Annotated in this window: 45 protein-coding genes (2 of these 45 running past the window's edge); 32 read left to right on the top strand and 13 right to left on the bottom strand. The window is 60.2% G+C overall.

The window, feature by feature from the left end:
• From FJD34_RS02215 to FJD34_RS02205, 3 genes are all read left to right on the top strand, one after another.
• Nucleotides 1–1,323 carry the 3' portion of a phospholipase D-like domain-containing protein gene (locus FJD34_RS02215; RefSeq protein WP_090291082.1) on the top strand. Its footprint begins 582 nt before the window's first position, so 1,323 of the gene's 1,905 nt are visible here — the last part of the coding sequence; its start codon lies off the left edge, out of view; it ends in the stop codon at nucleotides 1,321–1,323.
• A gap of 87 nt (nucleotides 1,324–1,410) precedes the next feature.
• Nucleotides 1,411–2,607 carry an SEL1-like repeat protein gene (locus tag FJD34_RS02210; RefSeq protein ID WP_197677883.1) on the top strand — a complete coding sequence of 399 codons (1,197 nt, stop codon included), beginning with the start codon at nucleotides 1,411–1,413 and terminating at the stop codon, nucleotides 2,605–2,607.
• A gap of 3 nt (nucleotides 2,608–2,610) precedes the next feature.
• Entirely contained in the window at nucleotides 2,611–2,874 is a 264-nt protein-coding gene (locus tag FJD34_RS02205) for a PAAR domain-containing protein (RefSeq protein WP_090291083.1), read from the top strand.
• Nucleotides 2,875–3,208: 334 nt separating this feature from the next.
• On the opposite strand, the gene FJD34_RS02200 is transcribed toward FJD34_RS02205, so the two are convergent.
• The 3 genes from FJD34_RS02200 to FJD34_RS02190 form a co-directional block, all read right to left on the bottom strand.
• Entirely contained in the window at nucleotides 3,209–5,638 is a 2,430-nt protein-coding gene (locus FJD34_RS02200) for a TonB-dependent siderophore receptor (protein WP_223232673.1), read from the bottom strand.
• Between the two features lie 79 nt (nucleotides 5,639–5,717).
• Nucleotides 5,718–6,686 carry a FecR domain-containing protein gene (locus FJD34_RS02195; protein ID WP_090291085.1) on the bottom strand — a complete coding sequence of 323 codons (969 nt, stop codon included), beginning with the start codon at nucleotides 6,684–6,686 and terminating at the stop codon, nucleotides 5,718–5,720.
• Nucleotides 6,679–7,212 carry a sigma-70 family RNA polymerase sigma factor gene (locus FJD34_RS02190; protein WP_090291086.1) on the bottom strand — a complete coding sequence of 178 codons (534 nt, stop codon included), beginning with the start codon at nucleotides 7,210–7,212 and terminating at the stop codon, nucleotides 6,679–6,681. Before FJD34_RS02190 ends, FJD34_RS02195 begins: the two co-directional genes overlap by 8 nt.
• A 382-nt stretch (nucleotides 7,213–7,594) precedes the next feature.
• Here FJD34_RS02190 and FJD34_RS02185 point away from each other — a divergent pair, with 382 nt between their 5' ends.
• The 7 genes from FJD34_RS02185 (at nucleotide 7,595) to FJD34_RS02155 (ending at nucleotide 14,991) form a co-directional block, all read left to right on the top strand.
• The gene (locus tag FJD34_RS02185) at nucleotides 7,595–8,542 is read left to right on the top strand and encodes an AraC family transcriptional regulator (RefSeq protein WP_032860474.1); all 948 of its coding nucleotides are present in this window, start codon (nucleotides 7,595–7,597) and stop codon (nucleotides 8,540–8,542) included.
• A 107-nt stretch (nucleotides 8,543–8,649) separates the two neighbouring features.
• Entirely contained in the window at nucleotides 8,650–10,026 is a 1,377-nt protein-coding gene (locus FJD34_RS02180) for a Rieske 2Fe-2S domain-containing protein (protein WP_032860473.1), read from the top strand.
• Nucleotides 10,023–10,511: a benzoate 1,2-dioxygenase small subunit gene (benB, locus tag FJD34_RS02175; RefSeq protein ID WP_090291087.1), complete on the top strand. Its 489-nt coding sequence runs from the start codon at nucleotides 10,023–10,025 to the stop codon at nucleotides 10,509–10,511. Before FJD34_RS02180 ends, benB begins: the two co-directional genes overlap by 4 nt.
• 10 nt (nucleotides 10,512–10,521) lie before the next feature.
• Nucleotides 10,522–11,544, top strand: a complete 1,023-nt coding sequence (gene benC / locus FJD34_RS02170; RefSeq protein WP_090291088.1) for a benzoate 1,2-dioxygenase electron transfer component BenC — start codon at nucleotides 10,522–10,524, stop codon at nucleotides 11,542–11,544.
• Nucleotides 11,545–11,554: 10 nt separating this feature from the next.
• Nucleotides 11,555–12,316, top strand: coding sequence for a 1,6-dihydroxycyclohexa-2,4-diene-1-carboxylate dehydrogenase (locus FJD34_RS02165; protein ID WP_032860470.1), 762 nt, complete (start codon nucleotides 11,555–11,557; stop codon nucleotides 12,314–12,316).
• Nucleotides 12,317–12,369: 53 nt separating this feature from the next.
• Nucleotides 12,370–13,704, top strand: coding sequence for an MFS transporter (locus tag FJD34_RS02160; protein ID WP_090291089.1), 1,335 nt, complete (start codon nucleotides 12,370–12,372; stop codon nucleotides 13,702–13,704).
• A gap of 39 nt (nucleotides 13,705–13,743) precedes the next feature.
• Nucleotides 13,744–14,991, top strand: coding sequence for an OprD family porin (locus FJD34_RS02155; RefSeq protein ID WP_090291090.1), 1,248 nt, complete (start codon nucleotides 13,744–13,746; stop codon nucleotides 14,989–14,991).
• Nucleotides 14,992–15,069: 78 nt separating this feature from the next.
• Here the strand turns inward: FJD34_RS02155 and FJD34_RS02150 are convergent, their stop codons facing one another.
• A complete protein-coding gene (locus FJD34_RS02150; protein ID WP_162276347.1) occupies nucleotides 15,070–19,953 on the bottom strand; it encodes an RHS repeat domain-containing protein in 4,884 nt (1,627 codons plus the stop codon).
• Between the two features lie 160 nt (nucleotides 19,954–20,113).
• On the opposite strand from FJD34_RS02150, the gene FJD34_RS02145 reads away from it, so the two are divergent.
• Entirely contained in the window at nucleotides 20,114–21,058 is a 945-nt protein-coding gene (locus FJD34_RS02145; protein WP_032860465.1) for a Dyp-type peroxidase, read from the top strand.
• A 14-nt stretch (nucleotides 21,059–21,072) separates the two neighbouring features.
• Here FJD34_RS02145 and FJD34_RS02140 read toward each other — a convergent pair whose 3' ends face one another.
• Nucleotides 21,073–21,951, bottom strand: a complete 879-nt coding sequence (locus FJD34_RS02140) for a LysR family transcriptional regulator (RefSeq protein ID WP_032860464.1) — start codon at nucleotides 21,949–21,951, stop codon at nucleotides 21,073–21,075.
• Between the two features lie 132 nt (nucleotides 21,952–22,083).
• Between FJD34_RS02140 and FJD34_RS02135 the strand changes: the two genes are divergently transcribed.
• The 11 genes from FJD34_RS02135 to FJD34_RS02085 all read left to right on the top strand — a co-directional run bounded on the left by FJD34_RS02135 (nucleotide 22,084) and on the right by FJD34_RS02085 (nucleotide 35,791).
• Nucleotides 22,084–22,950, top strand: coding sequence for a hydrolase (locus FJD34_RS02135; RefSeq protein WP_065943212.1), 867 nt, complete (start codon nucleotides 22,084–22,086; stop codon nucleotides 22,948–22,950).
• A 127-nt stretch (nucleotides 22,951–23,077) separates the two neighbouring features.
• Nucleotides 23,078–24,646, top strand: a complete 1,569-nt coding sequence (locus FJD34_RS02130) for an ABC transporter substrate-binding protein (protein WP_065943211.1) — start codon at nucleotides 23,078–23,080, stop codon at nucleotides 24,644–24,646.
• A 10-nt stretch (nucleotides 24,647–24,656) separates the two neighbouring features.
• Nucleotides 24,657–25,598: an ABC transporter permease gene (locus FJD34_RS02125; protein WP_032860461.1), complete on the top strand. Its 942-nt coding sequence runs from the start codon at nucleotides 24,657–24,659 to the stop codon at nucleotides 25,596–25,598.
• Complete coding sequence (locus FJD34_RS02120; protein WP_032860460.1) at nucleotides 25,595–26,464, top strand: ABC transporter permease; 870 nt, start codon at nucleotides 25,595–25,597, stop codon at nucleotides 26,462–26,464. The genes FJD34_RS02125 and FJD34_RS02120 overlap by 4 nt, the downstream gene beginning before the upstream one ends.
• Before the next feature lie 2 nt (nucleotides 26,465–26,466).
• Nucleotides 26,467–28,098: an ABC transporter ATP-binding protein gene (locus FJD34_RS02115; protein ID WP_090291092.1), complete on the top strand. Its 1,632-nt coding sequence runs from the start codon at nucleotides 26,467–26,469 to the stop codon at nucleotides 28,096–28,098.
• A gap of 130 nt (nucleotides 28,099–28,228) precedes the next feature.
• Nucleotides 28,229–29,509 carry an OprD family porin gene (locus tag FJD34_RS02110; protein ID WP_090291093.1) on the top strand — a complete coding sequence of 427 codons (1,281 nt, stop codon included), beginning with the start codon at nucleotides 28,229–28,231 and terminating at the stop codon, nucleotides 29,507–29,509.
• Between the two features lie 67 nt (nucleotides 29,510–29,576).
• Nucleotides 29,577–31,094, top strand: coding sequence for a serine hydrolase domain-containing protein (locus tag FJD34_RS02105; RefSeq protein WP_032860457.1), 1,518 nt, complete (start codon nucleotides 29,577–29,579; stop codon nucleotides 31,092–31,094).
• Nucleotides 31,091–32,416, top strand: coding sequence for an omega-aminotransferase AptA (gene aptA, locus FJD34_RS02100; protein ID WP_032860456.1), 1,326 nt, complete (start codon nucleotides 31,091–31,093; stop codon nucleotides 32,414–32,416). The genes FJD34_RS02105 and aptA overlap by 4 nt, the downstream gene beginning before the upstream one ends.
• A gap of 14 nt (nucleotides 32,417–32,430) precedes the next feature.
• Complete coding sequence (locus tag FJD34_RS02095) at nucleotides 32,431–33,849, top strand: aldehyde dehydrogenase family protein (RefSeq protein WP_090291094.1); 1,419 nt, start codon at nucleotides 32,431–32,433, stop codon at nucleotides 33,847–33,849.
• 345 nt (nucleotides 33,850–34,194) lie between these two features.
• Nucleotides 34,195–34,512, top strand: a complete 318-nt coding sequence (locus FJD34_RS02090; RefSeq protein ID WP_090291095.1) for a helix-turn-helix domain-containing protein — start codon at nucleotides 34,195–34,197, stop codon at nucleotides 34,510–34,512.
• Complete coding sequence (locus tag FJD34_RS02085) at nucleotides 34,505–35,791, top strand: type II toxin-antitoxin system HipA family toxin (RefSeq protein ID WP_090291096.1); 1,287 nt, start codon at nucleotides 34,505–34,507, stop codon at nucleotides 35,789–35,791. The genes FJD34_RS02090 and FJD34_RS02085 overlap by 8 nt, the downstream gene beginning before the upstream one ends.
• Before the next feature lie 142 nt (nucleotides 35,792–35,933).
• Here the strand turns inward: FJD34_RS02085 and FJD34_RS02080 are convergent, their stop codons facing one another.
• Nucleotides 35,934–36,848, bottom strand: coding sequence for a LysR family transcriptional regulator (locus FJD34_RS02080; protein WP_065943183.1), 915 nt, complete (start codon nucleotides 36,846–36,848; stop codon nucleotides 35,934–35,936).
• 247 nt (nucleotides 36,849–37,095) lie between these two features.
• Between FJD34_RS02080 and FJD34_RS02075 the strand changes: the two genes are divergently transcribed.
• The 4 genes from FJD34_RS02075 to pgm all read left to right on the top strand — a co-directional run bounded on the left by FJD34_RS02075 (nucleotide 37,096) and on the right by pgm (nucleotide 43,435).
• Nucleotides 37,096–38,118: a zinc-dependent alcohol dehydrogenase family protein gene (locus tag FJD34_RS02075; protein ID WP_032860451.1), complete on the top strand. Its 1,023-nt coding sequence runs from the start codon at nucleotides 37,096–37,098 to the stop codon at nucleotides 38,116–38,118.
• Between the two features lie 702 nt (nucleotides 38,119–38,820).
• Nucleotides 38,821–40,230, top strand: coding sequence for a hypothetical protein (locus tag FJD34_RS02070; RefSeq protein ID WP_050593359.1), 1,410 nt, complete (start codon nucleotides 38,821–38,823; stop codon nucleotides 40,228–40,230).
• A gap of 43 nt (nucleotides 40,231–40,273) precedes the next feature.
• Entirely contained in the window at nucleotides 40,274–41,674 is a 1,401-nt protein-coding gene (locus FJD34_RS02065) for an aminotransferase-like domain-containing protein (protein ID WP_032860450.1), read from the top strand.
• A gap of 114 nt (nucleotides 41,675–41,788) precedes the next feature.
• Nucleotides 41,789–43,435 carry a phosphoglucomutase (alpha-D-glucose-1,6-bisphosphate-dependent) gene (gene pgm / locus FJD34_RS02060; RefSeq protein WP_090291097.1) on the top strand — a complete coding sequence of 549 codons (1,647 nt, stop codon included), beginning with the start codon at nucleotides 41,789–41,791 and terminating at the stop codon, nucleotides 43,433–43,435.
• A 129-nt stretch (nucleotides 43,436–43,564) separates the two neighbouring features.
• Here pgm and FJD34_RS02055 read toward each other — a convergent pair whose 3' ends face one another.
• Nucleotides 43,565–44,260: a pirin family protein gene (locus tag FJD34_RS02055; RefSeq protein WP_032860448.1), complete on the bottom strand. Its 696-nt coding sequence runs from the start codon at nucleotides 44,258–44,260 to the stop codon at nucleotides 43,565–43,567.
• Between the two features lie 227 nt (nucleotides 44,261–44,487).
• Between FJD34_RS02055 and FJD34_RS02050 the strand changes: the two genes are divergently transcribed.
• On the top strand, nucleotides 44,488–46,968 hold the full coding sequence (locus tag FJD34_RS02050; protein ID WP_090291098.1) for a UvrD-helicase domain-containing protein: 2,481 nt from the start codon (nucleotides 44,488–44,490) through the stop codon (nucleotides 46,966–46,968).
• 104 nt (nucleotides 46,969–47,072) lie between these two features.
• Here FJD34_RS02050 and FJD34_RS02045 read toward each other — a convergent pair whose 3' ends face one another.
• On the bottom strand, nucleotides 47,073–47,345 hold the full coding sequence (locus FJD34_RS02045) for a DUF1652 domain-containing protein (RefSeq protein WP_032860446.1): 273 nt from the start codon (nucleotides 47,343–47,345) through the stop codon (nucleotides 47,073–47,075).
• Between the two features lie 257 nt (nucleotides 47,346–47,602).
• On the opposite strand from FJD34_RS02045, the gene FJD34_RS02040 reads away from it, so the two are divergent.
• Genes FJD34_RS02040 through FJD34_RS02025 form a run of 4 tightly spaced genes read left to right on the top strand, consistent with a single transcriptional unit; the run spans nucleotide 47,603 to nucleotide 51,392 of the window.
• Nucleotides 47,603–48,427: a helix-turn-helix domain-containing protein gene (locus FJD34_RS02040; protein ID WP_090291099.1), complete on the top strand. Its 825-nt coding sequence runs from the start codon at nucleotides 47,603–47,605 to the stop codon at nucleotides 48,425–48,427.
• A 49-nt stretch (nucleotides 48,428–48,476) separates the two neighbouring features.
• A complete protein-coding gene (locus tag FJD34_RS02035; RefSeq protein WP_090291100.1) occupies nucleotides 48,477–49,883 on the top strand; it encodes an NAD(P)/FAD-dependent oxidoreductase in 1,407 nt (468 codons plus the stop codon).
• A 27-nt stretch (nucleotides 49,884–49,910) separates the two neighbouring features.
• Nucleotides 49,911–50,252 carry a cupin domain-containing protein gene (locus tag FJD34_RS02030; protein ID WP_090291101.1) on the top strand — a complete coding sequence of 114 codons (342 nt, stop codon included), beginning with the start codon at nucleotides 49,911–49,913 and terminating at the stop codon, nucleotides 50,250–50,252.
• A gap of 60 nt (nucleotides 50,253–50,312) precedes the next feature.
• Nucleotides 50,313–51,392, top strand: coding sequence for a polyamine ABC transporter substrate-binding protein (locus tag FJD34_RS02025; protein WP_090291102.1), 1,080 nt, complete (start codon nucleotides 50,313–50,315; stop codon nucleotides 51,390–51,392).
• Nucleotides 51,393–51,515: 123 nt separating this feature from the next.
• On the opposite strand, the gene FJD34_RS02020 is transcribed toward FJD34_RS02025, so the two are convergent.
• From FJD34_RS02020 to FJD34_RS02000, 5 genes are all read right to left on the bottom strand, one after another.
• Nucleotides 51,516–52,493, bottom strand: coding sequence for a 2-hydroxyacid dehydrogenase (locus FJD34_RS02020; RefSeq protein ID WP_032860439.1), 978 nt, complete (start codon nucleotides 52,491–52,493; stop codon nucleotides 51,516–51,518).
• Complete coding sequence (locus tag FJD34_RS02015; protein ID WP_090291103.1) at nucleotides 52,493–53,791, bottom strand: MFS transporter; 1,299 nt, start codon at nucleotides 53,789–53,791, stop codon at nucleotides 52,493–52,495. Before FJD34_RS02015 ends, FJD34_RS02020 begins: the two co-directional genes overlap by 1 nt.
• Nucleotides 53,792–53,850: 59 nt before the next feature.
• Nucleotides 53,851–54,795, bottom strand: coding sequence for a sugar kinase (locus tag FJD34_RS02010; RefSeq protein ID WP_032860435.1), 945 nt, complete (start codon nucleotides 54,793–54,795; stop codon nucleotides 53,851–53,853).
• A complete protein-coding gene (locus FJD34_RS02005) occupies nucleotides 54,788–55,570 on the bottom strand; it encodes a sugar phosphate isomerase/epimerase family protein (protein ID WP_090291104.1) in 783 nt (260 codons plus the stop codon). The genes FJD34_RS02010 and FJD34_RS02005 overlap by 8 nt, the downstream gene beginning before the upstream one ends.
• Before the next feature lie 74 nt (nucleotides 55,571–55,644).
• Nucleotides 55,645–56,664: a LacI family DNA-binding transcriptional regulator gene (locus FJD34_RS02000; RefSeq protein ID WP_090291105.1), complete on the bottom strand. Its 1,020-nt coding sequence runs from the start codon at nucleotides 56,662–56,664 to the stop codon at nucleotides 55,645–55,647.
• A gap of 261 nt (nucleotides 56,665–56,925) precedes the next feature.
• Here FJD34_RS02000 and FJD34_RS01995 point away from each other — a divergent pair, with 261 nt between their 5' ends.
• Nucleotides 56,926–57,671, top strand: the 5' portion of a protein-coding gene (locus tag FJD34_RS01995; protein ID WP_032860430.1) for a hypothetical protein. 502 nt of this gene lie beyond the right edge of the window; only the first 746 of its 1,248 coding nucleotides appear in the window; it begins with the start codon at nucleotides 56,926–56,928; its stop codon lies beyond the right edge, outside the window.

Genomic DNA, 57,671 nt, shown 5'->3' with positions numbered 1-57,671 from the left:
AGTCCCTACACGTTGGGCGCGATGGCCATCGCCGCGACCCACCATCAGAAGACAGTCCTGGTCGACTATGAACAGACGGACAGCGCCGTCGGCTTTGTCATGGGCCATAACATGCTCGACGAGTACTGGGACACTGATAAGCACACGGCGCTGAACCGTTCCGAGGGTAGTAAGCCCGCACCCAATTGTGGCCCCCGAGGCGATACTCCACGCCAGGATATTTCCAGCCAGGTCAGCGGGCCCATTCTGGAGCACCTGCACCATAACTTCGCCACTGCCTGGCGTAAGGAAACCGGTGAGGATCTGCTTGCGTCGCGTCAGGCCATGCAGGTGGGGCCACAATTGCAATGCACCCCAGGCACCACCCGACAAATCGCGCAGATCGTCCGTACCCAACCGCAAGACAAAAACAGGCGCGACATCGAAAAGCTCTACCTGAAAGCCGTCAACAACGCGACCCAATTCATTTACATCGAGAACCAGTACTTTCGCTGGCCGCCATTGGCCGAGGCCATCAATAAAGCGGCGGCTGATCAGACCCGCGCAGGGCGGGATCCGGGCTTACATGGCAACTTGCATCTGTTTGTGATCACCAATGCCAGCCCAGATGGAGTAGGCCCAGGCTCCTTGAACACCCAGCGCATGCTCGAAAGTCTCGGACGCGGAGAGACCATTCCTGCAATCACTAAGTTACAGCGCATTGAACAGGTCAAAGCTCAAACAGAGGCACAGACACCGACCCTACCGGAACTCCTGGAGCAACAGGCCCTGCTCACGCTGACACGCCTGACTGATGCAATGGGCGGTGGGGACATGAGCGATAAAGCCCGTGAGGCCCAACGGGATGCCGCAAGAAACAATGAATTTCGACAGATCTGGCTCACAGAGCAGATCGCGGTGATTGAGAACAGCACGCTCGTTCCGTCCCCGCGACCGGGCCTGAAAATTCACGTGTGCTCGCTGGTCGCGCCCGATTCGCCAGCCGGAAAACCGTGGATGCCGGTGTACATCCATTCCAAGTTGATGATCGTCAATGACGTGTTTACCACCCACGGCTCGGCCAACATTAATACCCGCAGCATGCAGGTCGACAGTGAGCTGAACATTGCCCATGAGTGGATGAGTGTGACCCAGGCCATGCGGCGGCGGTTGTGGAATCTGCATACAGATGGGAGAGGGGCGCAGGATGATCCGGAGGAGGCGTTTAAGGCTTGGCAAGGACTCATCAATAACAACAAAGATCGCCAAAAACAGGAACTGACGCCAGATACTCCGCTCGTCGAGTTTTATTACGGCGAAAAGATCGTGAAGGACCTTGACTGATGCGTCGGCTTCTATTGCTGTCAAGCCTGCTGCTGGCCGCCTGCGATAACAAGCAGCGCACCTACTTACCCGACCCAGGACACTTCCGTGAACCCGCTGACCGAGATCAAAGCCAAGCTGGCCTTTACCTGTGTACACGAACAGATCCCAGCACCGTCCGCCGAAACCGATGTGCTATTTCAATACGCTCGCTGGTTACAGAAGAACAACCTGCTCAAGCAGGACAAGACGGTCGATCAGGAGATCGAACGACTGTACCGCATTGCGGCTGAGAATGGTCATTACAAGGCCAATATCAATCTGCAAAACGGCACCATGCGCGGCCACTTCATGCTCCGTGGCGCGGATCACCTACGGCTGAGCCAGCAACTGATCGATGCGAAGGTGGCGACGGGGTACTACTTTATTGGCCTCTTCCTGAAAAACGGCTCGGCTGGGCTGAAGCAGGACACAGCCATGTCGTTGCGTTACTTTCGCAAGGCGGCTGATCAGGGTAGCGCCCAAGCCCAGTACGAGGTTGGGGACATACTGGCGCCGATTGACATCGCACCGGACGTTGCCCGGCAGATGCGCCGCTGCGCAGCCGAACAAGGTCATGGCAAGGCCGCTGGCGATCTAGGCGTCAACCTTAAAAACAATAAGCAGCACCAGGAGGCACTTGAGGCATTTCAATGGGGAGTGATGGCGGGAGATGAAACCTCTGCCGGTTGGCTGGAAGAGGCCTTTCGCGGTCCTCCTTCCACCGATACGTTGTACTACCTTGGCCAACAGGAAGACCTTGAACGCGCAGAGCGCTATAAAACAATCTGGCGCGTGCTTGCGAGGTACTCCTACGCCGACCCAAAAGTCCCCGAGATTAACGAAATCCTCCCCTTGCCACCGGCCAAGCTACCGGCTTGGGACGGCAAACTGCAATGGCTGGAAGCGCGTCTGGCCAATGTCCCGCCGAAAAAGCCCAGCGAAGCGCTGATCCATCAGTTGGCCAAGGCCAAGCTCCTTGAGCCGGCGACCGGCAGAGCCACGCCCGACTCTCCCGCTTTTATCAGGGTCAGTTTCCCCGCGCCGACGTGCTCCAGCGGTCAGGCGTGTACGCAGACAGGCTACTGGCAGGCAGCTCGCCTGAGTAGTGATGCTTACTCAATGTTCAAAGATGGTGTCATCCGCCGTTTCGAGAAGAGCGAGATCATGCCCACCCTGAGGGTTCAGAGCAGCGAATCCCGCTTTTTGCTCCCCGACATAATCACGGTCAATGAGGAAAACATCGAATGGCGGCTGTTGGGGTAAGGCATGAAAGGCATCATTTGTATCGGCGACAAAACAACGGGCGGCGGCACTGTTCTATCGGGCTCCGTCGACATGATTTTCAGAGGTCTCGGTGCGGCTCGCCAGGGTGACTTGGTGGATTGCCCGGTTTCTGGCCATGGCCGAACGGTGATTGCAGAGGGGCATCCCGTTTTTCGCGACAATGGTGTTCCGGTTGCGTTTCACGGGCATCGCTGTGCTTGTGGTTGCGCCTTGATTTCGTCACTGCCAGAAGCAAGTGCAACCTAGTCAGGTTGGTTTGACTGGATCAACTTCCGTCCTTACACATCGAGAAGAAACTGAAGGTTTATTCAAGTGAAAATGAGAGCCGGCCTTATGTTCGGTTTTTGTTTTTAGAAGATAAAATCGTTGAAACGTAAAGTACGTCGAGTCACTCAACCACTGGTCAAGTCGAATGCAAATGGGTGGTCAAGTCCATGCAATTACGTAGCTGGGGTGTAAGGCGCTAAGAGGGGGCCGCGCAGTCGTTGCTTTCGACCGATTGCCGCCACCTTTGATCGGCAGCAATCGTCTTGCAGGGCCTGTTCACGTCCTTCCCTGGACGCTAGTTGACAGCGGTTTCTTAGAAACTGTAGCGGGCAGTCAGTTTCATATTTCGCGGGTCGCCGTAGATGTCGTACGGGGTCCAGCCGCCACTGGCCACGCTGCTGTAGTAGGTGCGGTCGAACAGGTTGTTGACGTTGACCTGCAGGTCCAGTTGCTCGCTGGCCTTGTAGCCCGCCACCAGACCGACCACCGCGTATGAACCCTGCTCGTTTTTCCAGGCTGTGGCGCCCGTGCCCCCCGAGGCGCGGATGCGGCTCTGCTGATAGATATCACCACCGACACGCCAGCGTTCCAGCACGCCCGGCAGGGTGTAGATCGTGGACAGCTTGAAGAGTTGACGCGGTTTCTTGCGGTCGAAGTCTTCGCCTTCTCGGGCAGGGTTGGCGTCGTTGACGTATTGGGTCTGGGTGTAGGTGTAACCGGCAGCCAATTGCCAGTTATCGGTCAGGGCGCCCTGGATTTCCAGGTCGACGCCGCGGCTGCGTACCAGGCCGGCAGCTTCGTAGCAGGCGCTGGTGGGGCCTGAACCGCAACCTTTGTAGTCAGGCAAGTCCTGCGCGCGATTCTTCTGGTCGATCTGGAAAACCGCCATGCTGGCGTTCAGTGCGCCCTCAAAGTATTCACCCTTGATGCCCACTTCGTAGTTCTCACCCACTACCGGGACGATCACTTTCCCGTCCAGGCCTTTATCGCTCTGCGGCTTGAAGATATCGGTATAGCTGACATAGACCGAGTGATTGGCGTCCAGGTCGTAGACCAGGCCGGCATAGCGGGTCAGGTTGCGGGTGATCTTGTAGTTATTTTCACTGCTGGCGCTGTCGTCGAATTCGTACCAGTCCAGACGGCCACCGAGAATCAGCGACAGTGGCTCGCTCAAGCGCAGGCGGGTACTGGCATAGACGCTGTCCTGAGTGGTGGTCTCGGGCAGGCCATTACTGCCCTTGACGTAATCGGGCTTGGCATGAGCACCTGGATCCCACTCGAAGGGGTTGCTGCCGGCATCGATGAATTTGCTCCAGGCCTTACCAGAACGATAGTCCAGCTTGCGCTTGCTCACGCCCACGCTCAGGTCATGTTCTTGACCGAGCAACTGGAAGGGGCCATTCAGGGCCAGGTCGTAGCCGGTTTCCTTCTGCTCCATGGCTTCGGTCCATAGATAGTGGCGATCGTATTCCCAAACCGAAGAGGCCAGTACGTCGGTGTCGGTCTTCGATTGCATGGCTGCCAGGCGCAGTGTCCAGTCGTTGGCCAGGCCCTGCTCAAGCGTGGCGAAATAGCCGGTCGTGCGATTGTCCGAGTATTCCCAGTCATGACCCAGGAAGGTGTCGCGTGGTAGCCCAAGATGACCTCCGCCACGGGCCATGGGCAACCCGCCCCAGATATAGTTGGTGTGGTTCTTCTGCCGGTAACCCCCGAGTGTCAGGGTGGTGCTGTCACTCAGGTCGGCGTCGACCACGCCGTAGAACAGATCAGCGTCACTCTCCACTGAGTCACGGAAGCTTTTGGCATCCTGCCGCGATACCACTGTGCGGGCGCGCAGGGTGCCGCTTTCATTGACCGGGCCGCCGACATCCAGTGTGCCGGTGTAATCGTCCCAACTACCGGCACTGCCGGTGAGCGTGCCCTGGAATTGATGGGTGGGACGCTTGCGGATCAGGTTTATAGCGCCAGCAGGGTTGCCGGCGCCCTGGGTCAGTCCGGCGGCACCGCGCACGATCTCTACCCGGTCATACATGGCCAGGTTGGCTTCGCCGCTGGGCAGGTAGGTCAGGAAGCTAGTGGGGAAACCGTCGTACATGACGTTGTCGACGTCGAAACCACGTGCGCTGAAAGTGGGCCACCCAACGCCACCGGAGTTATTGAGAAAAATCCCCGGGGCACTTTTGACCACATCGCTGATGCTGGTCATGGCCTTGTCGTCCATCCGCTTGCGCGTGATCACGCTGACCGACTGCGGCGTTTCGCGCAGGGTCAAGGGCAGCTTGGTGGCAGTCTGCATGGCCCCGGTGGTGTAGGAGCCGCTGTTCTCGGTCGTCGCCGCCAGGTTCTTTGCGGTGATGCTGGTAGCGCCTAGCTCCAGGCCTGTGCCAGTTTGCTGCGGTGTCAGCAGATAGAGACCATTGCCCTGCGATACAGCTTGCAGGCCGGTGCCTTGCAGTAACTGCTGCAGACCGCCCTCAACGCTGGTGGCGGCATTTAGACCAGGGCTGCGCAGGCCTTCCACCAGGCCGGGTTCGATGGGTAGGGTGATACGTGCTTGACTGGCGAAGCCAGAGAGAGCACTGCTGAGGTTGCCGGCCGGCACCTGATAGGTACGACTCTGTTGCGCACCATGCTCGGCCGCCTGTAGCGATGCAGTAGTCAGGCTGCCGCCCGCGATGATCAGACCCAGTGCGGCTGCGTGTACCGCCCGCGCCAATGGTTGCATGCCCTGCGTCGTCGCCATGTGTTCGTCCCCGCCCTATGAAAGTGATGTGATTACGCAAGGGACACCCAGCCTGGGGAAAACACGACAATGATTCTTGTTACGCGTTGGCGCGCGCGGTAATGGTGACCCAGTAGGGCGTGCGATAGTGGACGTTTATCGGCAGGGTCTGGCTCAGGGCGTGAAGGATCTGATCGGTGTCGCGCAACTGGAAAGCCCCGGAGATCAGCAGCCCGGCCACTGCTGGATCGCAACGCAGCAGGCCAGGTCGATAGCGGTCCAGCTCGCCGATGAAGTCATCGAGGCGCATCTTTTCTGCACGCAGCACACCGCTGAGCCAGTCGAGACGATTCTGTGCCAGGGCCATTGAGGGCTCGGTAGCACGGAGGTTGACGTGGGTCTGCCGGCCCGCCGCCAGTCGCATGAGGCCATCATCCCCCGGTGACAACCGCGGGCGCACCTCGACATCGCCCTCCAGCGCGGCGAGATACGTGCTGTGCGGGTACTGACGCACCAGAACACGGCTGCCGAGCAAGGTGATTTGTGCTTCGGCGGTACCGACAATGAGTGAACGCCTGGCATGTTCGCGGGGGGCTTCGACGAGCATCTCGCCGGCGATGAGCCGTATGCGGCGAGCGCTGTCGTCGTAGGCGATATCGACGGCACTGCCAGTGTTCAGGCGAATCTGCCCGCCATCCGGCAGGTGCAGGGTGCGTAGCTCCCCCGTGGCGGTGCGCTCATCCGCCTGCCACTCACGCCACGGCAGGCCACGGTAGGCTGCTAGACCGAGCGGGGCGGCGGCGATCAGCAATGCAAGGGTCTTGAGTACCTGTCGGCGCTCCAGGCTGCGCGGGCGTTCCAGAGCCGCTCGTCCGGCATCACCGGCAAGCTGCTGGGCTCGGCTGCTAAAACACTCGGCCAGTTGCCAGGCCCGTTCGTGATCAGCGTGTCGCGCCCGCCACTCGGCACCGGCGGCATGCTCGGCGGCGCAGGCGCCGCTGTTCTGCAAGCGTACGAACCAGAGGGCCGCTTCCCGGGCAATACGCCGGTCGATGGGGGGCTCACTCATACTGCCCGCTCTGGCTGGCAAGTACGATGCACTCCTCGAAAGCCCGCGCAAGGTAGCGTTGTACCGAACGCACGCTGAGACCAAGCTGGCTGGCGATCTCCTCCTGCGTATAACCTTCCAGTTGCGCCATCAGGAATGCCTGCCGGGTCCTGGCTGGCAGTAGGGCAAGTACTTGGTCGATCTCGTCGAGGGCTTCGAGTACCAGCGCCTGATGTTCCAGCGACGGTGAAAGGTCTTCCGGCGTTTGCGCCAGTACGGCCAGGTAGGCGTGCTCCAGTGAGCGGCGGCGGTAGAGGTTGATGCTCAGGCGATTGGCGATGGTGGCCAGATAGGCGCGCGGCGTCGTGAAATTCAACGGCTCGCCAGGCGCACTGCAGAGCAGTCGCACAAACGTATCCTGGGCCAGGTCCGCCGCATCGGCGGCGTTGCCCAAGCGCCTGCGCAACCAGCTCTGCAACCAGCCATGGTGATGGCTGTAGAGCTGATCGATGGCCTGATGCTGGTGGTGGGATGAAGTGGATTGCACGGGATACTGAGGGTGTTAATGAGAATTCATCTCATTCTATCAGTATAAGTTCGGACTCGTACACGTAAAAGGTTCAGCACTCACTGACTGATGCTCATGTACTGATTGGCAGCCAGGCGATGTAAAAGCCCTCGCCATTACAGACGTGATTGATCCACAACAGACGCCACAGTCACCGAAAAGCATCTGGACAAGGGGGAACACGTATCAAGACGTGTCACCACGCCGGCGGTGGCGGGCCGCCTCACGCGCGGGCTAGTGCGGATGATCAAGCCGCGATAAGTTCACCATACCTTCAGGGTATCCCTTTAGACCTTATCCATATTGGACGCTCGCTACGCCACGCTTCAGCCTGAGGCCAATAACTATAAAGAGGCGCACCATGACCGTGCTATTGAGTGAGCGCAGCCAGATTTTCCAGCGGGCCGATGCCTACGCGGTATCGGACTATGTCAACCAGCATGTGGGCAGCCACTGTATCCGCCTGCCGCCCAAGGGCCGGCCCATGGCGAGTATCAGCCACCGGACCTTTTCCAGCCTGGACTTGTGCCGGATCAGCTACGGCGCGCCAGTGCGGGTCACGTCGGTGGCGCTGGAAACGATCTATCACTTGCAGATCCTGCTGACAGGACACTGCCGCTCCAACTCCCGGGGCGAGGAGCATATCTTCGGGCCGGGCGAGATCTTGCTGATCAACCCGGATGACCCGGTGGACCTGACCTATTCCGCCGACTGCGAAAAATTCATCATCAAGTTGCCGGTGCGCCTGCTGGAAAACGCTTGCCTGGCGCAGCACTGGACGCTGCCGCAGCCGGGTATCCGTTTTGCGGCTGCGCGCCATGCGCTAAGTGAGATGGGCGGTTTCCTGCCGTTGCTGGGGCTGATCTGCCACGAGGCGGAAAACGCCGCCGAGCCGCAAGTGCAGGGGCTGTATGAGCGGATTGTGGCGAATAAGCTGCTGGCACTGCTGGCCAGCAACGTGTTGCGGGTGATCCCCCAGGCGGCTCAAGGGGGCGGCTTCGAGGCGGTGCGCGAGTTTATCGAAGAGCACCTGGGTGAGGACATCAGCATCGAGCAACTGATGGCAGTGGCCAAGGTCAGCGAGCGTTCGCTGTACAGCCTGTTCGAGCGCCAGGTTGGCCTGTCGCCCCGTGACTATGTGCGCCGGCGCAAGTTGGAGCGGGTGCATGCGCGCTTGCAACTGATCACGACGCGCAGTGTGACGGAAGTGGCGCTGGACCACGGCTTCATGCACCTGGGACGTTTTTCCGAGGCCTATCGCAAACGCTTTGGCGAGCTGCCTTCGCAGACCTGGAAGCGCCATCGATAAGCGGCTTGCGCCAGCCGGATACTGATTTGCAGGAAGCGGATATTGGGGAGGAGGACGAACACGTACGGTGAGGGCGCCTGATACAAGAACAACGGAGGGCCTGCCCCATGACCAGTACACTCGACCGCCTCGCTGTACAACTGCGCGAGTCCGTTCAGGAAGATCCCGCTACCGGGGTGTTCCGCTGCCGCCGCGATATCTTCACCGACCCCGACCTGTTCGCCCTGGAGATGAAGCATATCTTTGAGGGGGGTTGGATCTACCTGGCCCATGAAAGCCAGGTGCCCGAGATCAACGATTACTACACCACCTGGATTGGCCGCCAACCGGTGGTCATCACCCGTGACAAACAGGGCACGCTGCACGGGCTGGTCAACGCCTGTGCCCACCGTGGCGCCATGTTGTGCCGGCGCAAACAGGGCAACAAGGGCTCATTCACCTGCCCATTCCATGGCTGGACCTTCAGCAACGCCGGCAAGCTGCTCAAGGTCAAGGATGCGAAGACCGGCGCCTATCCGGACAGCTTCGACTGTGACGGCTCCCATGACCTCAAGCGCCTGGGCCGCTTCGAAAACTACCGCGGTTTCCTGTTCGGCAGCCTCAGCGAGGCAGTGCCGGAACTGAGCGATTACCTGGGCGAAACCCGGGTCATCATCGACCAGATGGTCGACCAGGCCCCCTTGGGCCTGGAGGTGCTGCGCGGCAGTTCGTCCTATGTCTACGATGGCAACTGGAAGCTGCAGATCGAGAACGGCGCCGACGGTTACCACGTCAGCTCCGTGCACTGGAACTACTCGGCGACCATGGGCCGGCGCAATTACGAGGCTGAAGGCACGCGCACCGTCGACGCCAATGGCTGGTCGAAAAGCCTGGGCGGGGTCTACGCCTTCGATCACGGGCATATCCTGCTGTGGACGCGCCTGCTCAACCCCGAAGTGCGCCCGGTACATGCGCACCGCGATGCCTTGGCCGAACGCCTGGGCCAGGAACGTGCCGACTTTATCGTCGACCAGACCCGCAACCTGTGCCTGTACCCAAACGTGTACCTGATGGACCAGTTCTCCACGCAGATCCGCGTGGTGCGGCCGATTGCGGTCGACAAGACCGAAGTGACGATCTATTGCATGGCGCCGATTGGCGAAAGCGCCCAGGAGCGGGCGACGCGTATCCGCCAATACGAAGACTTCTTCAACGTCAGCGGTATGGGCACCCCGGATGACCTGGAGGAATTCCGTGCCTGCCAGACCGGCTACCAGGGCGCGAGTACCTTATGGAATGACCTCAGTCGTGGCGCCAAGCAGTGGGTTGAAGGGGCCGACGAAAATGCCCGGGCCATGGGCATGCACCCGCAACTGAGCGGGATAAAGACCGAGGACGAGGGGTTGTTCGTGCGCCAGCACGCGCACTGGGCCCAGAGCCTGCAGCGCGCGATCCAGCGTGAACAGCAAGGCCTGATCGCCAGCGACCGGGAGCTGCAGCCATGAGCCTGTCCCGTGACCGCCTGCTGGATTTCCTCTACCGCGAAGCACGCCTGCTGGATGACCGCCAGTGGGATGAATGGCTGGGGTGTTATTCGCCCAAGGTGGAGTTCTGGATGCCCGCCTGGGACGACTACGACACCCTCACCGAAGATCCGCAAAGCGAAATCTCGCTGATCTACTACCCCAGCCGTGACGGCCTGGAAGACCGCATCTTCCGGATCAAGACCGAACGCTCCAGCGCCAGCACGCCTGAGCCGCGCACCGTGCATATGATCTGCAACCTCGAAGTGCTGGCCGACGATGGCACCCAGGTGGAGCTGCGTTTCAACTGGCACACCCTCAGCCATCGCTACAAGACCACGGACAGCTATTTCGGCACGTCCTTCTACAGCCTGGATATGCGCGGCGAACAGCCGCTGATCACGCGCAAGAAGGTGGTGCTGAAAAACGATTACATCCACCAGGTCATCGACATCTACCACATCTGAGGACACCGCCATGACCTATGCCATTGCCCTGAACTTCGAGGATGGGGTGACACGTTTCATTGACTGCAAGGTGGGGGAGAAGGTCCTCGATGCTGCCTTTCGCCAGCGTATCAACCTGCCCATGGATTGCTCGGACGGTGTGTGCGGCACCTGCAAATGCCGCTGTGAAACCGGCGCCTATGACTTGGGCGACGACTATATCGAGGATGCCCTGAACGCGGATGAAGCCCAGGAGCGCCAGGTGCTGACCTGCCAGATGGTGCCGCAGTCCGATTGCGTGATTGCCGTGCCGGTGCCGTCCAGTGCCTGCAAGACCGGCACCACGCACTTTGCCGCGACACTGGCCGGCATTGTCCGTCACGCCGATGCCGCGCTGGAAGTGAGTTTCGAGCTGGATCAGGCCCCGGTGTTCCTGCCCGGCCAGTACGTGAATATCGGTGTGCCCGACAGCGGGCAGACGCGTTCGTATTCTTTCAGTAGCCGCCCTGGCGATACCCACGCCAGTTTCCTGATCAAGCATGTGCCGGGCGGGTTGATGAGTGGCTGGCTGGAACGCGCGCAGCCAGGCGACAGCGTGCCAATGAGCGGGCCACTGGGCAGTTTCTACCTGCGTGAGGTCGTGCGGCCGTTGCTGTTATTGGCCGGTGGTACTGGCCTAGCGCCGTTTCTGTCGATGCTCGAAGTGCTGGCGCAACGCGGGGAAGACCGGCCGATCACGCTGATCTACGGGGTGACGCGGGATCAGGACCTGGTGCTGGTCGAGGCCCTGCAGGCGTTCGCCGCACGCTTGCCCAACCTCGACGTTGTCACCTGCGTGGCCGATCCGCAGACCGCGCACCCGCGCCAGGGCTACGTCACCCAGCATATGGCCAGCAAGGCCCTGAACGACGGCGATGTAGACGTCTATCTGTGCGGGCCGCCGCCGATGGTCGATGCGGTGCGCCAGCATTTCAAAACACTCGGGCTGAGCCCGGCCAGTTTCCATTACGAGAAATTCACCCCCAACGCTGTCGCCAGCTGCGATGCGGCCTGAGGAAATCAGCATGAATCCACGTTTTGACAGCAAGGTCGCGCTGGTCACCGGCGCCGCCCAGGGCATTGGTCGGCGTGTCGCCGAGCGTTTGCTGGAAGAGGGCGCCTGGCTGGTCGCAGTCGATCGCTCGGAACTGGTGCATGAACTGCAGCACGACCGAGCGCTGACCCTGACTGCCGACCTTGAGCAACATGCCGAGTGCGCCCAGGTGATGGCCGCTGCCAAGGTGCGTTTCGGACGCATCGATATTCTGGTCAACAACGTCGGCGGGACCATCTGGGCCAAGCCCTTCGAGTACTACGCCGAAGCGCAAATCGAAGCCGAAGTGCGCCGCTCGCTGTTCCCTACGCTGTGGTGCTGCCATTGCGTGCTGCCTTACATGCTGGAGCAGGGCAGCGGGGCCATCGTCAATGTGTCTTCGGTCGCCACGCGCGGGGTCAATCGCGTGCCCTATGGCGCGGCCAAGGGCGGGGTGAATGCCCTGACCGCCTGCCTGGCCCTGGAGACCGCCGGCAGCGGTATTCGCGTCAATGCCACCGCACCGGGTGGCACCGAGGCACCGCCACGCCGCATCCCGCGCAACAGCCAGCCACAGAGCGCGCAGGAGCGCGTGTGGTACCAGCAGATCGTCGACCAGACCCTCGACAGCAGCTCGATGAAGCGTTACGGCAGCATCGACGAGCAAGCGGGCGCGATTTTGTTCCTGGCCTCGGACGAGGCCTCCTATATCACCGGCGTGACCTTGCCGGTAGGAGGTGGCGACCTCGGCTGATTCGCCTTCACCTGCAGACATTGACTCACAACAACAATAAAGAGAGCACTGCCATGCGTACCCATGACGTTCATTCGATTATCGATAATGCACCTTTCAACCGCTTTCACTGGCTGATCGTGAGCCTGTGTGCCTTGCTGTTGATCTTTGATGGCTATGACTTGTTTATCTACGGCGTAGTCCTGCCCTCGATCATGCGCGAGTGGGGGCTCACGCCCTTGCAGGCCGGCGCCCTGGGCAGCTATGCGCTGTTCGGCATGATGTTCGGCGCGCTGATCTTCGGCACCCTGGCCGACCGCTTCGGGCGCAAGAAAGGCATCGTCTTTTGTTTTGCGCTGTTCAGCATCGCTACCGTGGTCAACGGCTTTGCCAGCAGCCCCACCGAATTCGGCATCTGCCGCTTTATCGCCGGGCTCGGCTGTGGCGGGCTGATGCCCAACGCGGCCGCGCTGATCAACGAATATGCGCCGAAGAAAGTCCGCAGCACCTTGATGGCCTTCATGTTCAGCGGCTATTCCCTGGGCGGCATGCTGGCGGCCAGTGTGGGCATCTTCATGCTGCCGGCCTACGGCTGGTCGTCGATGTTTTTTGTGGCCGTTATCCCACTGCTGTTGCTGCCGCTGATTGTGCTCTGGCTGCCCGAGTCCATCGGTTTCCTGATCCGCCAGGGCCGGATGGAGCAGGCGAGGGCGTTGCTCAATCGCTTGTCGCCGGGCACCCGGATCGATGCCGAGGACGAGTTGCTCGTGACAGACAGCAAAGGCAAGGGCGCCTCGGTGATAGAGCTGTTCCGTCATGGCCTGGCGGTACGTACGGCGATGATCTGGACGGCGTTTTTCTGCTGCCTGTTGATGGTCTATGCCTTGAGTTCGTGGCTGCCCAAGCTGATGGCCGGGGCCGGTTATAGCCTGGGGTCGAGCCTGTCGTTCCTGATTGCCTTGAACCTGGGTGGCATGGCCGGGGCGCTGATCGGCGGGCGTTTGGGCGATCGGTTGAACCTGGTGAAAGTGGTGATCAGTTTCTTTGCCGCCGCAGTGGTGTCGATCAGCCTGTTGGGCATCAACAGCCCGATGCCGGTCCTGTATCTGCTGATCTTCATCGCGGGCGCCACCACCATCGGCACGCAAATCCTCCTGTATGCCGGGGCGGCGCAGCTCTATGGCCTGTCGATTCGCGCCACGGGCCTGGGCTGGGCGTCCGGTATCGGGCGCAATGGCGCGATCGTCGGCCCGTTGCTGGGCGGCGCGCTGATGGCGATCGAACTGCCCCTGCAACTGAACTTCATGGCCTTTGCCATCCCCGGTGCCATAGCAGCGCTGGCGATGACGGTGTTTGCCCTGAATGAACGGCGTACCCGTATTGGCCTGCCGGCTGCCCAGGCGCTGTAACCGTTCTAACCGTCGATAATAAAAACAAAGAGCAACGACATGAACACACAACGAATCTGGCTTTCCCTGCTAGGGCTGCCCCTTGCCGCAACGGCTGGCGAGGGTGGCTTTTTCGAGAGTTCCACCGCCACCTTGCAGGCCCGCAACTACTACTTCAGCCGCGACTTCTCGGACATTGTCGGCGCCAACCAGCAGTCCAAGGCCGAGGAGTGGGGCCAGGGCTTTATCCTCACCTATAAATCCGGTTACACCCCAGGCCCGGTGGGCTTTGGCCTGGATGCGCTGGGCACCCTGGGTCTCAAGCTCGACAGCAGCCCCGACCGAGTCAATAGCGGCTTGCTGCCGGTCAAGGACGATGGCCGTGCCGCTGACAACTACAGTCGCCTGGGCCTGACCTTCAAGGCGCGGCTGTCCAGGAGCGAACTGAAGGTCGGTGAGTTGCAGCCGAACCTGCCGGTACTGGCCTTCAGCGACATACGCCTGCTGCCGCCCAGTTACCAGGGACTCAGCATCAGCTCCAGTGAAATCACCGGCCTCACCCTGCAGGCCGGGCACTTGACCAGCACCAGCCTGCGTAATGAGGCCGGTGATGAAAAAATGCTCGCCATGCTCGGCCATATACCGCAGCGCGGGGCTCAGAGTGATGCTTTCAACTATGCCGGGGGCGACTACACCTTCAATGGCAATCGCAGCAGCGTCAGCGCCTGGCATGGGCAGTTGCAAGACATCTATGCCCAGGACTTTATCGGCCTCAAGCACAGCCAGCCGTTCGGAAACTGGGTGTTGGGCGCCAATTTGGGCTACTACACTGCGCGGGAGGATGGCGACCAGTTGCTCGGCAAGATCGATAACCAGGCGTTTTTTTCGCTGCTGTCGGCCAAGCGCGGTGGCCATACCTTCTACGTGGGTTATCAGGCCATGTATGGAGACAGTGCCTTCCCGAGGGTATTTGCCAATGTCACGCCATTGGGCAATGAAGTGCCGACCTACGAGTTCGCGTATACCGACGAGCGTTCATGGCAAGTGCGCCATGACTACGACTTCGCCGCATGGGGGATGCCGGGGCTGACGACCACGCTGCGCTATATCACGGGCGACAATGTGAGTACCGGCGCTGGTTACGAAGGGCGGGACCGCGAGCGGGACCTGGATATCGGGTATGCCGTGCAAAGCGGCGTGCTCAGAGGTTTGGGTATCCGGGTACGTAATGTGATGGCACGCTCTAATTACCGCAGTGATATCGATGAGAATCGGCTGATCCTCAGTTACACCTGGACGCTGCTTTAAGACACTGTCCGGGCAATTGATTGCAGCCACCGATAAGCGGGCAGGGCATCAGGCCCAGCTCGCTTGGCTGGACCCAGATCAGCGGAACCTGACGTTCAGCCATAACCCGCTAAAGCTGCCAAAGGGCAACCAGGTAATATCACCGACGAACGTATTGGCAAGTTGCGTGGCTTCAGACTGTGGGACCTCCAGATTGCCCAGGACCCCTGAGGTCACGAACGAAAGCGTATTCACATCCCCTCCGTCGAACAGGCTTGAATAGCCCCGGGGAATTAGCAGCGACTGCTCGTTGTAGGGAACCAGTGAGCTCACGCTTGTGCGAGGGGACACCGTTGCCCAGATGCGCTCAATTCCCCGGACCACGCGCGACTGCCTGAGGGTGCCGGCTACCGCAGTTGTTGCCTTGCCGATGAGGTTTCTGGCAACCGCTGGCAGAGACTGTCCCAGATACGCGGTCAACTTCACCACTTTGGCCGCCAGGGTGCCCAGCCCGCCTGCTGCCCCGGTGCCCAGGGAGATCCAGGCGAGGATGCCAGATGCAGTGGGGTCCGAGTCTTTGATAATTACCGAGGCAATGCCGGCGGCGAGCGAGGCAGTGGCAAGCCCTACAATAGCAGCAGTCAGTAACAGCGAAGTTCCTCCGGTCATCACAGCAGTCAATACGCCAATTCCTCCCCAAATTATCGTATGAATCAATCCTCCCCCCTCTGACCCGAAGCCTACTGGGCCAGGCAGGTTATCCCCCCAGATCTCCCGTAAACGCTGCGACACGGAAAAGTGTCCGGTGGGGTCCTGATAATTGACCGGATCCCCTTCGGCACAGTAGGCATAGAGGTTGGGCCCGCCTTTGCCGAACGGGCTGAGTGCATCCGGGGTATGAAACTGCAGGCTGGCGGCGTCATACCAGCGACCGCCCATGCCCAGCGGGTACTGGCCGGTAGAGATATCGCGGTATTCGCCGTTGAAACCCAGCACGGAGTCGGGTTCGTCCGAAAAGTGCTCGCCAAAGGCGGTATAGGCGTGATGCTTGAGGGTTTGCGCCTGGGCATCGTAACTGACCACTACGCTGCCGTTGATATCCCGCAGTTCAAACAACGTCCGCTGGACCCCTGAACGCTTGATCTGCTGGGCGGTGCAGGCGGCACTGCCGGGGTTCAGGGTGCGGTGGGTGTCGTTACTGCCGAGGGCGTAATCGCCACACACCTTGAGTTCGTCGTAGATAACCTGGCTACCATCACGGGTCATCAGACGGTCGGAGGGGTCGTAGCGATAGTGTGTACTGCCAGCCTGGATCAGCCGTCCCAGCCAGTCATAACGATAGGTTTTGCCCGTTTGATCCTGGGTTACCCGCCCGGCAGTGTCATAACTCAACGTGGCAGAAGCGGTGTAGTCCCCATGGCTGTTCACAACTTTTGCCAAGCGGTAGCCATTGAGGGCGTCGTAGGTATAGGTGGCGGTGTTTTTCGCGGTGCCGAAGGTGGTGATGCAGGTAAGCACATTACCCAGGGCATCGTAGGTGAACTCTTGCTTGTCGACGTTTTTGTGGGTGGGTGTCATTGGCCGCCAGACACCGGTGGTGGTACAGGCCTTGAGCCGGCCTCCGGGGGTATAGGTCAGGCTGCGCGCCCCCAGAACACTCGCGCCTTGCTTCAACTGAGCCGACTTGAGCTTGCCGTCCGCGTAGTAAGCGTTCTCCAGCGTGAGGTCAACGCTACCGGCGAGGGTGAATTGGCGGCTGGTTTCACGTTGCTGCGAGTCGTGGGTGTACTTCACAGCGAAAGTCACCGGCAACATAGGAGCAAGCTCATAGGGGCCTTTAATGATTTCTTCACGAAGCCGCCCCTGGTCATCGTAAAAGTGACTGCTGGCGAAATGAGCGTTGTTGGTCGTGGAGCGCTGCCCATTGACGCTGTAGTTAAACAGCGTCTGGTTAGCCACCACGTCTGTACTGTCGAGCAGATGGGCATCTAGCGAGTGAGTAGACAGCACCTCTTTGCTTTCACCAGGTTCGGTTTGCACCAGCTGTTGAGTGACTAGCTTCTGCAGGTCATGGTTGAACTGTAGAAAGTGCTCCCCCTCGGTTGCGGTGGCAATCCCTTGTGCGCCATAGGCGTAGGTGAACGTCTTCTGCGCGCTGGCATCCGGCTTGCTTGTCTTGGCCAGGCGGTTGCCCAACTCCTTGATGTAGTCATGCTTGAGCACGCGGCCGTCGGCAGTCACAGTGGTGGTGGGTACCGGGCTGCTACCGCTGTAGGTGTAGGTTTCGGTGCAAGAGCCACGTGTGAGCGAGGTGACTCGGCCCCAACTGTCGAAGCTGCGTTTGCCCAGTATTTGCCGGTTTGCGCCAACCTCGATCTCGATTTGCGTGGCGTCCTGCATGAGCCAATGCACCGGGTAGGTGTAGTGATAGGTGTACACGAAGGGAAGGTCGAGCAAACCCCTGCCTTTTTCGCTGTGCCGTTCCTTGATCAGGCGGCCACTGCCATCGTAGGTGTAGTCAATGGTGATAAAGCCCAGCTCACTGTCGGTGGACAACTGTTTTACTTGCTTGGCCCTGCTGTAGCTGGCTGTCTGGGTTTGATAGACATTGCCGTCCTGGCCTTTCCATTCGATCTTCTTGATGGTCTCGTCCGGGTTGGTGGCGTGCTTGTCGGTGGCTTTGCCGGTCCATTGGCTGCGGGTCAAGGCGATGGGGTCATAGTGATTGAATGCTTCACGGCCATCGCTGTAGCGCAGGCTGCTGGCTTTATTCCAATCGTCGTATTGCGCTTCCTGCCATTGGGTCAACTGAACCCCGTTTCGGTCGTAATCAAAACTCGATTTACGCAGTTCACGGCCAATGCGGTCGTAGGTGACAGCCTTGGTTTGTTTGTTCTGGCTGCCTTCGATCAAGTACTCGCTCACCAACTGGTCCTGGCCGTCGTATTGGCTCAAGCGCGTTTGCCCGTTGGGCTCGGTGATCTTCACCTGCGCGGGGGCGGGGTAGGCGTAGGTGGTGACCTGGCGATAGGTCGTGCTTTGTGCACAGATGGTCAGGGTGGCTAGCTGCCCGTATTGGTTATAGGCAAACTCGGTACGGTTGCCATCGGCGTCGACCTGGCGGATGAGACGGCCGCTGAGAATGCTCAGGGTTTGCGATGAGGTGCGGGTGTTGCCAGTTTCATCTGTGTCAGTGGTTATGGTAGTCAGTTCTGTATTTTCAGTCCCTCCGAGTGCGTAGTCGAAGGTACGAAGCGGATCGACAGCAATCGCATGTCGGTCGCGGGTTCCTAAGGTGCTCTTGCGCTGCCACGCCAAGCGCCCTTTGCGAAAGTCGTTGTCTTCGAAGTACACGTTGACCTGACCGGTCAAGGCCGCATCGGCAAGGGACTCGTTGGCGAGACTGCCTTGCAGGGTACTCTGAAGTTTATACTCGCTCAGGCCTGGAACTTTACGGTAAGTATGATATTTGAAAGTAATTATATTAAGCAGTATGGGTAGTACTTCTGGTAGCAACTCCGGAATTATTGCCAACAGGCTGGGGTCGCCGACTATCTCGGTGTCAAGATAAGTTGAAATGAATGGCTCTGTCTCTATAGGGATGTTCTGTCTCGGGCTCCAATCACGGTTGGGCGGATTACTGGTTTGTTGCTGAGAGCGCGCCCCGATGTCGTCCAGCAAGCGATTCAATAATCTTTCGCTGCCTGTGGCTGGAGACTTCATTTTATTGATTGAAAAAGGGATGTAGTCCAGTGCAGTGGTTATTTCTTCCTGTCGATTTCTGATAAGTACAGGGTCGAAACGATTTTCGATGGTCTCTTTACGACTCTTGCCCGCCTTGGTGTAAGTTGTGGCGGTGGTTCGGCTGAGCAATTTTCCCACGCCTCCAAACTCGTCCAGTTCTTCCACTTCGACGAGCGCATATTCTGTTTTGGTCGTTGCAGTGCCCTGCACCAGCACTTCGGACGTAACGTTGTGCTTCTCATTGTAATTATAAGTAGTCGTACGAACGGCCGGCACCCCCTCACTCATGATCGTGCGGTAATGATCAGGATCCTGACGCTGGTACACATAGCCAGTCATCACCGGAGTCCCACCGCCATTCGGAGTCAACGTATGGGTGCTGACACAGGGCAGTGCCGACAGCTTGGGGTTATCCGGAAACGTCAGCCCATTGTCCAGATACTCCACCTGCTCCTGGAGCCCATCGAAGCTGGTGATTTTAGTCAATAGCCAGCCGCAGGTCGGGTGATCCAGGTACTCGAAACGGCTATTGATATCTGCCCCAAGGCTGACGGATTTGAGTGCGTAATCCTCGATGGCCAGGTTGTAGCTCAAGGTTTCAACAGCATCGTCGGGCCAGAACGTCAGCGTGGCCGAACTGACAACCGGTGTGGCATTCGGATCCCCTGGGGTGTATTGCACCTTGAGCAGGCTGCGAGTGGTGTCGCGGATTTCGCTCAACTGGATCTGGTAGTAGGTTTTGGTATCGATGACATGGGCGGTCGTCATCCAGCTCAGGGTTACGCTGTTATAACCATCGGTGGTCAGGGACTCGGGGACGTAAATGCCGGTATTTTCCAGCAGGACCAGCACTTCCTTGCGGCCACCTTTGCGGTGTACGGTCAGCTTGCCCGCGCTCCATTTGGCAATAACGGCTGATTGCGTTAGGTCTGTATCTTTTTCCACCGTCAGCACTTCACCGGAATGCAACGTGAGCTTCTTGTGCCTTTCACTGTAGGTGGTCATGGCATAGAACCAACCATCCCCCAGCGCCGCTTCGTTATTGACCACCGGAGTGTTGTGCAGGCTCATTTCGATCACCGGCCCGTTGCCGGCGTTGCCTGTTACCGAAGGCAATGGCACATAGACTTCAAACAGACCGGTACGTGGGTCCACCACATTGCGTTTTTGCGTGGTGGCATTAAAGATCGGGTCGTTTTCGTCGTCGGTTGGGTCGGTGCCCATGGGGTTATGCGCCATCATCCTCTCCTGGGTTTTTTATGTTCCTCGTTCAAACGCTACGTGCCCGTCGCTGGAGATGTAACTGTCAACTCTCACAGTCGTTTATATCGTTTAGTAATGGGTGTAGGATTTTTTACTCCCTCCTTTAACCGTGGAGCTGCGTGTGGAACCCATCACGATGAACCCGAATATTGACCCTCAACCCGTATGTAGCCCGATCACCAGCAGCGCCATTTTCATGGTCGCCACACTTGCCCCTGGCAACGATGCGGCCAGGACGGTACGGAAATGGTGCGGCGATATCGCAGCCCTCACGCGCTCGGTCGGCAAGCGCGTGCCCGACGGCAACTTGACCTGTGTGTGCGGCTTTGGCTCGACGGCCTGGGATGGATTGTTCGGCAATCCACGCCCGGCCGCCCTGCATCCGTTTCAGGCAGTTGGTGTAGCAGGGCGCATGGCGGTTGCCACGCCTGGGGATGTGTTGCTGCACATTCGCGCCGATCGCATGGACCTGTGCTTTGAACTGGCCGCGCAAATCATGGTGGCCCTGGGCGATGCGGTGACCGTGGTCGATGAGGTCCAGGGTTTCCGCAATTTCGATATGCGCAGCATCATTGGGTTTGTCGACGGCACCGAGAACCCAACCGGGCGCAAGGCCGTCGGTTTCACCATCGTCGGTGACGAAGATCCGGCATTCAGTGGTGGCAGCTATGTGCTGGTGCAGAAGTACCTGCACAACATGACGGCTTGGAACGCCTTGTCCACCGAGGCCCAGGAACGGGTGATCGGGCGCACCAAACTGTCGGATATCGAGCTGGCAGATGAGGTCAAGCCGAGCAACTCACACAGTGCCTTGACCACCCTCACCGAGGATGGCGAGGAAGTGAAAATCCTGCGCGACAACATGCCGTTCGGCCGGCCGGGAGCGGGGGAGTTCGGTACCTACTTCATCGGCTATGCGCGTTCGCCGCAGCCCTTGGAACGGATGCTTGCGAACATGTTTGTCGGCCTGCCTGCCGGCAACTATGACCGGTTGCTGGACTTCAGTACGGCGGTTACTGGCAGCTTGTTTTTCGTGCCGTCCGCTGACTTGCTGGAAGAGTTGGCTGAGCGTGAGCCATAAGCGTCAGGTAAGGCTCACTTCGCCACGGCCGACATCAGCAACTTGCGAATCTCCCCGGTAATCGCACTTTTGGTGCCTTGCTCCAAGATCCCCACCCGGCGTACTGCCAAGTCGCCGGGCAGCGGCAGGACGCGCAGGCTGGGGTCTTTGTCCCAGTCAAAGTTCTTCAACAGCGGCACGATCGCCACCCCGACTTGCTGGCGGACCAGGTCGGCGATGCCGATGATCGAGTTCAGTTCGAGGATTTCCAACGGTTCGACCGATTCACTCTTGATGATCGACTGCACCTTGCGGCCCACGGCGGTGGACCTGTCATAACGGATGAACGGCTGAGTCCTGAGCAATTCCACGGCATCGTTGATACCGGCGGTCTGTGTGGTATTGGCGAGCATGACGATGGGCTCGTTGTAGAGCAGGGTCCAGCTCAAGCCGTCGAAGTTTTGCCGCGCCGTCTCGATCAGCAGGGCCGCATCGAGCTTGGCGGCGTGCACCAGGTTGACCACTTCATCGGAGCGCGCGGTCATCAGGTTGACCGATATGCGCGGGTGCAGTTTTTTCAGTTGCACCAGGCAATTGGCGAGCAGGCCCATGCCCGAGGTAATACCGCCGATGGACACTTCGCCCTCCATGGCCATGTCATCGGGTGCCTCGGCGATCATTTGCTCGTAGTCCGCCAGCAGGCGCTTGGCCTTGGGCAGCAACAACACGCCATCGCGACTCAGCTTGATCTGCCGCTGGCTGCGGTCGAACAGCGGCCGGCGCATCTCTTCTTCGAGGGCGCGCATTTGCAGGCCGACGGCGGCGTTGGTGAGCGCCACCCGGTCGGCGGCGGCGGCGAAACTGCCGTACTCAGCGACGGCGATGAACGTCTTGAAGAAACGGATGTTGCTCATAGGGAGGCCCGTAGTCATGGGTGCGGATCAATAGTAAAGGTTTTGTTTACTCTTGCTAAAGTTAAATTAGTTTTTCTTTTTATAGCGGGCGACCAATACTCCAGTCCGAACTGACTCGGCGAACTTTCCCCCATGAGCAATCCAGATATCAGCCCTGAAGATGCAGCCTTGCGTGCTGCAAAGAACGTGTACCACCTTGGCGCGACCACCGTGTATTCGCATCATGAGGACAGTCGTTTTGCTTACACCCTCTACGTGCCTGAAGCCATCGAGGACAGCAACCGGCCAGTAGATCTGGTGGTGTCGCTGCACGGCTCGACCCGTGCGATGGAGATTTACCGCAATGGCTTCGCAGAGTTTGGCCGCTGGAACGATTGTGTGATCCTGTCGCCGCTGTTCCCGGTCGGCGTGCTGGGGGACGGCAACGGTGATGGATACAAACAGATGGTCGAAGGCGATATCCGCTACGACCAGGTATTGCTCGACATGATCGCCAGTGTTGGCAAGCGCTACGGTCGCCGCTTCGATACCTTCGCGCTGTTCGGCTATTCCGGCGGCGGGCAATTCACCCATCGTTTTTGCTACCTGCACCCGGAGAAACTCTGGGCAGCGTCCATCGGTGCGCCGGGTTCGGTGACCTTGCTGGATGCCGACCAGGACTGGTGGGTGGGCGTGCGAGACTTCGCGACGCGCTTTGGCAAACCGCTGAACCTGCCAGCCTTGCAGCAGTTGCCGGTGCATATGGTGGTGGGGGATTCGGACCTCGAAACCTGGGAAATCACCCACCGCGAAGGCGGCAAACACTTCATGCCCGGTGCCAACGCTGCTGGCCGCACGCGCCCGGAGCGCCTGGCCAGCTTGAAGGCCAGTTTCGAAGCCGCCGGCGTGCAGGTGCACTTCGATCTGCTGCCCAACGTCGCGCACCAGGGCATCAAGGCCATGCCGGCTGCCCAGGATTTTTTCGCCAAGGTGTTGCGCCACAAGCGCAGCCTGGGCTGATACACCGCAGGTAGATGCACTCAGAACAGACCGTATAACAATAACCAAGGATTCACTCATTCTGATGCCGGTCCTGCCTTGGCCTTCGGCCACTGACCGGAAAATTCCTTCAAGGAGTCTTTCTCCCGTGAATAATTACGTAAAGACGGCACTGGCCGTCGCGATGTCGGCGTGCACCTTGTCCATGGCGGTTGCGCAAGACCAGGTCATCAGCGTGGGCCTCAACGGTGATATCCGCAGCACCGACCCAGGCGTCAACCGCGACGACAATACCGACGCGGTGATGATGCATATCGTCGAAGGGCTGGTGGCGTACCGTGAAGACACCAGCATCGCGCCAATGCTCGCCAGCGCGGTTGCCGTCTCGCCGGACGGCCTGCGCTATACCTTCACTCTGCGTGACGGCGTGCACTTTCAAAATGGTCAACTGCTGAGCGCCAAGGATGTGCAATGGACCTGGCAGCGCTACCTGGATCCCAAGACCCAGTGGCGTTGCCTGGCGGAGTTCGATGGGCGCGGCGCAGCCAAGATCGTCGATGTGGCCACGCCCGATCCGAAAACCGTGGTGTTCACGCTGGACCAGGCCAACGGCTTGTTCCTGGCCGCGATGGCCCGTCCCGATTGCGCCGGCAGCGGCATCCTGCACCCGGACTCCCTGGCCGCCGATGGCAGTTGGCGCGCCCCGATTGGCACCGGGCCGTTCACCCTGGGCAAATGGCAGAAGGGCCAGTACGTCGAGCTGGATCGCTTCAAACAATACACCCCACGGGCCGAAACCGAGGCGGATGGTTACACCGGCAATAAGCAGGCGTTTGTCGACACGGTGCGTTTCGAGGTAATCCCCGACTCGGCCTCGGCCAAGGCCGCGCTGCTGTCGGGTGGTGTGGACCTGCTGCCGGACGTGACCGCGATGGACGCGGCACAACTCAAGCAGGTGAAGAACCTGCAGATCCAGGTCAGCCCGATCATGACCATCAGCGGCCTGTTATTCCAGACTCGCGACCCCTTGCTCAAGGACGTGCGCATCCGTCGTGCGGTGGCGTTGTCCCTGGATTATTCGCAGATGGTGGCGGCGTTGTCCGATGGCTTGTCGGTGGTCAACAACTCGGTCATCCCCACCGCGAGCCCGTACTACGACGGCACCGCGCACCAGGGTTATACCTACAACCTCGACGAGGCCCGGCGCCTGTTGAAAGAGGCCGGCTACAGCGGTGAAAAAATCCGCATGCTGGTCAATAAACGCTACCCGCAGATGTTCGACATGGGCCTGCTCAGCCAGGCCATGACCCAGGCGGCAGGGATCAATATCGAGATGGAGACCCTGGAGTGGGGCACGCAACTGGAGCGCTACCAGACCGGCAGCTACCAGATGATGTCGTTCTCCTATTCAGGGCGATTCGATGCGGCGCAAAGCTACGAATCAGTGATCGGCGACAAGAACAAGGAGCCGCGCAAAGTCTGGGACAACCCCCAGGCCTTGGCGATATTGCGTGAGGCCCAGCGTGAAATTGACCCCGCCAAGCGCCAGCCACTGTTCGACAAGTTGCATACGCTGATGCTTGAGGATGTGCCCATGGTGGTCATCTACAACGGCACGGCCATCGGCGCCATGGGTAAGCGCGTCGAGGGTTATCGTTCCTGGCCCGTTGCCAAGCCGCGCCTGTGGGGCGTGAAGCTGGCCGACACTTCCAAGTAAGGCGAGCGCTATGTTTCGATTCATATTGCACAGGCTCGGCATGGCGGTGCCGACCCTGTTGCTGATCTCGGTGATTGTCTTTGCCTTGATCCGCCTGATCCCCGGCGACCCGGCGTTGCTGATGCTGGGCGACATGGCCGACCCGCAAAGCCTGGCCGACATGCGTAGCAGTCTGGGGCTGGACCACTCGGTGGTGACCCAGTACCTGATCTGGATCAAGTCGGTACTCAGCGGCGACCTTGGTGTGTCCATCAGCAGCCGCCAGCCGGTGCTGCAATTGCTGGTCGAGCGCTTCAGCGTCAGTGCGACCGTGGTGCTGGTGGCGGTATTGCTGGCGACCCTGCTCGCGGTGCCGGTGGGTTTGCTCGCTGCCTGGAAGCAAAACAGCGCGATGGACCTGGGCCTGGTGGCGACGGCGACTTTGTTGCTGTCGGTGCCGAGCTTCTGGTTGGGCTTGCTGCTGCTGTATGTGTTCGGCATTCAACTGGGTTGGCTGCCGGTGATCGGTTACGTCGGCTTTGCCAGCGACCCGATGAAAGCGCTGACCTATGTGGTACTGCCGATCATCACTTTGACCCTGGTGGAGTTCGGTGCCATTGCCCGGATGGCGCGGGCCAGCACCATTGAGGTACTGCGCCTGGAATACATCGCCCATGCACGGGCCAAGGGCTTGTCAGAAGGCGCGGTGTTGTGCAAACACGCCTTGCGCAACGCGTTTGCGCCGACCTGGACCTTGATTGGCCTGATCCTCGGTAACTTGCTCGGCGGCATTGCGGTATTGGAAACCGTGTTCACCCTGCCAGGTATCGGCCGCTTGATGGTCGATGCGATCTTCTCCCGCGACTACCCGGTGCTGCAGGGTTGCCTGCTGCTGGTCACCTGCATCTATGTGTTGGTCAACCTGTTGGTGGATCTGCTGTATCCGCTGTTCGATCCAAGGGTGAAGCTATGAACCTCAAGACTCCTGCCTTGCCCACCGTGGCGGCGACCCAGCCTCGGCGGCGCCGGCGTTACCCACCGCTGAACGCCCTGATCGGCGGCAGCTTGCTCGCGGCCCTGGTGTTACTGGCATTGCTCGGCGTGGTGTGGACACCTTACGACCCGCTCAAGCTGGACCTGCTCTCGCGCCTGCATGCGCCGAGCGCCATGCATTGGCTGGGCACCGACGAGTTTGGCCGCGACGTGTTCAGCCGCCTGATCATTGGCGCGCGTACCAGCCTGTGGATCAGCCTGCTTTCGGTCAGCGTGGCGGTCATCTGCGGCACGCTGATCGGCATGCTCGCCGGCTACCTGCGCGGTTGGACCGACCGTGTGTTGATGATGCTCAACGATGCGTTGCTGGCGTTTCCCGGCATTCTCATGGCCCTGGGCATCATGGCGATTGTCGGTGCCAGCCAGTACGGCATCGTGCTTGCCCTGGGCATTGCCTACACCCCGTCGGTGGTGCGGGTGGTGCGCGGCAGCGTGCTGTCGTTGCGTGAACTGGAATTCATCGAGGCGTCGCGGGTTATCGGCAACTCCGAGCTGTACACCATGTTCCGCCACATCACGCCCAACTGCCTGGCGCCTTTGTGTGTGCTGGCCACCAGCATGTTTGGCTGGGCGTTGCTCTCGGAGAGTGCGCTGAGCTTCCTCGGCCTTGGGGTTCCACCACCGGCCGCGACCTGGGGCAGCATGCTCTCGGCGAGCCGCACCTATATCTCGACGGCGCCGTGGCTGGGGATCTTCCCAGGCATCTTTATCAGCCTGACGTTGCTGGCTATCAATCTGTTCGGCGATGCCTTGCGTGATCGTCTCGACCCGCGCATGAGGAAATGAGCATGAGTGCTCCAGTGCCTTTACTGGCCGTTGAAAGTCTACAGATTCGTGTCGGCGTGGACGGTCCGCTGGCCGTCGATGACTTCAGCTTCACCCTGGCCCCGGGCGAAATCGTCGCACTGGTGGGTGAGTCCGGCAGCGGCAAGACCATGGCCGCACGCGCTGCCATTGGCCTGCTGCCGGCACCGATGCAGGTCTGCGGCGGGCGCATCACCTTCCAGGGCCAAGCGTTGGACAGCCGCAATGCCAAGGCCATGCGTGAGCTGCGTGGCGCGCGGATCGGCATGGTGTTCCAGGAGCCGATGGTCTCGCTCAACCCTGCGCTGACCATTGGCCGGCAGATGAGCGAGGCGCTCAAGCTGCATACCGCACTGGATGCGGCAACGATCCGCGAGCGTTGTATCGCCATGCTGCAACGCATCGGCATCAAGGACGCGCAAAAGTGCCTGGCATCCTACCCGCACCAATTCTCCGGCGGCATGCGCCAGCGCATCATGCTGGCCTCGGTGATGTTGCTGCGCCCGGCGCTGTTGATCGCTGACGAACCCACCACGGCCCTGGACTGCCTGGCACAACTGGACGTGATCGAGTTGATGCTGGAACTGACCCGCGAGCAGGGCACCGCGATTCTGTTTATCAGTCACGACCTGTCCCTGGTGGCGCGTTATGCCCACAAAGTGGTGGTGATGCGCTCGGGCAAAGCGGTGGAGCAGGGGCGCATCGAAGATATCCTCTTCGCCCCCAAGGCCGAATACACCCGGCAGTTGCTCGAAGCCCTGCCTCGGCGCGGCGAACTCGTACCCTTGCCAACGGCCGACAGCGCGTTGTTGCAGGTCCGGGAGGTGTGTATCGAACACCCGGGGCCTCGCAGTTTCTGGGGGCGCAGCGAGCCCAAGCGCGTGGTGCACTCGGTAAACCTGAGCATCGCTGCGGGCGAGACCCTGGCCCTGGTCGGCGGCAGCGGCTCGGGCAAGACCACCCTCGGGCGTGCGGTCGTCGGCTTGGTCAACCCGTGTGCCGGGGCGATCCTGTTCCAGGGCGTGGACATCCTGAAGGCCGCCAATCGGGCGCATCGCCTGCAATGCCAGATGATTTTCCAGGATCCGTATTCATCCCTCGACCCACGCATGACGGTCGGCCAGATCATCGCCGAGCCGCTGCGCCACGAGCCAGCCCTGACGCCTGCGCAAAAGCGCCAGCGAGTCACCGAGACCCTGGCGGACGTGGGCTTGCCCGAGCAATTTCGCGAGCGCTTTGCCCATCAACTGTCCGGCGGCCAGCGCCAGCGGGTGGCGATTGGCCGGGCGCTGGTACGACGGCCCAAACTGGTGATTGCCGATGAGCCGATTTCGGCACTGGACATGACCATCCAGAAGCAAATCCTCGAATTGTTCGAGCGTCTGCAACGCCAATATGGCTTTGCCTGCCTGTTCATTTCCCACGACCTCTCGGCGGTGGAGCGCATCGCCCATCGCGTGGCGGTGATGAACCAGGGCGAAGTGGTCGAAATCGGCCCGCGTGACACGATTTTCGATACCCCGCAACACCCTTATACCCGCCGGCTACTCGCGGCGGCCAGCCCCTTGGAAAAACGTGCGGACGGTAGTTACCGCCTCCGCGCCAGTGTGATTTAGGTACCGCTGCACCCCAGGCCTTGGCATGCAAACCCAACCCTTCGCACATCGACGATGTGTGAAGCAGGCGAAGCCATGGCCGAAGAAAACAAAAACAACCCCACTCAACCTGTCTGCCAGGAACCTACACATGAAGAACCGCATCAACAAAGTTGTCACCCGTGCCAGCGTCATGGGCGCCGGTTTCATGCCCTTGTTTGCCCAGGCCGACTTTGTCGCCGACAGCAAAGCCGTGCTTGAGTTGAAGAACTACTACTTCAACCGCGACTACCGCGAATCCAGCGGGCAGAACAAGCGCGCCGAATGGGCACAGGGGTTTATCCTCAAGGTCGAATCGGGCTTTACCGACGGTACGGTGGGCTTTGGCCTGGACGCGGTCGGCATGTTGGGTGTGAAGCTCGATTCGAGCCCGGACAACTCCGGCACCGGGCTGCTGGCGCGCTCAAGCACAGCTGAGCCAGGCTCCCCCAGCTACGCCCGCCGCGCCCACGACAACTACTCCAAACTCGGCATCACCGGCAAGGCGCGCCTGGCCAAAAGCGAACTGCGCGTGGGCTATATGGTGCCTGACCTGCCGACCTTGCAGCCGAACCTGAGCCGCCTGTTCCCGCAGAGTTTCAGCGGCACGGCACTCACCTCCAAGGACATCGACAAGCTGACACTGACCGCGGGCCAACTGGACCAGGTCAAGCAGCGCGACTCGACTCACTATGAGGACATGGGGCTCACCAGCCAATATAGCGCCTATAAAAGCAGCGCCAAAAGCGATGAGTTCCGCTATGCCGGCGGTGAGTACGCACTGACGCCGACGACCTTCGTGACTTACCAATTCGCGCAATTGGAAAGCCTGTACCAACAGCATTACCTGGGTTTGAAAAACAGCTTCAAGTGGGGCCCGGGCACGTTCAAGACGGACATCCGCTACTTCAACGCCAGTGAAGACGCGGCAGCCCTGGCCGGCAAGGTGGATAACCGGGCGTTGAGTACCCGTATCGGCTACGGCCTCTACGGACACAACCTCAGCGGCGGTTACCAGGCGCAATACGGTTCGACGCCGTTCACGTATGTGGACGGTACCAACACCTACCTGTTTACCGAGTACCAACTGGCCAACTTCTCCCAGACCGGAGAGCGCGTGTGGCATGCCCGTTACGACTATGACTTCGCCTCGCTGGGCATTCCGGGCCTGCTGTTCTCGACGCGTTATGCCAAGGGCGACAACGCCAAGGTCATCGGCTTCAACGGCGAAGGGCGCGAGTGGGAGAGGGACCTGAGCCTCGGCTATGTGGTGCAGAACGGTACGTTCAAGGACGTGTCGCTGCGCTGGCAGAACGCCAGTGCCACCAGCAACTTCGCCCGTGATACCAACGAAAACAGAGTGATCCTGGGCTACACCGTGGCGCTCTGGTAGCGGTAATGGCATGCAGCAGGCACCGCCTGTTGCATGCCCAGGCAGTGGAAATAAGGGGATAGATCAGATGACGAGTTTGCCGTTGCGCCGGGCACGGCCCAGCCAACAACGCGTATCGGCGCGTGGCGTAAGTGATTTCATCGATGCGGTGAACGCTGCGGGCCTGCAATTGCACAGTTTCATGCTCTACCGCGACGGTGCGGTGGTGGCCGAAGCATTTTGGGCGCCTTATCACGCTGCACGCCTGCATGTTCAGCACTCGGCGACCAAAAGCTGGATCGCCATGGCCGTCGGCCTGTTAGTGGATGACGGTGTGCTGTCGCTGGACGCCAAGGTGGTGGATTTTTTTGCCGCAGATTGCCCGTCATCCATCAGCGCCAACCTGGCGGCCATGACCGTGCGGGATTTGCTGACCATGCGCACCGGACATCGCCAGGGCATCTCCGGCGGGGCCTGGCGCGGGCGCAGTGACAGCTGGGTCAAATTGTTCCTCAGCGAGCCGGTCGAAGACCCGCCAGGGCAACGCTTCATCTACAGCAGTGCATCGAGCTTCATGCTCTCGGCGATTGTCAGTGTGGTCAGCGGCCAGACGGCGTTCGACCTGTGCAACGCGCGGATCTTCCAGCCCATGGGCATGGGCCCGATCGAGTGGGACCTTGCACCAGGAGGTTTCAACACCGGCGGCAATGGCCTCAGTTGCCGTACCGAAGACCTGCTCAAGTTCGGCGTGCTGCATCTGCAACAAGGCAACTGGGAGGGGCAGCAATTGCTGTCCCGCGAATGGGTGGCCGAAGCCACCCGTGGGCAGGTCGATGATGTGTGGATGGGCGCCTTCGATGGCAAGCGCTACCTGGGCCGCGACGAGTCGAGCGACGCCGGGATCACGCGCCGCGAAGGCTACGGCTATCAGTGGTGGATGACCCAGCACGGTGGTTATTACGCCTCAGGCGTGTTTGGCCAGCAGTGCATCGTGTTGCCCCGCCATAACGCGGTGATTGCGTTTACCGCCGGGCTGCCACTGGGCGAGCGGCGCTTGCACAGCTTGCTCTGGGAACACCTGTTGCCGGCGCTGGGCGTGCCCACCGACGGCGCGGTGGATGCCGAACTGGCGGCGTTGCTGGCGCACCAGCAGCGGCCCGTCATGTCCGGTGCTTCGCACTCACCGCGCCAGGCCGAGTTCAGCGGCACGTTCGTCATCGAGGCCAATGAAGACCAGGTCAACGAGGTACGCCTGCAGTTCGGCAGTGAACATTGTGATTTCTACCTCACCGACCCCCGTGGCACCCACTGTATTCGCGCCGGGCTGGCCGATGGCATCGAAAGCCAGACCAGCATGACCGGCCACTATCTGCATCACCAATATCAGCCGGAGCTCACCCCGGTGGTCGCGCAGGCGCGCTGGAGCGACGACGGGGTGTTGTGCATGACCTGGCAGTTTGTCGAGACCGCGTTTTGTGACCAGGTCACTTGCCGCATCGAACACGGCATCTTGTCTGTGGACCGCAGCGTCAACGTTAACGCAGGCCCGTTGCAGCGCCCGACGCTGACCGGCCATCCAACCATTGCTTTGCAGGAGTCGCCATGAACGATCTTTCCAACCCTTCAGGTTCCGCCAGCGGCGCGTTCTGGGCACCGTTTACCCCGATGCGTCAGTTCCAGCAACAACCGATGATGTTCGCCAGTGCCGACGGCATGCACTACACCACCACCGATGGACGCCGCGTACTCGACGCGATGGCGGGGCTGTGGTGCGTCAACGCTGGGCATGGCCAGCCGAAAATCGTCGAAGCCATTCGTGAAGCGGCGGGGCGCCTGGACTTTGTGTCGTCATTCAAGATGAGCCACCCCCAGGCCTTGGAAATGGCCGAGCGCCTGATCGAAATCAGCCCCGCCGGCATGGAGCAAGTGTTCTTCACCAACTCGGGCTCTGAGGCGGTGGACACCGCGCTGAAGATCGCGCGGGCTTATCACCAGGCGCGTGGCGACTGCCGCCGTACCCAGTTTATCGGGCGCGCCAAGGGCTATCATGGCATGGGCTTCGGTGGGCTGTCGGTCTCCGGCATCGGCCGTCAGAAGCGTGACTTTGGCCCGCTGCTGGGGGAGGTCTCGCACCTGCCGCTGCCGTATGACGCGGGGATGCGTTTCAGCGTCGGGCAGCCGCAGCAGGGCGCCAGTTACGCCGATGCGCTGACACAGTTGCTGGACATCCAGGACCCCAGCACCGTGGCCGCCGTGATTGTCGAGCCAGTGACCGGTTCAGGCGGCGTTTACCCACCGCCCCAGGGCTATTTGCAGCGCCTGCGTGAGATTTGCACGCGGCACGGCGTGCTGCTGATTTTCGACGAGGTGATCACCGGCTTTGGTCGTGTCGGTGCTGCCTTTGCCGCGCAAGCCTTCGGCGTGACCCCGGACCTGATCACCACCGCCAAAGGCCTGACCAACGGCGCGGTACCCATGGGTGGGGTACTGGTCAGCGGTGCGGTATATGAAGCGTTCATGGCCGGGCCGGCCAATGTCATTGAACTGATGCACGGCTACACCTATTCGGCGCATCCGCTGGCGTGTGCGGCCGGGTTGGCGACCCTTGAGGTGCATCGTGAATTGGGCATCAACCAACACGTCAACGCTGTGAGCGGGCTCTGGCAGTCGACCGCACTCGCGTTGCAGGGCGTCGGACCGGTGCTGGACGTACGCGCTATCGGTTTGCTCTGCGCCGTTGAACTTGAGCCGCGTCCAGGCGCTCCAGGTGCGCGGGGTAGCGAAGTTGCGCAGTGGTGCTTCGATAACGGCGTACTGGTGCGCGGCTCGGGCGACACCATCGTGATATCGCCACCGCTGGTGATCAGCCCACAGGAGATCGCCCAGGTGTTCGACACCCTGGCGAGCGCCCTGAAACACGTGGCCTGAAGGGAGTCCAAAGCATGTCGGACCTGTTTGAGTTCTATATTGACGGTGCCTGGGTCCAGCCCCACGGTACAACCGTCGAAACCGTGGTAAACCCCTCTACCGAGCAGGTTGTCGGGCGCATTATCCTTGGCGATAGCCATGACGTGGACCGTGCGGTCAGCGCGGCCAGGCAAGCGTTTTCGGGGTTCGCGGCGAGTTCTCTGGAGGCACGCATCGAACTGCTGCAACGCATTATCCAAGCCTACAAACACCACAGCGAGGCGTTGATTGAAGCGGTGCACCTGGAGATGGGCGCACCGCTGTCCCTGGCCCGCAGTGCCCATGTGCCGGCAGGCCTGGGCCACCTGACACAGGCGTTGGAGGTGCTACGCGAGTACCGCTTCGAACGACGCCTGGGTAATACGCTGGTGGTGCGCGAGCCCATCGGCGTGTGCGCCCTGATCACGCCCTGGAACTGGCCGCTCAACCAACTCACCTGCAAGCTCGCGCCAGCGCTGGCGGTGGGTTGCACCGTTGTGCTCAAACCCAGTGAGCGTGCGCCGTTGTCGGCCCGAATCATTGCCCAGGTGCTGCATGAGGCCGGGGTGCCCAAGGGTGTGTTCAACCTGGTCAACGGCGACGGCCCCGGGGTGGGCGCCGCGCTGGCAAGCCATGCCGAGGTGGACATGGTGTCTTTCACTGGTTCCACCCGCGCGGGCGTCGCGGTGGCCAAGGCGGCGGCGGAGACAGTCAAGCGTGTGTCCCAGGAACTGGGCGGCAAATCCGCGAATATCCTGCTCGACGATGCCTGCCTGCCCAGCGCGGTGCGTCATGGGGTGCTGGGCTGCATGCGCAACAGTGGCCAGTCATGCAACGCGCCGACACGCCTGTTGGTGCCGCGTGCACAGCAACCGGCGGTGATCGAGATCGCCCGGCAAGTGCTCGCGCAGGTGTGTTACGACGACAGCAACCCGCTCATGGCTATCGGCCCTGTCGCCAACGGCATGCAGTTCGCTCGGGTCCAGGCCTTGATCGCCCAGGCCATCGCCGAAGGTTCGCAGTTGGCTGCTGGGGGAGCAGGGCGTCCTGAAGGTATTGAGCGTGGTTACTACGTGCGACCGACTGTATTTGCCGATGTCACACCGGACATGCTGGTGGCGCGCGAAGAAATCTTCGGCCCGGTCTTGGCGATCATCCCGTATGACAGCGAAACCGAGGCGATAGCCATCGCCAACGACAGCCCCTATGGCCTGTCTGGCTACGTCACCTCGGCCAGTCTTGAACGCAGCCGCCAGGTTGCCCGTCAACTGCGTACCGGCATGGTCCACCTCAATGGTGCCCGTGCCGACCAGGCCGCGCCGTTTGGCGGCTACAAGCAGTCGGGCAACGGTCGTGAGTGGGGCGAGTACGGGTTTGACGAGTATCTGGAGAGCAAGTCGCTGTTTGGGTATTAGCGGTTTCAGCCGGTTTTTCAGAGACTCTCTGGATCCCCAAAGAACATTTTGAGTGGGCTCTAGTACGGCGATTTCAGGTCTCGAAATTTCTAGCGTGCCCCATTTTCCCACCCAACGCTAACTGGGCTCGGGCGCAAGTCAGCCTTAACCCAGAATACGGCTCTTAACGGCGCCAATAGTTCTCATTTTTTTGGCTTTTATGGTAGGTAAATCCATTATATTGTGGTTATAGCTGGAAATTATTCGATAAGCCCCAGGTTCTGTGAGTTAAGTTACTTGATAGGGTTGGTCGTTAATTCTATAATTTTGTGGATTAACTGGCACGGAATTGGTTTGGTGCACACTATGTTGGATTTAAGCTTCAGCAAGCCGAGTGAGGTCGTCAAGCGCCTCTGCGATCGCCTGCGTACAGAGCGCTTGGCGCTGGACATGACGCAAGCCGACTTGGCCGGACGTGCCGGCATCGGCACAAACACAGTGTCCAACCTTGAAGCAGGGCGCAATGTCGGATTCGAGAACGTCGTCCGTGTGGCGATTGCTCTTGGTCGAATCAAGGAACTTGAAGGCCTGTTCCTGCCAAAGCTGGACAGCATCGATGATATTCGACGCTACGAAAACAGCGCCAATCGCCTCCGTACAAAGAGGAAGTCCGGCAATGCTTGAGCAGGTGAACGTCTTCTACGAGGGCTGGGGTGAACGATGGCAATGGGGCACGCTGGTCTCCACAACGGCCCTTACCGGTCGCCCGCTGATTGTGTTCGAGTACAGCAATGAAGCCAGGCAACGGGGCTTGGAACTGTCCTCCTACAGGCTTGCGTTGGAGGGAGCTCAGTTGCGCCAAGATTTTCCAGACCACCAACTGTACTTACCAGGGCCTGTTTACGATGCGTTGCCGGATGGGTGGGGCATGTTGCTGATGGACCGTATGTTCAGGCGCCGCGGGCTCACCACGGCGCGCATCGGCTCACTGGAACGGCTGGCCTACATCGGTAGCAATGCAATGGGGGCCATGACGTTTGAGCCCGTGGCGCCCGAAGGTCAGGAGTCTGAAGTCCACATCCCGCTGGAACAGCTTGCTGCCCAAGTGCAGGAAGTGCTCCATGGAGACGGTGGTGAGTTCCTGCAGACGTTGCTGCTGGTGGGTGGCTCGCCTCAAGGTGCAAGGCCTAAGGCCCTCGTCTATCGCGACCCCGAAACTGGCCGTTTTACCACTGCCGTTACGGCAGGCTTTGAAGCTTGGTTGGTCAAGTTCCCGGCGAAAGAAGAGCATGCCGAAGTGTGCGCTATCGAAATGGTCTACGCCGAGTGCCTGCGCATGTGCGGCATCAACACCCCTGACACGCAGTACTTCAGTCTGCCTAATGGGTTGGCTGCGTTTGCTAGTAAGCGATTTGACCGTCGGGATGGTATGCGCGTACCCATGCAAAGCCTCGCGGCCTTTACGGGGGCGAATTACCGGTCTCCGGGGGTGTTGGATTACGTCAACTTCTTGCGGGCAACACAGATGTGCACCAATGACGTGCGAGAGATGGCGGTGGCCTTCGAACGTGCTGTCTTCAATGTTGCGTTCAACAACCGAGACGATCACTCCAAAAACTTTGCCTACATCATGTCGCAAGACGGCCAGTGGCAACTGTCCCCGGCTTACGATGTGACCTTCTGCGAGGGGCCAGGTGGATATCACCAGATGGATGTGATGGGAGAAGCCCTATCGATTTCCCGCACGCAAATGCTTCGGCTTGCCGAGGAAGCCGAGGTGCCCCCGGACGTTGCCGGTAGAATGATTGACGGCATTTGCGATGTGGCGAGCCGATTTGCAAGCATCGCCGAGAACCTATACCCGCAGGTTATTACTCGAGACACCTTGCGAACGATCCAAGACCGCATCGATCAGAACGTAGCCCGGTTACACCACGGTCATGCGGGCAGCGGTCGCCGTTGAAGATTGGGAGGAGCGGGCGACTCTCCTTATCAAAGCATGCCCTCAGATATGCCCCCAATGTAGCAATCCACTGGAAGTGAATGGAGCTCCATGGTTTGTGGAAAGGCAGAAATGATCAGTTGAACAGCCTGCCCGCCGACACCTAGAGACTGTCCGGGTCCCCAAAAAACATCTGAATCCGCGACCGCAACCAGCGCTCACCCGGATCGTTATCCTGGGAGCCGCGCCACGCCATGTGCAGTTCAAAACTGCGTACCGGCAACGGCGGGTCTTCGGCGCGCAAGCCGCCAGCAGCGGTCAGGGCTTCGGCGGTGTAGTCCGGCACGGTCGCCAGGATGTCGGTGCCGGCCAGCAAGGTACCCAGGCCGTTGAACTGCGGAACCGCCAGGACCACATGGCGCTTGCGGTCGAGCTTTTCCAACTCTTCATCAATGAACCCACTCAGGTCACCGGCGAAGGAGACCAGGGCGTGGGGGCGGGCGCAGAAGTCGTCCAGGCTCAATGCGCCAGGCACGCTGTCGGCGCGTAGCAGTTTGGGCAGGCTGCGGCGCAGGACCTTGCGCTTGGCGTTGGCCGGCAGGTCGGTGGTGTAGCTGACACCGATGGAGATTTCCCCGGAGGCCAGCAGGCCCGGCATCAGGATGTAATTGACGCGACGGATTACCAGCACGATACCCGGTGCTTCGGCGCGCAGGCGTTTGAGCAGTTGCGGCAGCAAGGCAAACTCGACATCGTCCGACAGGCCAATGCGAAACACGGCGGTGCTGGTGGCTGGATCGAATTCGGCGGCGCGGCTGACGGCGGTGGAAATCGAGTCCAGGGCCGGCGAGAGCAGGGCGAAGATCTCCACCGCCCGGGCCGAGGGCTCCATGCTGCGCCCGGTACGCACGAACAGCGGGTCATCGAACAGCCCGCGCAGGCGTGACAAGGCAGCGCTGATGGCCGGCTGGCCGAGGAACAACTTCTCGGCGGCACGGGTCACACTGCGCTCATGCATCAAGGTTTCGAACACGATCAACAGGTTCAGGTCGACACGACGCAGGTCGTTACGGTTCATCTTGTGTCCTGGCAGATTCAGCAAACTTGACGTGAGCGGCCACATGACAACAATGGCCGGCATGAATCTTACGGGGAAAGGCTGGTACTCTGCACCGGCTAATTCAGTTTTCCTACGCCGCCTAGGATATTTTCCTAGGCGGTGGAATCAATGACAGACATGACGACTATTAATGGCGACCGGTGGCCTTGCCCCGAAAGCCCAGATAAAGTTCATGGCATTAGAGGTTACTTTGGCGAGGTTTGCGATGTCCCGCACGATCCGTTTTCACAAGTTTGGTCCGGCCGAGGTGCTCAAGTGCGAAGAGCATGAAGCCACGTTGCCCGCACCGGGCGAAGTGCAGGTGCGTGTCGAAGCGATTGGCATCAGCTGGTACGACATTCTCTGGCGGCAGAACCTGGCGTCTTCCCATGCTCGCTTGCCTTCGGGCCTTGGCCATGAAATGGCTGGCGTAGTCGTGGCGGTGGGCGAGGGTGTCGATGACCTGGCGGTGGGTGACAAGGTCGCCAGCTTCCCAGCCGAGAGCCCCAATGATTACCCAGTGTATGGCGAGCTGATTGTCCTGCCCCGTTCGGCCCTGACCCGTTATCCGGATATCTTGAGCCCGGTGGACGCGAGCGTGCATTACACGCCGCTGTTGATTGCCTACTTTGCCTACATCGACCTGGCGCGGGTCAAGCCCGGGCAGTTTGCCTTGGTTACGGATGCCAGCCATTGTGCCGGGCCTTCGTTTGTGCAATTGGGCAAGGCCCTGGGGGTGCGGGTGATCGCTGCCACCAAGTCACCGGAGGAACGCGAATATCTGCTGTCCCTGGGTGCCGAAAAGGTCATCGTCACCGAAGAGCAGGACCTGCTGATGCAGATCAACAAGTTCACCGATAACCGCGGTGTGGATGTGGTGTTCGACGGCCTCGGCGGCCCGCAGATGTCGCTGTTGGGCGATGTCCTCGCGCCACGGGGCAGCCTGGTGCTGTATGGCCTGCAAGGCGGCAACCAGACACCTTTCCCGGCCTGCGCCGCGTTCCAGAAGAACATTCAGTTCTTTGTGCACTGTATCGGTAATTTCACTGGCAAGCCGGAACTGGGCATTATCCAGGATCAGGCAGCGTTGCAACGGGCCCTGCGTGATATCAACCAACTGACTGCAGACGGTGTGCTGGTACCGCTCAAGACCCGGGTATTTCCGTTCAGCGAGTTTGTCGATGCCCATCGTTACATGGACGAATGCCCGTGCCGCGAGCGGGTGGCTTTGCAGGTTGAAGCTGTTTGATCTGTGGGAATGTTCGTAAACGGACATTCCGGCTGTGCTTGCCATGGGGCAAATACGCCATTTAGAAGGACAGGATCTACGTCCCTTGCTGATTCTTCTGCCGGGATTTTGTCCCCGCAAAACCTGCCTTTGATACCGCCGCTGCCCTGAATCCCAGAGCAGCGGCGTTTTACATGGGTACTGCTGTACATGCCGGCTCACCAAACTGCACTGGTTTTTGCGCCGAGTCTGTATCTTCTAATCATCAAGCAAGCGCTGATAATTGCCCGGTCACTTTCATCTCAAGGACTGAGCAATGATTGCAGAAAACAAATCAAAACATCGGCTCGCTGTAACTAACAAGTCGTCTTGTATGCCGACCCAAGGACATAGGTCTGTAGAGAGAGCCTTTAAGTGCGCCCAAACTAAATCCAGACTCTTCCCCGCGCTATATATGTCGGATCCTTCTTTAATGTTTGAGTTAAAGGTTGGTAGGAAGTTGTAAGACGGATCCTAGGCCTGCCAGAAGGCCAGCGTAAGGGCTTTCTTCAGCCGGTGATGGCGTCTTCGTCGGGATGTTCCAACTGGCGTTTTGTTGTGTGGTGCTAACATTTAGCTATCAGCCTTAATCGCAACAGGCGCCAACTTTAAGTAAACAGCAGCTCGTGCAGGCACGCCTAACTGCTTGCCCGGGACTGACAGTTAACCTCAGGTAGTAAAGCTATGAGCGCTATTCACGAACAAGCCATGAACTATGTTTACCAGCAAGTGTTGCAACGGTTGCAGGGCCACTTCTCACGGGCGGAGCGCACCGCACTTCAGTTATTGATTCAGCGGTTGATTGTGGCGGCTGGGGGCATCGAGCAAATCGGCGACTACAAAATACTGGTCGCCCATGGGGGCGGCAAAGGCAGCAGTTACGCACTGGCTTTACTGCGTGCCGCCCAATTGACCATCGCCGGGCGTGCGCCGAGGAGTTTTCAATTGCGTGTCGCTACCCTGCGCCATACAGGGATGACGCAAGCGGCGCTGGACAGCATTCATCGGGGCTACAGCGCGTTGTTTTTCCATGACGACCCCAGGGTCGAGTTATTGATGGTGGAAAACCAGGAAGTTATGCCCTTCAACCACTTACGCCCGTCTTCCACGGTGGCTCAGGATGTTGGCCGCCGTAACCTGTTGATGGTCGGGCATATGAATTCGGGGGATATCCGCGCCAGTTTGTGCAACGACGGCTACTTGTCCCTGGGGGATTTTTATCGCCGCATCACTGCATGGGACGGTGGGGTGCATGCCCTGGTCAGCAGTGATTCGCCGCGTAAGCAGAATCAATACCTGGCATGGCTGGCCAGGACCACCCGTGCTGCGGGCATGAAAGGTCCCTTCGGACGGCCACTGGCGCTCAACGCTCTGTTCACCCACATGGATGATTGCAGCGCGGGCTATTATCGCGATGTCTATGGTGAACATTACGCGGCACAGGATGCCTCCTCCAAGGAAGTGCATCGACACCTGGCCTACATCGGCGCGGCCGACCTGTTGCGCGGTGGGGAGCAGGACTCTACGGCATTACTCAACGATTTCATGGGTTACAAGCAAGATGAGTTTGCCTTTCAGTTCAGCACCCCGGCCTACGCCAACCCGTTTCTGATGGCCCACCTGCATGGCCTGCATGCACAAGTGCTACAGGGTCTTGACTATCAACAGGGTGTCACGCGGTTTATCGAACAAGCCATCGGCTTTATGCGTCGTAAAAAAATCCCCGAATTGCTGATTGCCCAGGCCGGGACCAGGGATGGACGCGTGCTGGCGGCGACCTACGCTCGCGAGTTCTTTGGCCTGGAAGAAAGCCAGCTGGTATGCCTGTTGTTTTCACCCTTTATCCAGCAAGGGCAACGCCTGGAAGCCTTCTTGCGTCGCTGTCATCCCGGCATGCTGGTGGCGCTGCCCGAGCTGCACAAAGCCCTGGAGGGCAAGCCGTCGGCAGAGTTGATTCAGCATTGGATTGTTGACGCCAGTGGTTTACCCCTCACGCTTTTGCAGCACCTGTACCACGCCAATGCCGCGGCCAATGCCGCTTGTATCAACAGCGAGGATCCGGCCACGGGGCCGCACGGCGTGCCAGGGCACTGAGGGTGGTTGCGCTACGGCAGCCATGGATCGGGCAGAAACCGTCATGAGGAGGGATAAACAGACAGACTTCGCCTATCAGGCTGTCTATCGCTACATGATCAATCTGATCAACGAAGTGGGCACAGAGGCCAGGGTCAAACTACCGTCCTTGCGGCACTTGGCAGAGCGTTTGAATGTATCGATTTCCACCATTCAATACGCCTACTCGCTGCTGGAAAAGGAGGGCAGGGTGTATTCGGTGGCCAAGTCCGGCTATTACGCCTTGCCCATTGCCCTCAATACGCCGTGCTGCACCGCAGGGGATTTGCTCGAACGCCTGTATGTCGGGGCGCGCAGGCCGGGGATGTTAGTACTCAGCGCCGATGAACCGGCACAACTGCTGTCCCTGGACGGCCCTTTGCTGCAATTGGAACGTGAACTGGTGCGCCAGTACCCGCGCCAGTTGCAGCCCTATTCCCAGCCGTGTGGTATCTGGGAGCTGCGTGCGGCGCTGGCGGCACGTTATACCCAATCGCCGACACGTTGCTGGCAGGCGGATGATGTCTATGTCGGCGCTGATCTGCGGGGAGTGCTGGCCATCCTGATCGAGGTGCTGGCACTCAAAGGTGCGGCGGTGTTGGTGGAGTCGCCGTGTGACTGGTTGATCCTGCGCCTGCTGCAAGACGCCGGAGTGCGGGTGATTGAGTGGCCGTGCAACGAGCAGGACGGGCTTGACCTGGCCTATCTGGAACAGCAACTGCGTGCCGAGAACGTGCAGTTGGCATTGCTGTCCTCGACCCCGGGTCTGCCCACGGGCAAAGCCATGTCCCTGGCGGATCAGGTGCAGGTGGCAGGGTTGCTGGAGCAACATGCCTGCTGGCTGTTGGAGAATGACATCCAGGGCGGGTTGGAATTCGAGGCCCGTTCCTGCTACTTGCGCGATTGGGTGAATCCTGACCGACTGATGGTGTTTTCCACCTTCGAAAAAGTTATGGGCCCGGAAGCGCCCTACGGTTATCTGCTCTCGCGGCACCTGAGCACGCAGCTGCAGCGTCAATTCCTGTTGCGTGCGTTTCGTTTGTCGTCGATTCGCCAGCGGGCGATTGCCCGGCTGTACCACAATGGCCGCCTTGACCAGCATTTGCAGGCCTTGCGCAGCCTGCTCAAGGGGCACACGGCAGCGATGCAGGCGCGTCTGGTCGAGCATTTGGGCGAGCGTGTGACATACCGCGCGCCGCAGGCAGGCGCCACCCACTGGTTGCGCTCGACTGAGGCCGTCGATATGCGCCGGGTATTCCAGACCATGCTGGCGCGCCAAGTAGTGATTGCCCCTGGCGAATTGTTCAGCGTAAGCGGCCTGTACCAGCAGCACTTTCGCCTGAGTCATGTGGTCAGCAGTCATCACAGCCTGGACCTGGTGCTGGAGGAGTTGGCACGGGCACTCAAGCAAGGGCAGAACGGATGAATAGGCCGCGTGGGAAATATCGCGGGTTGATGTGGGATAGATACCGTCGCTTGGCGGTCGAACTCCCAGTAAACTGTATTCTTTTTCCGAATCCTTCTTTTCAGAGGTTTTTGCATGACTCTCAGTCCTTTTGCGGGCAAACCGGCGCCAGCTCAATTGCTGGTGGACATCCCGCGACTGGTGACGGCCTATTACACCGGCCAGCCCGATGCAGCAATCTCCACTCAACGCGTGGCTTTTGGTACCTCCGGGCACCGTGGCAGCTCTTTTGACTTGAGCTTCAATGAATGGCACGTATTGGCCATCAGCCAGGCCATCTGCCTGTACCGCGAAGCGCAAGGCATCAATGGCCCGCTGTTTGTCGGCCTCGACACCCATGCACTGTCCACGCCGGCGGGCGCCAGCGCCCTGGAAGTGCTGGCGGCCAACGGCGTGTATGTGATGCTCGCCGAAGGCGATGAATACACACCGACCCCGGCGATTTCCCACGCCATCCTCTGCTACAACCGTGGTCGTACCAGCGGGTTGGCCGATGGCATTGTCATCACCCCGTCCCATAACCCGCCCCAGAGCGGCGGTTATAAATACAACCCGCCCAACGGCGGCCCGGCCGATACCCATGTCACCAAATGGATCGAAGCCAAGGCCAACGAGCTTTTGGCGGCCAAGCTGGCCGGAGTCAAGCGCATTACTCACGCCCAGGCACTGAAAGCTGACACCACCCACCGCCACGACTACCTCAATACCTACGTGGCCGACCTGGTCAATGTCATCGACATGGACGCCATCCGCAGCTCCGACCTGCGCCTGGGCGTGGATCCATTGGGTGGAGCAGGGGTGCGCTACTGGTCGGCTATCGCCGAGCATTACCGTTTGAACCTGGAAGTGGTGAACACTGAGGTCGACCCGACTTTCCGCTTCATGAGCGTGGACTGGGACGGCCAGATTCGCATGGACCCGTCCTCCAGCTATGCGATGCAAGGCTTGATCGGGCTCAAGGAACGCTTCGATGTTGCGTTCGCCTGCGATCCGGACCACGACCGCCACGGCATCGTTACCCCCTCTGGCGGGCTGTTGGCGCCAAACAACTACCTGGCCGTGTCCATCGACTACCTGTTCCAGAACCGTCCCCAGTGGCGTGCTGATGCCGCCGTGGGTAAAACCGTGGTCAGCAGTGGCTTGATCGACCGCGTGGCCGCGCGCATCGGCCGGCGCCTGTACGAAGTGCCGGTGGGCTTCAAATGGTTTGCGGACGGGCTGTTCGAAGGCTCCCTGGGCTTTGGCGGCGAAGAAAGCGCGGGGGCTTCGTTCCTGCGCAAGGACGGCAGCGTGTGGAGCACTGACAAGGACGGCTTGATCCCGGCTTTGCTGGCCGCGGAAATGACCTCGCGCAAAGGCCAGGACCCGAGCCAGATCTACCGTGGCCTGACTGACGCCCTGGGCGAACCCTTCGCCATTCGTGTGGATGCCAAGGCCACGCCGGCGCAGAAAGCGCTGCTGGGCAAGTTGGCGCCGGAGCAGGTCACGTCCACGCAATTGGCCGGGGAAAGCATCCAGCAGATCCTCAGCCATGCGCCGGGTAACGACCAGGCGATTGGCGGGCTGAAAGTCATGACCGAAAACGGCTGGTTTGCGGCGCGGCCGTCGGGCACCGAGGATATCTACAAGATCTATGCCGAGAGCTTTATTGGCGAAGATCACCTCAAGCGCCTGGTGGAAGAGGCGCAGGTGTTGGTGGATGGTGCGATCACCCCTAACTGACACCCAGCCGTAAAACATGTAGGAGCGGGCTTGCTCGCGATAGCGGTCTACCAGTCACAGTAATAGTGACTGACCCACCGCCATCGCGAGCAAGCCGCTCCCACATTGGTTTTTGAGTCTGGCTTGAGATCAGGCCAGGTCCACCAGCACCACTTCGCTGTCTTCGATCGCGGTCACCCGCAGTACGCGCTCATCCTGCACCGCAACACCATCGCGCGCCTGTGCCTGCAAGCCATTGACCTCAATCACCCCGGTCGCCGGCACCAGGTACGCCCGGCGTCCTGCATCCAAGTGATACTCGGCACTTTCCCCGGCCTTCAAGTTGGCCGCCACCAGGCGTGCATCGGCACGGATGCGCAGGCTTTCATTGTCACCCTGTTTGCCGCTGGCCAAGGTCACAAACCCTTCGCGGTCGCCCTTGGGAAAAGGCTTGGCGCCCCAGGAAGGAGGCAAGCCCGCTTCATTGGGAATGATCCATATCTGGAAAATCTTGGTCGCCGTGGCCTCCAGGTTGTATTCGCTATGGGCAATCCCGGTGCCGGCACTCATCACCTGTACGTCGCCAGCCTCGGTACGGCCCTTGTTGCCCAGGTTATCGGCATGGCTGATGGCACCTTCACGCACATAGGTGATGATTTCCATGTCCCGGTGTGGATGCTGCGGGAAACCAGTGCCCGGCGCGATGATGTCGTCGTTCCACACCCGCAGGTTGCCCCAGTGCATACGCTGAGGGTCGTGGTACTCGGCGAATGAAAAGTGATGATGGGCATCCAGCCAACCGTGATTGGCACCGCCCAGGGAAGTAAAAGGTCGAAGTTCAAGCATGATCGTCTCCTGTTGATGGGCTTATCATCCGCCGAGGCATAATCGATAAAAAGCGTAAAAAATGCCTGATTCTTATCGGGTTATTCGATTGTTTTTCCAGCGCCAGAACTAGACCCCAGCTTCACTTCATCGCCTAACTGCATGAAGCCAAAGCAATTGGCTGGAACTGTCGGGAGATTCCAGCGACCATAGGGCCTCTGTTCGCTCAAGTCCTCGCAGGAGTCCGCGTGCCGCAACACACCCCTGATCTGCCCCCCGAACTGCGCCCCCTGGCGCAAATGCCGCTGTTCAAGCGCCTGGCTGCCCGGCTGTTTGGCCACGGCTTGACGCGCCTGCGGGCCCAGCATCGTTTTTCGTGGTTGCATGGCCAGGCGGATGGCTTTCGCAGCGGGCACGAGGCAGGCGTGGAGTATGGCTACCAGGAAGGTAAGCGTGATGGCATCGAGGAAGGGCGCCAGGTCCTGTTGATTCGTGACTTTCGCAGCGATGAGCACCGCGCGCCTGGCGTGGATGATAGCCTGTTCGACGATTGGCGCTTGCCACTGACCCCGGAGCTGAAAAAGCGCATCAAGGCTGATGTAGCGCGCCTGTTGCCAGCTCATGCGCAACCCAGCGCGGCCCAGTGGAAGATGATCTTCAGTGACACCCCGTCAACCTCGGTGATTGCCGGTGCCGGGGCCGGCAAGTCCACGTCCTTGGTCCTGCGGATCCTGTTGTTGACCCATTACCTGGGCTTTGAGCTGAGTTCCATGACCGTGGTGACCTTCACCCGTGAGTCGCGCAAGGACTTCATCAGCAAGCTCATGGAGATTCTCAGTCTGTGGGGCCAACCCCTTGCATTGAAAGAGGCCCAGGCCGTGGTGCGGACCTTCCACTCACGGATCCTGCCCATGGTGCGTAGCCTGCCGGGCTTCGAGCGATTGCAGGCCTTCGAAAACCTGCACAGCGGCCTCTACGATGACGAGGCCGACAGCAACCCCTTTGACTTGCGCATCAATGATGCCCAGCGCCAGCAACTCAATGCCTGTTATCACGGGCTCTACGGCCGGCATACGCGCTTTCGTGAGCTGATTGCGCCAATGGCACGCCACGCCTTGCAGCTCAAGGAGCTGGAGCGCGACCACCCGGATGTGCAAAAACGCGTGGCGGTCACCGAGTTGGCGGCCAAGCGTGACGAAGAACTGTGTGATGTGATCGAGGACCTGTGGTTCCGCGCCGGCGCGTGGCCGATCAAGGGGATCGAGCCGAACCGCCAGAGCGTTGAAATCAATGGCGCGTCGTTCCACTGCCATGGCTACAGCGCCGAACTGGATGCGTGGGTGGTGCTGGGCTTCGATTCCAGGGAAAACCCGCAGATCGCACGCCCCGGTGCCAAGCTGTCGGTCCGGGCCGAATGGGCGGTCAAGCGTACGCTATTTCAAGCATTCTGCCGCAAACCATTGATCTGGCTGGATAACTACGAGTCGTCCAAACGCCTTCTGAGCAGTCTGGCCGGTGATGCCTCTTCAGGCCCGGGGTTTGATTACAAGGTCAAGGGCGAATTGGCTTCGGCACCGTTGCTCGACTGTTTTGTCACTGCAGCCGGTTTTATCGAGAACCTCGGCCTGGACGTACCCACCGCAGTCGGCCAAATGAGCTTTGCCAAGGATGACCCGGATCACGGCTTCTTCGAGGCCCTGGGTATTTTCTGGAAGGCCCTGGAGGATCACCTGCTCGATCAGTCGCCGCCGGTCATGACCTACAACCGCATGTTTTCGCTGTTTGGCGAGAACACCCCGGAAAACCTCAAGCTGCTCAGCGACGGACTCTTGCGCCCGCTGTCGCACTTGATGATTGACGAGTTCCAGGATGTCTCGCCGCAGATTGTGTCGTGGATCCGCGCCAGCCTGTGCGAGATTCGTCGTCGCGGGCCGGCGATGCATGTGGGGCGCGGTGCCCAGCACTCCTCGCTGTTATGTGTGGGGGATGACTGGCAGTCGATCTATGGTTGGCGCGGCAGTTCGCCCAAGTACTTCATGGAGTTCACCAAGGAGTTCCCGTCCCCGACCACCACCCGGGTGATGCTGGGGGAGAACTTTCGTAGCCACCAGCACATCATTGATGCAGCGGAACATATCGTTAAAGCCGCCCCGGCGATCAGCGGCAAGAAAGCCAAGGCCTGCGGTGCAACCAGGGCCCTGGTGCCGGTACAGGTGCTTGACCGGGACGACGCAGCCCTGGCGCAGCAGTTGCTGGCGCACTATCAACGGGGCGAATCGGTATTAATGTTGTATCGAAAAAGTAGCGATAAGCTATTGATTAAGAAGCATATTGAGTCTGTAGTTAATCTGGATTCTAGCTTGCCGTCCGGTATGCGCCGCCTCAAGCAACTGACCTACCACAGCGCCAAGGGGCTGCAGGCGGACGCCGTATTTTTGCTGGGCGATTGCCAGCACCTGACCCGCTCGCCCTACAAGAACCAGGTGTACCGCATGGCCGGGCTTGGCAAGGACGGTGATACCGAACCCTACGACAATGCGCAAAAAGACGAAGTGCTGCGCCTGGCCTATGTCGGGATTACCCGGGCGGTGAGTCATTGCTACTGGTATGTCGAAGGGCAGGACGGCCAAGGTACGAATGCGCCGAGGGCGTCGGACCGGGTGGCGGGGGGCAAGGCGTTCTTTGATGATCGCCGGGGTACCACGGCGTTGAAGCAAGAGCCCTTGTAGGCGCTGGCTGCCTGGGGAAATCGTTAACGGTAACGCGGGGTACCTGCTGCCCCGCGTTGCTCTCGGGCTCTTCGCCGGCAAGCCGGCTCCTACAAGGGTATCTGTCAGGCTTGTAGCAACTGCGGCGGCACAAACGAATCCAGCTCAGCCTCGATCGCCTCGATAATCAGTTCCACCTCCGTGGCGTTCATCACCGTGGCACAGGGGATGCCGGCGATGGCGATGAGGGTTTCGCCACTCTCTCGGTCAAACAATCGCGCGATCATGCTGCCAGGCGCGTCCATACTGCCTTCAAAGCCAACCGGGTGAAAATGCCAGCGCATCAGCTGGCATGCATTGGGGAATGTCACTTTATTCATGTTGCCCACCTTGTTCATTGAGCGCTTCCTTTAGCTCGCGGCAAGGGCGTCAGGTCCATCAATGGTCCTGACCGTGAAGCCTAAAAAATAGCACTCAGTCGCAATTGGCACCGGGTTTTTTGCTGTCCGTTCGGCAGTTCCTTACAAGAAGTATGACGTGGGTCATGTCTTACAAATGCTTAGGCAAAAGGCCATTACTTAAAACTGTCATTTTGCCATTGAAGCCGTCGGTAAAGTTGTGCAAGCTCCAGGCTTTAGCCGTTTGCGAGTGTTGTATGCCACAGACCGTCCTGGCCGATAGCCCGCAACAGACGCAAGCGACTGCCGAGGTGGTGTTACACCATCACCTGTGCTGGAAGCGCCGGGACCTGGACGGGGTCATGGCGCACTACCACCCGGATATCCAGTATCACGACTTCTTCCAGAACCGCGTGGTGTGCTTCGACCAGTTGCGTGAGTATCTGCAAGCCAGCATGCCCCGGGACCCCGACGAGGCCATTGAACACACCGATCGCATCCGTACCGACGGCGATACCGCGTTCATCCAGTATCGCGTGACGCTGCGCGGCGGCCAGGGCCTGGTGTCGTTTCGCACCAGTGAGGCGATCACCGTGCGCGACGGGCTGATCTGGCGTGTCAACGAATATGCGTCCCTGGTCCATGAGCCCGCCACCAGCCGTTCCTCGTCCCAGGCCACGCGGCCGACCGTCAGCCGCCTGGGCCTGTCGCCACAGCAACTGAGTTACCTGGCCAACGATTTGCAGCAGTACTTCCAGCGCCAGCAACCCTATCTCGACCCCGAACTGGACCTGCAACGGGTGGCCAAGGAATGTGGCTACAGTCGCAACCAGATTTCCTACCTGCTCAACCAGGTGCTGGGGCAGAGCTTCTACCGCTACGTCAACCAGGCCCGCCTGCAGCATTTGCTGGCAGCACTGGATGGCGCCACGCCGCCAATCCGTATCGATGAACTGGCGTTTGCCGCCGGCTTCAACTCGCTATCGGCCTTCTACAGCTGTTTTCGCCAGCACACGGGTTTGTCGCCCAAGGCCTACGTCAAACAAATTTCCCTGCGTGCACGCGCGCAAGACGACGGCTGAAGCCAGGCACTAGGATCACGCCATCGACGTTGGGTGGTGGAGTTTTGGCATGCAGGCATGGCGCAAGATCAGTTTATGGATGGACCAGTTGCAAGAGCCACTGGAGGCGCGTCCGTCCCTCGGCCAGGACCTGGATGTCGATGTGGCCATTATTGGCGCCGGCTACACCGGGCTGTGGACCGCCTATTACCTCAAGCGCCATGCGCCGCAGTTGAAGGTCGCAATCATCGAGGCGCAGACCGCTGGCTTTGGCGCTTCCGGGCGCAACGGTGGCTGGCTGATGGGCAACCTGCTGGGCGAAGACCGCTTGCTTGCAGGTTTGCCTGCCGAGCAGCGCCGGGCCTCGTTTGACCTGCTGCACGGCATTCCCGATGAGGTCGGCCAGGTGCTGGCGCGCGAAGGCATCGACTGCGATTACCGCAAGGGTGGGGCTCTGCACTGTGCCGCCCGCTACCCCGAGCAACAAGCCAGCCTGCGCGACTACTTGGCCAAGCTTCATGCCCAAGGCTTGACCGAAGAGGATTACCGCTGGCTCAGCCCCGAGCAACTGGCCGGGCAGATCCGCATCGCCTCGGCCTATGGCGCGGTGTACACGCCGCATGTCGCGACGATCCATCCGGCCAAGCTGGTGCGCGGGTTGGCGCGGGTGGTCGAGTCCATGGGCGTGGCTATCTACGAGAACAGCCCGGTCACCCATTGGCAGTCGGGCAGCCTGCGTACCGACAAGGCCCGGGTCCGGGCCTCGTGGGTGGTGCCGGCAGTAGAGGGCTATGCGCCGACGCTCAAGCCTCTGGGCCGCTATCAACTGCCGGTGCAGAGCCTGATCGTGGCGACTGAACCGCTGCCGGCCAGTACCTGGGAGGAAATCGGCCTGAGTCAGGGCCAGGCGTTTGGTGAAAGCAGTCGCCAGGTCACCTACGGCCAGCGCACCGCCGACAATCGCCTGGTCTTCGGGGCCCGTGGCGGCTATCAGTTTGCCGGCAAGCTGCGCCACAACTTCGACCTTACCGACAGCGAAGTGGAGCTGCGCCGCTATCTGTTCTGCGAGTTGTTCCCGCAACTCAAGCATGTGCGCGTGACCCACTCCTGGGGCGGCAACCTTGGCATGTCGCGGCGCTTTCGGCCGCACATGCTGTGCGATCAGCAAAACGGCATTGCCTTGTCCGGTGGTTATGGCGGGGAGGGCGTAGGCGCCAGCAACCTTGGCGGGCGCACCCTGGCCGATCTGATCCTGGGGCGCGCCACATCGCTGGTCGAGCAGCCCTGGGTGCTGCGTGAAGGCGGCCTGAATGCTCTCAGGGCCTGGGAGCCGGAGCCGTGCCGTTGGCTGGGCTACAACGCGATCATTCGCAGTTTTGTCCATGAAGACCAGACCCTGGCCGACCCGAACACCGCGCCCTGGCGGCGCGCCCTGGCCAGCGGGGTTGCCGGTTTCATGGAAGGTTTCATGCACTAAGTCGTTTCAATCACCACAGGTATGACCATGAGCATTACCCAGTTCAAAGACACCCTGAACCGCCACTTGCCGGACTCAAGCCCGGTCGCCGTACCACTAGGCACCCCGGTTGCCGTGGCCTCCACCCTCAGCGTGGAACGCAGCGACGGCGTCGAGACCGGCATCTGGGAGTGCACCCCAGGCCGTTGGCGGCGCCAGATCGTGGCGCAGGAGTTCTGCCACTTTATCCAGGGGCGCTGCACCTTCACCCCCGATGACGGCGAAACCCTGCATATCGAAGCCGGCGACGCACTGATGCTGCCGGCCAACAGCACGGGAATCTGGGATATCCAGGAGACCGTACGCAAGACCTATGTGTTGATTCTCTAACCTTCTGATCCTTGATCGCCTGCCATAAAAACAGCCCTATAACCGCCAGGAAATCGAACCATGAGACCCATTGCCCTGTTGCCCTTGATGTTGGTGGCTTCCCTGACCCAGGCCGCCGAAACGGTGAAAATCTACAACTGGTCGAGCTACATTGCGCCAGACACCACCAAGAACTTCCAGAAGGAAACCGGGATCGGTTTCAGCTATGACGTGTACGACAGCAACGAGACCCTGGACGGCAAGTTGATGACCGGCAATTCGGGGTACGACGTGGTCTTCCCGTCCAACCACTTCATGGCCCGGCAGATCCAGGGCGGGGCGCTGAAAAAGCTCGACAAGAGCCAGTTGCCCAACTGGAAGAATCTCAACCCGGTGCTGCTCAAGGCCCTGGAAACCAACGATCCGGGCAATGAGCACGGGTTCCCGTACCTGTGGGGCAGCACCGGCATCGGTTACAACATCGACAAGGTCAAGGCGGTGTTGGGCGACGATGCCCCGGTCAATTCCTGGGACTTGATCTTCAAGCCCGAGTACATGGAAAAACTCAGCACGTGCGGGGTGGCAATCCTCGACAACGGCCCGGAACTGCTGCCCATCGCCCTGAATTACCTGGGCTTGCCGCACCACAGCAAGAACCCCGAAGACTACAAAAAAGCCGAAGCATTGCTGATCAAAGTACGGCCATACATTGCCTACTTCCACTCCTCGAAATACACCGGCGACCTGGCCAACGGCGACATCTGCGTGGCGGTGGGTTTCTCGGGGGACGTGTTGCAGGCCGAAAGCCGTGCCAAGGAAGCCAAGAATGGCGTGAACATCGGCTACAACATCCCCAAGGAAGGCGCCGCCATCTGGTTCGACATGGTGGCCATGCCCGCCGACGCCCCGGATGAAAAGGCCGGCTACGCCTTCATGAACTACCTGCTGCGCCCGGATGTGATGGCCGACATCACCAACTTCGTGCACTACGCCAACGGCAACAGTGCTGCCGACAGCCTGGTGGACCCGGTGATCAAGAGCGACACCAAGGTGTACCCAAGCGCAGAAATGATGGGCAAGCTATTCGCCCTCGAAGCCATGCCGATGAAGATCGACCGTATCCGCACGCGGATCTGGAACACCATCCGCACCGGGCGCTAGAGGCTGAACACTTACCCGTGGGAGCGAGCAAGCCCTAATGCCAGTCAGTTAAGCCTTTTTTGTAGGAGCGAGGGGGACGCCTAGTTCTCGCTCCTACAGAAAGCAGAATCCGCTCTTTCAGAATCAGGGTGTCCAGGCGGTGGGATTGACCAGGTTTTTTGGGCGTTCGCCGGCCAGTGCCGCCAGTAGATTATCCACCGCACACCGCGCCATCGCTTCACGGGTTTCATGGGTCGCAGAACCAATATGCGGCGTTGCCACCACATTGCTCAAGCGCATCAGCGGCGAATCATGATTCAACGGCTCACGCTCAAACACATCCAACCCTGCAGCGCGAATTGTGCGTTGTTGCAGGGCCTCGATCAGCGCGGCTTCATCGACCACTTTGCCCCGTGAAATATTGATGAAAATCGTCTCCTGCCCCATCTGCGCAAATTCCTCGGCGCCGATCAAACCTTGAGTCTCGGCCGTCAGCGGCAACGTCAGGCAGACAAAGTCGGCTTGCTGCAGCAAGTCCCGCAAGCTGCGATATTCGGCGCCAAAACGCTGCTCTACCGCTGGCTTGGGCGAGTGGCTGTGGTAGATCACCGGCATGCCAAAGCCAAAATGCCCACGCTGTGCCAGTGCTTCGCCGATCCGGCCCATGCCGATGATGCCCAGGGTCTTGCCATGCACATCGCAGCCAAAGTGCAGCGGGCCGATATTCTGGTTCCAGTTGCCGGCGCGCACCATATTTGCCAGCTCCACCACGCGTCGGGCGGTGGCGAGGATCAGCGCAAAACCGGTGTCGGCGGTGGTTTCGGTGAGTACATCCGGGGTGTTGCTGAGCAGGATGCCGCGCTGGGTCAGGTAGTCGATGTCGTAGTTGTCGACCCCCACCGAAACGCTGGCCACCGCTTCCAGGCGGGGTGCCAGGTCCAGCAGTTGTGCATCCAGGCGCAAGCTTGCGCCCAGCAAGCCGTGGGCGCGGGGCAAGGCATCACGCAGCTGTGCCAGGCCCGTGGGGTCGAGGCTTTCAATCAGCGTTACCTCGGCCGCTTCATGCAAGCGGGCCATCAGCGGCGCGGAGAGTTTCTTGTACAGCACGACATGCTTTTTCATCAGGTTCTGACCTTCAAATCCAGGGAGTGCAGCGGTGTTGCCGGGGACGCTTCACGGGCCCCGGTCTTGAGAAAAATCGTCAGCACCACCGACAGCAGCAACGCGCCGCTCATCAGCAGGTAGGACGCACCCGGCGAGCCGGTACTGCTGTTGAGGTAACCCACCAGGTACGAACCGCCAAACGAACCCAGTGCGCCCATGCTGTTGATCAATGCCATGGCGCCTCCGGCAACGTTGGCCGGGAGAATTTCCGGGACGATGGCGAAAAATGGCCCATAAGGCGCATACATGCAGGCCCCGGCAATCACCAGCAAGGTGTAGGACCACCAGAAATGTTCGGCGCCCAGCAGGTAGGAGCCATAAAACGCCACGGAGGCGATCAACAACGGCGGCCACACGAAACGTTTGCGCTTTTGCAGCTTGTCCGAGCCCCAGGACACCAGCAGCATGCCGATCACCGCGGCGAGGTAAGGCAGCGCCGACAACCAGCCCGCTTCGACCATATCCATCTGCAGGCCGGCCTTGAGGATCGACGGCAACCACAGCACAAAGCCGTACACGCCAATGCTCCAGCAAAAGAATTGCAGTGCGAGGATGATCACCTGGGGGGAGCGGAAGGCTTCGGCATAGTTCTTCACCGCCTTGAGCCCCACCTGCTCGGCGGCGAGGGCGGTTTCCAGATCGTGTTTCTCAGCGGCGTTCAGCCACTTGGCATCTGCTGGGCGTTCATCGGCCAGGCGCCACCAGATAAAGGCCCAGAACACTGCCGGCAGGCCTTCGATGATAAACATCCAGCGCCAGCTGTAATGCTGCACCAGGTAGCCGGACACCACCGACATCCACAGCATGGTCACCGGGTTACCGAGGATCAGGAACGTGTTGGCCCGCGAGCGTTCGGCACGGGTGAACCAGTGGCACAGGTACACCAGCATCGCCGGCATCACGGCGGCCTCGACCACCCCAAGCAGGAAGCGGATGGCGATCAGCATATAGGCGTTGGAGACCACGCCGGTGAGGGTGGCCAGGCCGCCCCACAGGATCAGGCTGACGAAAATCAGCTTCTTCACACTGCGGCGCTGGGCATAGATCGCCCCCGGCACTTGGAAGAAAAAGTAGCCGAGGAAGAACAGTGCGCCGAGCAGCGAGGACATGCCCGGAGTGATCATCAGGTCCTCGGCCATCCCGGAGGCGGCGGCGAAGCCGTAGTTGGCGCGGTCCAGGTACGCCAGGCTGTAGGTGATGAACACGATGGGCATGATGTACCACCAACGGCGGGTGGCGAGTTTCAGGTTGTTCATGGGGTTGCTCCTGAGCTTGTTGTAGTTGTGGCAACAGGTAACGGGTGTAACGCCGGGGGTCAGCCGGCCTTTTGCAGGGCGGGCAGGTCAGCGCGCAAGGGCAGGCCTTCCATATCGCCGCGACTCTGTACCGCGCGGCTGCCGATCCAGTTGGCGCGCTGCACCGCCTGGGCAAAGCTGAGGTTTTCGAGGAGGGCACTGATCATGCCCACGGCAAAACCATCACCGGCGCCTACGGTGTCCACCACCTTGGCCACCGGCACGGCGGCGATGAACCCTTGGTCCAGATGGCTGCGGTAGTAGGCGCCGTGGGGGCCGAGTTTGATCGCCACGGCTTCCACGCCCTGGTCGAGGTAGAAGGCGGCAATATCCTCGGGGTCTTCGAAGCCGGTCAGCAGCCGGCCTTCGCTCAAGCCCGGCAATACCCAATGCGCGAGGCAGGCCAGGGCATTGATTTCGCGAATCATTTTTTGCTCGCTGGGCCATAGCGACGGGCGCAGGTTCGGGTCGAAGGACACACTGCGGCCTGCCGCGCGCATCTGCGTCATCAACTGGCGCGACAGTTCGGCGCTGGTGTCCGACAGCGCCGGCACAATCCCGGTGGCGTGCAGGTGCCGTGCTTGCAGCAGCCCAGGCGTGATCATGGCGCTGGACAAGTGACTGGCTGCTGACCCGCGGCGAAAATACTCGACGGTTGGATCGTCGCCGGTCTCTTCCCGGGACTTGAGCTGAAAGCCGGTGGGGTGCGCAGGGTCGACCGCCACATGCTGGCAATCCAGGCCTTCGCGCTCCAGGCTCTGGACCACAAAACGGCCCAATGAGTCATCGCCCACCCGGCTCAGCCAGGCCACGTTGAAGCCCAGGCGCGACAAGCCAATCGCTACGTTGCTGTCAGCACCGGCGATGCGTTTTTGAAACTGGCCAACGTGGGCCAGGTCGCCGGTTTGCTCGGCGACAAACATCGCCATGGTTTCACCGAACGAGAGGATATCGATCTCAGACATGGGCGTTCTCCATGCGGGGTTGGCCAAGGCAGGCGAGGGCGGTGACCTGCACGGCAGTGACCTGCACCAGGTCTGCGCCTTGCAGCGGGAACTCCACTGCGCGGCTGATACCTTGGGGCATCAGCTGCAGCAATTGTTCCCACAGGTGCAGGTCGGCGGCGCCGGGCGGCAGGGCGATCAGCTTGCCATCGGCACGGCGGGCGACGGCCTTGCAGTGCAGGTAATCGACATGCCGGCCGAGCAAGCGCGCGGCGGTGTGGGCGGATTGGTCCTGCCAGTGCCAGTTGCCAATATCGAAGGTCATTTTCACGGGGGCGGCCAGGCGTTCTGCCTCATCGAAGAAGCGTTGCAGCGGCTCGATGCGCCCGCCATGCAGGGTCTGGTCGTTCTCCACCAGCAAGCGCACCGGGTGGCGGTTGAGCAGGGCGCTGAGGCTGTGCAGGTCGTTGGTGTCGGTGAAGTAGCCGAGGGAAACCTTCAGCCAGCGCGCACCGAACGCCTGGGCTCGGTCGAGGGTGGCGGCCAGTTCGCTATTGGCTTGCGCACGCCCGGCGATCCACAACTCCAGGGGGGAGGAAAACACGCATTCCAGGCCCTGGGCTGCTGCTGCCTGGGCCAGTTCCGCAGGCTGTTCGGTGGTGAGCAGTTCTTCACGCCATTCAATGCGCCTGGCGCCGGCAGCGGCCAACAACTCGACGAAACTCAATTGGCCACGTTGGCGAACCAAGTCGGAGCCGTAGCTGGAAAGGCTGATGGAAACGGGGTATTTATGCATTGTTATTGATCTCTGAAACCGGTTTCATTTGCAGATAAAAAACATCCCCTTTATAGATGCCGACTTGCTGGCTCCTACAAGGGGTGGGTTGAACCACGTGTTATGAGTTGCGGAGCAAAGTCCAGAGAGCGAGTCGGCGAGGTATCGCCGCGCAAGCGCTTGAGCAGACACTCAAAGGCACTGGCGCCAATCGCTTGAGTCGGTTGGGCCAGGGCGGTAATGCCGCTGCCCACCAGCGGGTACCAATCCAGGTCATCCAGGGCAATCAGGCCGACGTCCTCGAATAACCGGCAACCCAACTCGCGCAAGGCCTTGGTGCACGCCAGCGCGGCAATGCCGTTGGCACAAAATAAGGCTTTCGGACCTGCAGGCGACATGCCAAGAAACGCCTGCAGGTGGGCGTTCAAATCAGGGGTGATTTCCAGCACGCTGCCACGCAGTTTTTTGCGTCGGCTGATCTGACTCTGGAAACTGTGCAGGCGCTCGACACGCGAACTGGTGCCATCGGCCGCTTCGCTGATCAGCAATATATCCCGGTAGCCCTGCTGCTCCAGGTGCTCCAGCGCCATGCGTACGGCCAGCGGGTTATCCAGGCCTACCAGGTCGCTGTGCAACGCGTCGACCTTGCGGTCCACCAGCACCAGAGGCATCTCCCTCTGTAGCTCCAGCAGTTGTTCAAGGTGATGACCAAGGGTGTTTACGATCAAACCTTCGATGTTATAGGCACGCAGTGCTGCCAGATGCTGGCGCTCCTGCTCGTCATCGCGATCGGTGTTGCACACCACCAGGTTGTAACCGTGTTGGCGGCAGGCGGTTTCCACGCCATGCATCACGGCAATCGAATAGGGGTTGCGGATATCGGCCACCAGCATGCCGATCAGACGAGTGCGGCCTCGTTTCAGGCCCCGAGCCATCTGGTTGGGGCGGTAGCCCAGCTCTTCGATGGCCTGCTCGATACGCAAGGCGATGGCATCGGACAGTAGGGCGCGGTCGTCGCCGATAAAGCGTGAAACGCTGGCCTTGGAAACCCCGGCGCGCTCGGCGACGTCAAGCATGGTCACGCGGCTGCGCTGGGCGGCGGAAAATGAAGTCACGGCTGGGCCTTTCTTATTGGAATTGAGTGCACAGTAAAGGTTGGATTGAAACCGGTTTCAGGAGACACCAGCAAGCGCGTGTCGTCAAGAAAATCTTTGTTGATTCAACCGCAAAACCAAGCTGCTGAAACCGACGAGCGGCGAGCCTACCTGTTAGTTCTGACAGTATCCGGTAGGTTGAAGGAGGTGTTCAATTACCCCAACAGAGCCTGCAGCATGGTGCGCAAACCATATGCCGGCGCGTAGTCATAGGAGGTTTCGATGAGCACCCGCAATGCTGGCAAGTCGAACACGAATGCTCCCCAGGGCCCTGGGGGCACGCTGGCAATTACCGCGCCCAATGTGATTGACGCCTTGCCCGACGGGTTGGTGCCCGCGCAATTTTACTTCAGCGACCTGAGGGTCGAAATTCCGAGCCCCTGGGCATTTCTACCGACCCCAGGCAGGAACCAATACCTCGTGCTTGAGTGGAATGTTCGCGGAGCGCGTCCCGCCGAAGCGCCACCCATTTTGCTGCCCAATCCGATGACGCCTGCCGATTTTCCCTTCCTCGTGCATATCCCTCAGGCTTTTATGCTGAACAGTGCAATCGTTGATCTGAGGTTTCGCATTCATAACGGCACGCCCGATAGCCCCAGTTTCGATGAGTCCGAGGTGGTGACGATCAGGATCGACCGGGATGCCCCCGGCGGCGGCGCATTGCTGCCACCGGCGATCTTCCCCATCGACCCGCTTACGGAGGCCTACCTGATTGCCAATCCTCTGGTGCCCATGGAGATTCCCGGAGGCTATCTGGGGCGTGAGGTCGGTGACCAGGTGCTGATGTATTTCTCGGACATGAATATCTTGCCAACGGGCGCCCCAACCCTGGTTTCACCGCCCTTGGCCAGTGCCACCGGCCGCCTATTCGTTGAGGTTCCCAGCGACGTCTTCCGTAGCTTCCCGGGGGCTCTCTGGATCTTTTGCTTCTATCGCCTGAAAGACCAGGCCGGCAACGTCAACCCACT

The sequence above is a fragment of the Pseudomonas brenneri genome, assembly GCF_007858285.1.
GTDB classification, from domain to species: domain Bacteria; phylum Pseudomonadota; class Gammaproteobacteria; order Pseudomonadales; family Pseudomonadaceae; genus Aquipseudomonas; species Aquipseudomonas brenneri.
Note: the sequence above shows the minus strand (reverse complement) of the source record. Positions and strands in the feature narration are given on the sequence as shown.

Excerpts from the sequence above, each read along its gene's own strand:
- FJD34_RS02075 (WP_032860451.1), top strand. The coding sequence starts at position 37,096 with ATGTCCCGCACGATCCGTTTTCACAAGTTTGGTCCGGCCGAGGTGCTC.
- FJD34_RS02095 (WP_090291094.1), top strand. The coding sequence starts at position 32,431 with ATGTCGGACCTGTTTGAGTTCTATATTGACGGTGCCTGGGTCCAGCCC.
- FJD34_RS02085 (WP_090291096.1), top strand. The coding sequence starts at position 34,505 with ATGCTTGAGCAGGTGAACGTCTTCTACGAGGGCTGGGGTGAACGATGG.
- FJD34_RS02120 (WP_032860460.1), top strand. The coding sequence starts at position 25,595 with ATGAACCTCAAGACTCCTGCCTTGCCCACCGTGGCGGCGACCCAGCCT.
- FJD34_RS02010 (WP_032860435.1), bottom strand. The coding sequence starts at position 54,795 with ATGTCTGAGATCGATATCCTCTCGTTCGGTGAAACCATGGCGATGTTT.
- FJD34_RS02080 (WP_065943183.1), bottom strand. The coding sequence starts at position 36,848 with ATGAACCGTAACGACCTGCGTCGTGTCGACCTGAACCTGTTGATCGTG.
- FJD34_RS02090 (WP_090291095.1), top strand. The coding sequence starts at position 34,195 with ATGTTGGATTTAAGCTTCAGCAAGCCGAGTGAGGTCGTCAAGCGCCTC.
- FJD34_RS02140 (WP_032860464.1), bottom strand. The coding sequence starts at position 21,951 with ATGAGCAACATCCGTTTCTTCAAGACGTTCATCGCCGTCGCTGAGTAC.
- aptA (WP_032860456.1), top strand. The coding sequence starts at position 31,091 with ATGAACGATCTTTCCAACCCTTCAGGTTCCGCCAGCGGCGCGTTCTGG.
- FJD34_RS02015 (WP_090291103.1), bottom strand. The coding sequence starts at position 53,791 with ATGAACAACCTGAAACTCGCCACCCGCCGTTGGTGGTACATCATGCCC.
- FJD34_RS02105 (WP_032860457.1), top strand. The coding sequence starts at position 29,577 with ATGACGAGTTTGCCGTTGCGCCGGGCACGGCCCAGCCAACAACGCGTA.
- FJD34_RS02030 (WP_090291101.1), top strand. The coding sequence starts at position 49,911 with ATGAGCATTACCCAGTTCAAAGACACCCTGAACCGCCACTTGCCGGAC.
- FJD34_RS02195 (WP_090291085.1), bottom strand. The coding sequence starts at position 6,686 with ATGAGTGAGCCCCCCATCGACCGGCGTATTGCCCGGGAAGCGGCCCTC.
- FJD34_RS02035 (WP_090291100.1), top strand. The coding sequence starts at position 48,477 with ATGCAGGCATGGCGCAAGATCAGTTTATGGATGGACCAGTTGCAAGAG.
- FJD34_RS02205 (WP_090291083.1), top strand. The coding sequence starts at position 2,611 with ATGAAAGGCATCATTTGTATCGGCGACAAAACAACGGGCGGCGGCACT.
- FJD34_RS02145 (WP_032860465.1), top strand. The coding sequence starts at position 20,114 with ATGAACCCGAATATTGACCCTCAACCCGTATGTAGCCCGATCACCAGC.
- benB (WP_090291087.1), top strand. The coding sequence starts at position 10,023 with ATGAGCCTGTCCCGTGACCGCCTGCTGGATTTCCTCTACCGCGAAGCA.
- FJD34_RS02155 (WP_090291090.1), top strand. The coding sequence starts at position 13,744 with ATGAACACACAACGAATCTGGCTTTCCCTGCTAGGGCTGCCCCTTGCC.
- FJD34_RS02065 (WP_032860450.1), top strand. The coding sequence starts at position 40,274 with ATGAGGAGGGATAAACAGACAGACTTCGCCTATCAGGCTGTCTATCGC.
- FJD34_RS02150 (WP_162276347.1), bottom strand. The coding sequence starts at position 19,953 with ATGGCGCATAACCCCATGGGCACCGACCCAACCGACGACGAAAACGAC.
- benC (WP_090291088.1), top strand. The coding sequence starts at position 10,522 with ATGACCTATGCCATTGCCCTGAACTTCGAGGATGGGGTGACACGTTTC.
- FJD34_RS02135 (WP_065943212.1), top strand. The coding sequence starts at position 22,084 with ATGAGCAATCCAGATATCAGCCCTGAAGATGCAGCCTTGCGTGCTGCA.
- FJD34_RS02200 (WP_223232673.1), bottom strand. The coding sequence starts at position 5,638 with ATGGCGACGACGCAGGGCATGCAACCATTGGCGCGGGCGGTACACGCA.
- FJD34_RS02165 (WP_032860470.1), top strand. The coding sequence starts at position 11,555 with ATGAATCCACGTTTTGACAGCAAGGTCGCGCTGGTCACCGGCGCCGCC.
- FJD34_RS02115 (WP_090291092.1), top strand. The coding sequence starts at position 26,467 with ATGAGTGCTCCAGTGCCTTTACTGGCCGTTGAAAGTCTACAGATTCGT.
- FJD34_RS02025 (WP_090291102.1), top strand. The coding sequence starts at position 50,313 with ATGAGACCCATTGCCCTGTTGCCCTTGATGTTGGTGGCTTCCCTGACC.
- FJD34_RS02125 (WP_032860461.1), top strand. The coding sequence starts at position 24,657 with ATGTTTCGATTCATATTGCACAGGCTCGGCATGGCGGTGCCGACCCTG.
- FJD34_RS02005 (WP_090291104.1), bottom strand. The coding sequence starts at position 55,570 with ATGCATAAATACCCCGTTTCCATCAGCCTTTCCAGCTACGGCTCCGAC.
- pgm (WP_090291097.1), top strand. The coding sequence starts at position 41,789 with ATGACTCTCAGTCCTTTTGCGGGCAAACCGGCGCCAGCTCAATTGCTG.
- FJD34_RS02045 (WP_032860446.1), bottom strand. The coding sequence starts at position 47,345 with ATGAACAAGGTGGGCAACATGAATAAAGTGACATTCCCCAATGCATGC.
- FJD34_RS02055 (WP_032860448.1), bottom strand. The coding sequence starts at position 44,260 with ATGCTTGAACTTCGACCTTTTACTTCCCTGGGCGGTGCCAATCACGGT.
- FJD34_RS02040 (WP_090291099.1), top strand. The coding sequence starts at position 47,603 with ATGCCACAGACCGTCCTGGCCGATAGCCCGCAACAGACGCAAGCGACT.
- FJD34_RS02070 (WP_050593359.1), top strand. The coding sequence starts at position 38,821 with ATGAGCGCTATTCACGAACAAGCCATGAACTATGTTTACCAGCAAGTG.
- FJD34_RS02110 (WP_090291093.1), top strand. The coding sequence starts at position 28,229 with ATGAAGAACCGCATCAACAAAGTTGTCACCCGTGCCAGCGTCATGGGC.
- FJD34_RS02180 (WP_032860473.1), top strand. The coding sequence starts at position 8,650 with ATGACCAGTACACTCGACCGCCTCGCTGTACAACTGCGCGAGTCCGTT.
- FJD34_RS02185 (WP_032860474.1), top strand. The coding sequence starts at position 7,595 with ATGACCGTGCTATTGAGTGAGCGCAGCCAGATTTTCCAGCGGGCCGAT.
- FJD34_RS02160 (WP_090291089.1), top strand. The coding sequence starts at position 12,370 with ATGCGTACCCATGACGTTCATTCGATTATCGATAATGCACCTTTCAAC.
- FJD34_RS02020 (WP_032860439.1), bottom strand. The coding sequence starts at position 52,493 with ATGAAAAAGCATGTCGTGCTGTACAAGAAACTCTCCGCGCCGCTGATG.